50 protein-coding genes and 2 pseudogenes (2 of these 52 cut by a window edge) are annotated in these 56,230 nt (G+C 73.0%); 23 read left to right on the top strand and 29 right to left on the bottom strand.

Translation table 11 applies throughout. The annotated features are described in order from the left end of the window. Positions 1–885: the 3' portion of an ATP-binding cassette domain-containing protein gene (locus AB0K14_RS20060; RefSeq protein ID WP_360451372.1), read on the top strand. 717 nt of this gene lie to the left of the window's left edge; the window shows 885 of its 1,602 coding nt (coding positions 718–1,602); its start codon lies off the left edge, out of view; it ends in the stop codon at positions 883–885. After that, positions 840–1,850, top strand: coding sequence for an ECF transporter S component (locus AB0K14_RS20055; RefSeq protein WP_360451369.1), 1,011 nt, complete (start codon positions 840–842; stop codon positions 1,848–1,850). The genes AB0K14_RS20060 and AB0K14_RS20055 overlap by 46 nt, the downstream gene beginning before the upstream one ends. On the opposite strand, the gene AB0K14_RS20050 is transcribed toward AB0K14_RS20055, so the two are convergent. The 5 genes from AB0K14_RS20050 to AB0K14_RS20030 form a co-directional block, all read right to left on the bottom strand. Continuing rightward, positions 1,795–2,457, bottom strand: coding sequence for a hypothetical protein (locus AB0K14_RS20050; protein ID WP_360451367.1), 663 nt, complete (start codon positions 2,455–2,457; stop codon positions 1,795–1,797). The two genes, AB0K14_RS20055 and AB0K14_RS20050, sit on opposite strands and share 56 nt — an antisense overlap. A 99-nt stretch (positions 2,458–2,556) precedes the next feature. Further along, complete coding sequence (locus AB0K14_RS20045) at positions 2,557–3,732, bottom strand: sugar efflux transporter (protein ID WP_360451364.1); 1,176 nt, start codon at positions 3,730–3,732, stop codon at positions 2,557–2,559. Positions 3,733–3,802: 70 nt separating this feature from the next. Continuing rightward, positions 3,803–5,413 carry a methyltransferase gene (locus tag AB0K14_RS20040; RefSeq protein WP_360451361.1) on the bottom strand — a complete coding sequence of 537 codons (1,611 nt, stop codon included), beginning with the start codon at positions 5,411–5,413 and terminating at the stop codon, positions 3,803–3,805. 74 nt (positions 5,414–5,487) lie between these two features. Then, the gene (locus AB0K14_RS20035; protein ID WP_360451358.1) at positions 5,488–6,864 is read right to left on the bottom strand and encodes an acyl-CoA reductase; all 1,377 of its coding nucleotides are present in this window, start codon (positions 6,862–6,864) and stop codon (positions 5,488–5,490) included. Then, positions 6,861–7,931, bottom strand: coding sequence for an acyl-CoA reductase (locus AB0K14_RS20030; RefSeq protein ID WP_360451356.1), 1,071 nt, complete (start codon positions 7,929–7,931; stop codon positions 6,861–6,863). Before AB0K14_RS20030 ends, AB0K14_RS20035 begins: the two co-directional genes overlap by 4 nt. Before the next feature lie 360 nt (positions 7,932–8,291). On the opposite strand from AB0K14_RS20030, the gene AB0K14_RS20025 reads away from it, so the two are divergent. The 4 genes from AB0K14_RS20025 to AB0K14_RS20010 all read left to right on the top strand — a co-directional run bounded on the left by AB0K14_RS20025 (position 8,292) and on the right by AB0K14_RS20010 (position 11,996). Continuing rightward, a complete protein-coding gene (locus AB0K14_RS20025; protein ID WP_360451354.1) occupies positions 8,292–9,236 on the top strand; it encodes an ATP-binding cassette domain-containing protein in 945 nt (314 codons plus the stop codon). After that, complete coding sequence (locus tag AB0K14_RS20020; RefSeq protein ID WP_360451351.1) at positions 9,233–10,045, top strand: ABC transporter permease; 813 nt, start codon at positions 9,233–9,235, stop codon at positions 10,043–10,045. Before AB0K14_RS20025 ends, AB0K14_RS20020 begins: the two co-directional genes overlap by 4 nt. A gap of 42 nt (positions 10,046–10,087) precedes the next feature. Beyond that, entirely contained in the window at positions 10,088–11,032 is a 945-nt protein-coding gene (locus AB0K14_RS20015) for an acyltransferase domain-containing protein (protein ID WP_360451349.1), read from the top strand. A 130-nt stretch (positions 11,033–11,162) separates the two neighbouring features. Further along, positions 11,163–11,996 (top strand): hypothetical protein, encoded by an 834-nt coding sequence (locus AB0K14_RS20010; protein WP_360451347.1) that lies wholly within the window; start codon positions 11,163–11,165, stop codon positions 11,994–11,996. A gap of 200 nt (positions 11,997–12,196) precedes the next feature. Here the strand turns inward: AB0K14_RS20010 and AB0K14_RS20005 are convergent, their stop codons facing one another. The 4 genes from AB0K14_RS20005 to AB0K14_RS19990 form a co-directional block, all read right to left on the bottom strand. Further along, a complete protein-coding gene (locus AB0K14_RS20005; RefSeq protein ID WP_364338442.1) occupies positions 12,197–12,682 on the bottom strand; it encodes an SRPBCC domain-containing protein in 486 nt (161 codons plus the stop codon). Continuing rightward, complete coding sequence (locus AB0K14_RS20000; protein WP_360459835.1) at positions 12,675–13,052, bottom strand: metalloregulator ArsR/SmtB family transcription factor; 378 nt, start codon at positions 13,050–13,052, stop codon at positions 12,675–12,677. The genes AB0K14_RS20005 and AB0K14_RS20000 overlap by 8 nt, the downstream gene beginning before the upstream one ends. Then, positions 13,042–13,473 (bottom strand): SRPBCC domain-containing protein, encoded by a 432-nt coding sequence (locus AB0K14_RS19995; RefSeq protein WP_360459837.1) that lies wholly within the window; start codon positions 13,471–13,473, stop codon positions 13,042–13,044. Before AB0K14_RS19995 ends, AB0K14_RS20000 begins: the two co-directional genes overlap by 11 nt. Before the next feature lie 104 nt (positions 13,474–13,577). Then, entirely contained in the window at positions 13,578–16,673 is a 3,096-nt protein-coding gene (locus tag AB0K14_RS19990) for a BTAD domain-containing putative transcriptional regulator (RefSeq protein ID WP_360459839.1), read from the bottom strand. Between the two features lie 327 nt (positions 16,674–17,000). Here AB0K14_RS19990 and AB0K14_RS19985 point away from each other — a divergent pair, with 327 nt between their 5' ends. Continuing rightward, entirely contained in the window at positions 17,001–18,803 is a 1,803-nt protein-coding gene (locus tag AB0K14_RS19985; RefSeq protein WP_360459841.1) for a Crp/Fnr family transcriptional regulator, read from the top strand. A 90-nt stretch (positions 18,804–18,893) separates the two neighbouring features. On the opposite strand, the gene AB0K14_RS19980 is transcribed toward AB0K14_RS19985, so the two are convergent. Beyond that, entirely contained in the window at positions 18,894–20,117 is a 1,224-nt protein-coding gene (locus tag AB0K14_RS19980; protein WP_360459843.1) for an FAD-binding protein, read from the bottom strand. 115 nt (positions 20,118–20,232) lie between these two features. Between AB0K14_RS19980 and AB0K14_RS19975 the strand changes: the two genes are divergently transcribed. Beyond that, positions 20,233–21,984: a PQQ-binding-like beta-propeller repeat protein gene (locus AB0K14_RS19975; RefSeq protein ID WP_360459845.1), complete on the top strand. Its 1,752-nt coding sequence runs from the start codon at positions 20,233–20,235 to the stop codon at positions 21,982–21,984. Positions 21,985–22,083: 99 nt separating this feature from the next. Here the strand turns inward: AB0K14_RS19975 and AB0K14_RS19970 are convergent, their stop codons facing one another. Continuing rightward, positions 22,084–23,109, bottom strand: a complete 1,026-nt coding sequence (locus tag AB0K14_RS19970; RefSeq protein ID WP_360459847.1) for a winged helix-turn-helix domain-containing protein — start codon at positions 23,107–23,109, stop codon at positions 22,084–22,086. Positions 23,110–23,359: 250 nt separating this feature from the next. On the opposite strand from AB0K14_RS19970, the gene AB0K14_RS19965 reads away from it, so the two are divergent. Further along, the gene (locus AB0K14_RS19965; RefSeq protein ID WP_360459849.1) at positions 23,360–23,911 is read left to right on the top strand and encodes a peptidase inhibitor family I36 protein; all 552 of its coding nucleotides are present in this window, start codon (positions 23,360–23,362) and stop codon (positions 23,909–23,911) included. 163 nt (positions 23,912–24,074) lie between these two features. Here the strand turns inward: AB0K14_RS19965 and AB0K14_RS19960 are convergent, their stop codons facing one another. From AB0K14_RS19960 to AB0K14_RS19950, 3 genes are read right to left on the bottom strand one after another with little or no spacing between them, the layout of a single operon-like run. Beyond that, a complete protein-coding gene (locus tag AB0K14_RS19960; protein WP_360459850.1) occupies positions 24,075–24,842 on the bottom strand; it encodes a methyltransferase domain-containing protein in 768 nt (255 codons plus the stop codon). Then, positions 24,839–26,392: a class I adenylate-forming enzyme family protein gene (locus AB0K14_RS19955; protein ID WP_360459852.1), complete on the bottom strand. Its 1,554-nt coding sequence runs from the start codon at positions 26,390–26,392 to the stop codon at positions 24,839–24,841. The genes AB0K14_RS19960 and AB0K14_RS19955 overlap by 4 nt, the downstream gene beginning before the upstream one ends. Continuing rightward, positions 26,389–26,532, bottom strand: a complete 144-nt coding sequence (locus AB0K14_RS19950) for a hypothetical protein (protein WP_360459854.1) — start codon at positions 26,530–26,532, stop codon at positions 26,389–26,391. Before AB0K14_RS19950 ends, AB0K14_RS19955 begins: the two co-directional genes overlap by 4 nt. A 310-nt stretch (positions 26,533–26,842) precedes the next feature. On the opposite strand from AB0K14_RS19950, the gene AB0K14_RS19945 reads away from it, so the two are divergent. Further along, a complete protein-coding gene (locus AB0K14_RS19945) occupies positions 26,843–27,862 on the top strand; it encodes a Gfo/Idh/MocA family oxidoreductase (protein ID WP_360459856.1) in 1,020 nt (339 codons plus the stop codon). A 29-nt stretch (positions 27,863–27,891) separates the two neighbouring features. On the opposite strand, the gene AB0K14_RS19940 is transcribed toward AB0K14_RS19945, so the two are convergent. Next, a complete protein-coding gene (locus AB0K14_RS19940; protein WP_360459858.1) occupies positions 27,892–28,872 on the bottom strand; it encodes an alpha/beta hydrolase in 981 nt (326 codons plus the stop codon). Positions 28,873–28,997: 125 nt separating this feature from the next. On the opposite strand from AB0K14_RS19940, the gene AB0K14_RS19935 reads away from it, so the two are divergent. Next, positions 28,998–29,948, top strand: coding sequence for a WYL domain-containing protein (locus tag AB0K14_RS19935; RefSeq protein ID WP_360459859.1), 951 nt, complete (start codon positions 28,998–29,000; stop codon positions 29,946–29,948). Between the two features lie 33 nt (positions 29,949–29,981). Here the strand turns inward: AB0K14_RS19935 and AB0K14_RS19930 are convergent, their stop codons facing one another. The 4 genes and pseudogenes from AB0K14_RS19930 to AB0K14_RS19915 form a co-directional block, all read right to left on the bottom strand. Then, positions 29,982–30,857: an LLM class flavin-dependent oxidoreductase gene (locus AB0K14_RS19930; RefSeq protein ID WP_360459860.1), complete on the bottom strand. Its 876-nt coding sequence runs from the start codon at positions 30,855–30,857 to the stop codon at positions 29,982–29,984. 164 nt (positions 30,858–31,021) lie between these two features. Further along, positions 31,022–31,705 (bottom strand): annotated as a pseudogene (locus tag AB0K14_RS19925) (endonuclease); the annotation flags it as partial. 96 nt (positions 31,706–31,801) lie between these two features. Continuing rightward, positions 31,802–32,161, bottom strand: a pseudogene (locus AB0K14_RS19920) (DUF6359 domain-containing protein); the annotation flags it as partial. A gap of 357 nt (positions 32,162–32,518) precedes the next feature. Further along, positions 32,519–33,280: an alpha/beta hydrolase gene (locus AB0K14_RS19915; RefSeq protein WP_360459862.1), complete on the bottom strand. Its 762-nt coding sequence runs from the start codon at positions 33,278–33,280 to the stop codon at positions 32,519–32,521. Positions 33,281–33,385: 105 nt separating this feature from the next. On the opposite strand from AB0K14_RS19915, the gene AB0K14_RS19910 reads away from it, so the two are divergent. Continuing rightward, complete coding sequence (locus tag AB0K14_RS19910; RefSeq protein ID WP_360459864.1) at positions 33,386–34,033, top strand: HemK2/MTQ2 family protein methyltransferase; 648 nt, start codon at positions 33,386–33,388, stop codon at positions 34,031–34,033. Then, positions 34,017–34,208 carry a CDGSH iron-sulfur domain-containing protein gene (locus AB0K14_RS19905; RefSeq protein WP_360459866.1) on the top strand — a complete coding sequence of 64 codons (192 nt, stop codon included), beginning with the start codon at positions 34,017–34,019 and terminating at the stop codon, positions 34,206–34,208. The genes AB0K14_RS19910 and AB0K14_RS19905 overlap by 17 nt, the downstream gene beginning before the upstream one ends. Before the next feature lie 152 nt (positions 34,209–34,360). Here the strand turns inward: AB0K14_RS19905 and AB0K14_RS19900 are convergent, their stop codons facing one another. From AB0K14_RS19900 to AB0K14_RS19890, 3 genes are read right to left on the bottom strand one after another with little or no spacing between them, the layout of a single operon-like run. Beyond that, positions 34,361–35,359, bottom strand: coding sequence for an iron-containing redox enzyme family protein (locus tag AB0K14_RS19900; protein ID WP_360459868.1), 999 nt, complete (start codon positions 35,357–35,359; stop codon positions 34,361–34,363). Next, complete coding sequence (locus tag AB0K14_RS19895; RefSeq protein ID WP_360459870.1) at positions 35,356–36,429, bottom strand: glutamate--cysteine ligase; 1,074 nt, start codon at positions 36,427–36,429, stop codon at positions 35,356–35,358. Before AB0K14_RS19895 ends, AB0K14_RS19900 begins: the two co-directional genes overlap by 4 nt. Then, entirely contained in the window at positions 36,429–37,937 is a 1,509-nt protein-coding gene (locus tag AB0K14_RS19890) for an FAD-dependent oxidoreductase (RefSeq protein ID WP_360459872.1), read from the bottom strand. The genes AB0K14_RS19895 and AB0K14_RS19890 overlap by 1 nt, the downstream gene beginning before the upstream one ends. A 61-nt stretch (positions 37,938–37,998) precedes the next feature. Between AB0K14_RS19890 and AB0K14_RS19885 the strand changes: the two genes are divergently transcribed. After that, positions 37,999–38,439, top strand: a complete 441-nt coding sequence (locus AB0K14_RS19885; RefSeq protein ID WP_360459874.1) for a DUF6098 family protein — start codon at positions 37,999–38,001, stop codon at positions 38,437–38,439. Positions 38,440–38,530: 91 nt separating this feature from the next. Next, complete coding sequence (locus tag AB0K14_RS19880; RefSeq protein ID WP_360459876.1) at positions 38,531–39,010, top strand: hypothetical protein; 480 nt, start codon at positions 38,531–38,533, stop codon at positions 39,008–39,010. Between the two features lie 12 nt (positions 39,011–39,022). Here AB0K14_RS19880 and AB0K14_RS19875 read toward each other — a convergent pair whose 3' ends face one another. Then, the gene (locus tag AB0K14_RS19875) at positions 39,023–41,029 is read right to left on the bottom strand and encodes a neutral/alkaline ceramidase (RefSeq protein WP_360459878.1); all 2,007 of its coding nucleotides are present in this window, start codon (positions 41,027–41,029) and stop codon (positions 39,023–39,025) included. A 166-nt stretch (positions 41,030–41,195) separates the two neighbouring features. Here AB0K14_RS19875 and AB0K14_RS19870 point away from each other — a divergent pair, with 166 nt between their 5' ends. Both AB0K14_RS19870 and AB0K14_RS19865 read left to right on the top strand, forming a co-directional pair. Further along, entirely contained in the window at positions 41,196–42,638 is a 1,443-nt protein-coding gene (locus AB0K14_RS19870) for an SMI1/KNR4 family protein (protein ID WP_360459879.1), read from the top strand. A gap of 97 nt (positions 42,639–42,735) precedes the next feature. After that, positions 42,736–43,698, top strand: coding sequence for a helix-turn-helix domain-containing protein (locus AB0K14_RS19865; RefSeq protein ID WP_360459881.1), 963 nt, complete (start codon positions 42,736–42,738; stop codon positions 43,696–43,698). On the opposite strand, the gene ccsB is transcribed toward AB0K14_RS19865, so the two are convergent. The 5 genes from ccsB to AB0K14_RS19840 all read right to left on the bottom strand — a co-directional run bounded on the left by ccsB (position 43,680) and on the right by AB0K14_RS19840 (position 46,691). Next, positions 43,680–44,558: a c-type cytochrome biogenesis protein CcsB gene (gene ccsB, locus AB0K14_RS19860; protein ID WP_360459883.1), complete on the bottom strand. Its 879-nt coding sequence runs from the start codon at positions 44,556–44,558 to the stop codon at positions 43,680–43,682. The genes AB0K14_RS19865 and ccsB overlap by 19 nt on opposite strands. After that, positions 44,551–44,931, bottom strand: a complete 381-nt coding sequence (locus AB0K14_RS19855; protein WP_360459885.1) for a hypothetical protein — start codon at positions 44,929–44,931, stop codon at positions 44,551–44,553. Before AB0K14_RS19855 ends, ccsB begins: the two co-directional genes overlap by 8 nt. A gap of 69 nt (positions 44,932–45,000) precedes the next feature. After that, positions 45,001–45,882, bottom strand: a complete 882-nt coding sequence (locus tag AB0K14_RS19850) for a M56 family metallopeptidase (protein ID WP_360459887.1) — start codon at positions 45,880–45,882, stop codon at positions 45,001–45,003. Beyond that, a complete protein-coding gene (locus AB0K14_RS19845) occupies positions 45,879–46,235 on the bottom strand; it encodes a BlaI/MecI/CopY family transcriptional regulator (protein ID WP_360459889.1) in 357 nt (118 codons plus the stop codon). Before AB0K14_RS19845 ends, AB0K14_RS19850 begins: the two co-directional genes overlap by 4 nt. Positions 46,236–46,283: 48 nt before the next feature. Beyond that, entirely contained in the window at positions 46,284–46,691 is a 408-nt protein-coding gene (locus AB0K14_RS19840) for a VOC family protein (RefSeq protein ID WP_360459891.1), read from the bottom strand. Positions 46,692–46,770: 79 nt separating this feature from the next. On the opposite strand from AB0K14_RS19840, the gene AB0K14_RS19835 reads away from it, so the two are divergent. Further along, entirely contained in the window at positions 46,771–49,275 is a 2,505-nt protein-coding gene (locus AB0K14_RS19835) for an SUMF1/EgtB/PvdO family nonheme iron enzyme (RefSeq protein ID WP_360459893.1), read from the top strand. Next, on the top strand, positions 49,272–50,735 hold the full coding sequence (locus AB0K14_RS19830; protein WP_360459894.1) for a hypothetical protein: 1,464 nt from the start codon (positions 49,272–49,274) through the stop codon (positions 50,733–50,735). Before AB0K14_RS19835 ends, AB0K14_RS19830 begins: the two co-directional genes overlap by 4 nt. A 1-nt stretch (position 50,736) precedes the next feature. Here the strand turns inward: AB0K14_RS19830 and AB0K14_RS19825 are convergent, their stop codons facing one another. After that, on the bottom strand, positions 50,737–51,549 hold the full coding sequence (locus AB0K14_RS19825) for a GntR family transcriptional regulator (RefSeq protein ID WP_360459896.1): 813 nt from the start codon (positions 51,547–51,549) through the stop codon (positions 50,737–50,739). A 179-nt stretch (positions 51,550–51,728) separates the two neighbouring features. On the opposite strand from AB0K14_RS19825, the gene AB0K14_RS19820 reads away from it, so the two are divergent. The 4 genes in view from AB0K14_RS19820 to AB0K14_RS19805 are tightly spaced (at most 24 nt apart) and all read left to right on the top strand, a layout consistent with a single transcriptional unit that may run on beyond the window. Further along, entirely contained in the window at positions 51,729–52,988 is a 1,260-nt protein-coding gene (locus AB0K14_RS19820) for an extracellular solute-binding protein (protein ID WP_360459898.1), read from the top strand. Between the two features lies 1 nt (position 52,989). Further along, positions 52,990–53,940, top strand: coding sequence for a sugar ABC transporter permease (locus AB0K14_RS19815; protein ID WP_360459900.1), 951 nt, complete (start codon positions 52,990–52,992; stop codon positions 53,938–53,940). Beyond that, positions 53,937–54,758, top strand: coding sequence for a carbohydrate ABC transporter permease (locus AB0K14_RS19810; protein ID WP_360459902.1), 822 nt, complete (start codon positions 53,937–53,939; stop codon positions 54,756–54,758). Before AB0K14_RS19815 ends, AB0K14_RS19810 begins: the two co-directional genes overlap by 4 nt. A 24-nt stretch (positions 54,759–54,782) precedes the next feature. Beyond that, a protein-coding gene (locus AB0K14_RS19805) for a beta-N-acetylhexosaminidase (protein WP_360459904.1) crosses the window boundary here: on the top strand, positions 54,783–56,230 show its 5' portion. Its footprint extends 31 nt past the window's final position; 1,448 of the gene's 1,479 nt are visible here — the first part of the coding sequence; the start codon lies at positions 54,783–54,785; the stop codon falls past the right edge of the window.

The raw sequence follows: 56,230 nt of genomic DNA, 5'->3' as shown, positions 1-56,230 counted from the left end.
GTGGTGCGGCTGGGTCAGCTGGCCGGGTGGGAACCGGTGCCGGTGTCGATCCGGGACGCGCGGCGGCTGGCCGGTCCGTTGCGCGACCGCCTCGGCGAACCGCCCGCGGTGGCCTCGGCACCCTCCGCGGAGGTGGTGCGCGCACGCGACCTGCGGGTTCGGTACTCCACTGTGGACGCGGTGCGCGGTGTGTCGTTGAGCGTCGGCGCGGGTGAGCGGGTAGCGGTGATGGGGCGCAACGGGTCGGGCAAGTCGAGCCTGCTGTGGGCGGTGCAGGGCACCGGCAAGCGGTCCGGCGGCGAGGTCGCGGTGGACGGCGTCGACCCGGCGACCCTCAAGCCCGGTCCGCGCCGCAAGGCCGTCGGCCTGGTCCCGCAGCAACCCGGTGACCTGCTGTACCTGCACACGGTCGGCGGCGAGTGCGCGCAGTCCGACCGCGAGTCCGGCAGGCCGCCCGGCACGTGCCGGGAGTTGCTGGACCGGCTCGCGCCGGGCATCCCGGACGACCGGCACCCGCGTGACCTGTCCGAGGGGCAACGGCTCGCGCTGGTGCTGGCGGTGGCACTCACCCCGTCGCCGCGCGTGGTGCTGCTGGACGAGCCGACCCGCGGCCTGGACTACCCGGCCAAGACCCGGCTGGCCGCGGCGTTGCGCGCGCTCGCCGACGACGGTCACGCGATCGTGCTGGCGACGCACGATGTGGAGTTCGTGGCCGAGTACGCGAGCCGGGTGGTCGTGCTGGCCGAGGGCGAGGTGGTGGCCGACGGCCCGACCGCCGAGGTGGTCACCGCGTCCCCCGTGTTCTCGCCGCAGGTGGCGAAGGTGCTCGCGCCGCGGCCGTGGCTGACCGTGGCGGACGTGCGCGCGGCCCTGGCGGCGCGGTGAACCGGCCGATCCGCGTCCGGCCCCGCGCCACGCTCGCCCTGGCCGTGGCGGCGGCGATCAGCGTGGTCGCGTTCGGGTGGCCGTTGCTGGTCTCACCCGACGCCGCCATCGCGCGGGGCGTGAGCGCGCCGTGGACGTTCGCGCTGCTCCTGCCGCTCGTGCTGGCCGTGGTGCTGGCGGAGCTCAGCGAGGGCGGGCTGGACGCGAAGGCGGTGGCGATGCTGGGCGTGCTGTCCGCGCTGGGCGCGGCGATCCGGCCGCTCGGCGCGGGCACGGCGGGTGTCGAGACGGTGTTCTTCCTGCTCGTGCTCGGTGGCCGGGTGTTCGGGCCGGGGTTCGGGTTCGTGCTCGGCAACACCATGCTGTTCGCGTCCGCCCTGCTCACCGGCGGCGTCGGGCCGTGGCTGCCGTACCAGATGCTGGGCGCGGCGTGGGTGGCGCTGGGCGCGGGGCTGCTGCCCCCGCTGCGGGGCAGGGCGGAACTCGCGGTGCTCGCCGCGTACAGCGCCGTCGCGTCCCTGGTCTACGGGCTGCTGCTGAACCTGTCGTTCTGGCCGTTCGCGTTGAGCGCGGGCAGCACGTCGTTGTCCTTCCAGCCCGGTGCGCCGATCCTGGACAACCTGGTGCGCGTGGTGGCGTTCAGCCTGGCCACGTCCTTCGGCTGGGACATCGGCCGCGCGGTCACCACCACGGTCCTGGTGCTGGTCACCGGCCCGGTGCTGCTGCGCACGTTGCGCCGCGCCGCCCGCAGGGCGTCGTTCGGCGATCCCGCGTTCGGTGATCCCGCGTTCGGCGGTTCTCCGGCCGGCGGTCCCCAGGTCGGCGATCCTCCGGTCAGCGATTCTCCGGTAGGAGAACCTCCGGTCGGCGACTCTCCGGTCGGCGACTCTCCGGTCGGCGATCCTCCGGTCAGCGGGGCAGCTGTGCCGCCACCTCCGCCAACGCGTCCAGCACCTCCGGGGTGAGGTAGCCGGTGGCGATCTCGGCCTCGGCGACGGTGACCGTGGTCCGGTCCCGACCCGAGCCGTAGTTGGCGCCGCTGAACGCGATGTCCGCCAGGCCGACCTGCGCCGCGCCGAGCGGTTTCACGTCACCGGTGCCCGGCGCGTCCACGACGTCCTGGAACTCCCGCGCGTCACCCCGCGAGTCGAACCCGACCCAGGCCACCGCGATCACCGCCGAGTTGCCCGCGTCGTCCCCGACGGCGAACAGCACCCGGTCCATCGACGTGCACCCGGTCCGCCGCAGGAACTCGCGCACGCCGCCGAACGACGCCGCCACGCAGTCGGCCTGCTGCTTCTCGGTCCGCTTGAGCTCGCGCAACCCCATCCGCCGCCAGGCGCCCTCGGCGTCGCCCCGCCGGGCGAGTTCTTCGCCCTCGGCCTTGCGCGCCTCCACGCCCAGCCCCGGACCGCCACCACCGGAACCGCCCGCGCTCAGGCCGACCGCTCCCCCGTACCCGACCGCGCTGAGCGCGACCAGCCCGGCCAGCAGCGCCGACCTGCTCCGTCTGCCCCCGCCGGCGACGGGCCGCACGCGGCCCCTGTCGTCGGTGTAGAAACCTCTCGGCACGGTGGCCTCCTCCCCCTCAGGAAGGTTTAGCAACGCCGAGGGGTCGCAGACCCGAATTTCGCGGAGAACCGCTCGAAGAGCGCAAACCGGACGGTCGGATCACTTACGGCGTGCAGCCAGCAGGAGGGCCAGCCCGAGCAACGACATGACCAGGCCCATGCCGTACGCGGTGCGGTAGCCGAGGTGCTGCGCCAGACCCAGCAGCGGTCCGGCGAGCATCGCGCTGGTCTTGTAGGTGTTGCTGAAGAGCGTGCTGGCGTACCCCGGGCGGTCGGGCGCGAGGTCCTGGAAGTACGAGATGCCGAGGCCCATCACCGCCGAGATCACCACCGCGTGCAGCACCTGGGCGGCCATCACCTGCCACGTGGCCTGGGTGCCGAGCATGATCACGTAGTACACCGGCGCGACCGCGCCGCCCGCCAGCACCAGCACCCGGAGGTTGATCCGGACCGCCAACGCGCCGAACCCGAGCATCAGCGGGATCTCCAGGGCCGCGCACAACCCCAGCACCAGGCCGGCGTCCCGGGTCGTGCCGCCCAGGTCCTCGGTGACGAACAACGGCATCGCCACCACGCCGACCGACGTCGCGCACTGCAGCAGCACGAACCCCAGGGCCGCGAGCACGACCTCCCGCCGCAACCCGGACTGCCGCGCCACCTCGCCGGTCGGCTCCGCGACCGGGCCCAGCCGCGGCAACCACACCAGGATCACCACGACGCCCAGCGCGTACACCGCCGCGCTGACGCCGAACAGACCGGTGAACCCGCCACCGGCGAGCAGCAGGGCGCCCAGCGGCGGACCGCCGACCCACGCGATCGACATCGTCGTGCGCAGGCCGCTCATCGCCAGCGGCGCCCGGGCCGAGCCGCTGCGTTCCAGCAGCTGCCGCGCGTAGGCGTACATCTGCGGTATCTGCGAGGACGCGACGGCGAACAACGTGATCGACACCACCAGCAGGAGCCAGTACTCGCGGAACACGGCGAACAGCGCCCACGACAGCGCACCCGACGCGCCCGCGATCGCCAGCAGCGCGCGGCGGATCGCCCGCGAGTCGGAGAACCGCCCGATCACCGTGCTCACCAGCATCGAAGCCAACGCGCTGACCAGCAGGAACGCTCCGACCGCGACCGGGCCGGCGCCGACCTCCTTGATCAGGAACAGCGACAGGAACGGGCCCGCCAACGCGTACCCGACACCGGTCAGCAGGCTCACCGACAGCAGCGGGACGAAAGACCGCGTCCGGGACGGGGCAGGACGTTCGCTCAGATCGGGCACACCGGCGATCCTCGTCGTCCATTCGGGTGACGAGAAAGCCGATTTCCAGCATCCGGACTCGTGAGAGCGCTCACACCGTGGCGCGCGCGACCAGCACGGCCATGTCCAGCGGCAGCTCGCGGACGTCCTCCAGCTCGAAACCGTTGGCCGCCAGCAACCGCCGGTGGTCCTCGGTGGTCCGCTCGCCGCCCTGCACGGTGTTGACCATCATGTGCACGTTGAACGCCAGCGGCAGCAGCGTGCGCGGGTCGTCCCGGATCGGCCGCTCCACCACGGCCAGCACCGCGCCCTCGGCCATCGCCGCGCGCACGTTGCCCAGGATCACCGAGCACCGCTCGTCGTCCCAGTCGTGCATGATCCGCGACAGCAGGTAGAGGTCGCCGCCCCGCGGCACGGGGTCGTGGAAGAAGTCGCCCGCGACGACCGCGGCCCGCCCGCCGTGCGGTGCCAGCACGTCGACCGCCGCGCCGGCCACGTGCGGCCGGTCGAACAGCACGCCGCGCAGGTCGGGCCCGGCGCTCAGCACCAGGTCGAGCAGGCGCCCGTCGCCGCCGCCCACGTCGACCACCGTGCCGTTGGCGGGCAGGTCCAGCAGGTCGGGCACCAGTTCGAGGAAGGTCGTGCCCGCCGCCATCGCGCCCTCGAACAGCCGCGCGTCGGCCGGGTGCGCGGCGAAGTGCTCGAACGGCTGGGCGCCGTAGACGTGGCTGAACCCGCTCTCACCGGTGCGCACGGCGTGCTCCAGCCCGCTGAACGACCGGTAGAACAGCCCGCCGTAGATGCGGGCCAGGTCCCGCTGCGACCCGGGCACGTCGCCGCGCAGCAACGTACCGACCTCCGTCAACGACCACCGCTCGCCGTCGCGGCGGAGCACGCCGAGGGCGGCCAGGAAGGCCAGCACGCGGCGCAGCTTGTCGGCCTTGGTGCCGGTGCGCTCGGCCAGTTCGGCGGTGCCGAGCGGACCGTCGGCGAGCAGGTCGGCCACGCCCAGCTCGGCGGCCGCCGCCACGGCACGGGTGCGCCACGCGCCGGTCATCAGGTCGAGCATCGAGCGCCGCGGCTGGTCCGGCCGGCCGACGTGGCGTGCCACCGGGGCGGCGTGGTGGCCGGGCACCCGCAACTGCACGCGTGTGGGGGTCGCGCCGCGGAAGCGCAGCACCGTCGCGCCCTCGTGGTAGCCGCCGCCGTCGGCGGTGAGGCCGGCGTCGAGCAACGTCCCGCACACACCGCGCAGCACCACGTCGTCATCGGTGACGTGGAAGGCCACGTGCGACTCGGCCTGCCGGTCGTCGTGCGACATCGCCGACCCACCGCACACCACGGACAACCGCAGCTCACGCGGGCCGCCGGCGACGGTGCCGCGCACGTCCCACACGTCGAGCTCCTGCCCGGTCCGGCCGCGGAGCCGGTCACGTGCCACCACGTTCGGGACCGGGTCGCGCGCGTCGACGCCCAGGTCGGCCAGCACCCCGTGGACGTCCGACGGCTGTTCGGCGGCGACCAGCACCGCCGCGTGCGCCAACTCCAGGTGGCGCAGGACCGGCGTCGGTGCCTCACCGCCCAGCACGGCCGCCAACGCGTCACCGGCGTTGCCGTCCCGGACGAAACGCACCGCCTCCGCCAACCGGCGGAGGTCCTTCTCCCCCAACGCGCCGGGCGCGCCGCCAACCGTCACGGACATCGCTGATACTCCCAAGGGATGGCCCTGCCCCGCACGCGGGCGGGGCACGGCGGACTGGGGCCCCGTGGCCGGGGCTACGGTCTGTCGAGCTCCGGGTGGAGTTCGATGTCGCACCACCGCACCAGGCCCGCGATGCGCGGCTGCCCGTCGTGCCGCCACACCATCGACGGCTTGGCCATCGCGCCGGGGGCGCAGATCCGGCTCGCGCCCAGGACGGCGAGTTCGCGCGCGGTCCGCCGGAACTGCTCGCCGACCGCGCCGAGCCCCACGTTCTGCAGGTGCGCGGCGAACGGGCGCACGGCGTCGACCGCCGCGGCCACGTCCGGCACCGACACGATCCGCGCGACCCGGTTGCCCGCGCCGCTGAGCGGCATCAGCACGTCGTCCAGCACGACCGTCCACTCCAGACCGTCGGGCGCCCACACCCCGCCCGCGTCCGACGTGGCCGCCCGCCACTCGGCGATCAGCCTGCGGTGCTGCAACGCCGTGGCGTCGTGCACGTCGATCGTCCCGGGTGGGCTGTCGCGCGCCTCGCGGCGCATCGCCACGGCCAGGTGTTCGGCGACCGCGCGGGCGTGGTCGGCCTGCACCAGGTAGACCTGCGGAGAGAGGCACGCGTGCTGGTCGAAGTCGCTGCAGTCGGCGGCGATCCGCCTGGCCACCTCGGCCGCGCCGTGCTCGGCCGCGTACTCGGCGCTCACGATGCCGAACGACAGCTTGTGCGCGTGCTCCTCGTAGAGCTGGTGCGGCCCGACCTTCGCGCGGATCGCGGCGCACGCCTGGTCGCCGCCGTAGGCGATCACCGCGTCGGCCTGGCCCAGCGCGGCCGTCAACGTCCCCTCGTCGCCGCGGTCCCAGTAGGTGGCCACGACCGCGTCGGCGAGCACCGGCTCCACGTCGTGCAGGGTCCGCAGGAACGCGGCGGTGAAGTGCGGTTCCCTGGCCGGGATCTTGGCGATCACGCTCGCCTTCACCAGCAGCGCCCGCACCAGCGAACGCGCGGGCAGGCCGGGCACGTTGCCGGAGAACACCGCCAGCACGGTCCGCGGCCCCACCGCGGTCGTGCCGCCGCGGAAGCCGTCCAGCACCTCCGGGTCGCCCAGCTCGCGGGTCAACGCGGCCAGCAGCTGCTCGGCGTGCAGGTTGCCCAGCTCGGCGTCGAGCGCGCGGTCGATCGTCTCCTCGGACATGCCGGTGACCAGCGACGCGTTGCGCACCGCGGCGCGGCGTGCGGTGAAGTCCCGCTTGGCCCACAGGTCCACGACCGCGTCGAGGGCCTCCACGATCCGCCGCACGGGCAGCCGGCGGAGGTCTTCGTGCGCGTTCCGCAGCCCTTCGCCGACCGCGGCCCAGTCGGCGGGCCGCACGCCGCGCCACTCGTGCGGGCCGGCGGCGAGGGTGAACGGCACGCCGTCGCCCGTCAGCCACCCGGGCGTCCACGACACGGTCATGCGGCGCCTCCCGTCATCTCGTCCAACGTCAGCGAGCAGCCGCGGCTGGTGCTGCCCGCGATCCGGCCCGCGATCGCCACGCCGTGCGGCCCGGCGATGCCGAGGTCGCCGGTGAGCAGCACGTGCGGCCGGTCCAGCAGGGACAGGTCGGTGATCTCCAGCAGGCCGTGGCCCTCGGTCAGGTGCTCGCGGGTGCGCGGATCGCGGACCTTGGGCCCGCCGGCGGGGTGGCTGCCCTTGGGTCGTTCGCCGAGCGGGCCCACGGGGGTGTCGGCGGCGTCGAAGAGCTGGTTGGCCAGCTCCGTCATGCCGAAGATGTTGCCGTGCCGCTCGATGCCGAACACCCGGCGCACGGCGTCGTGCAGCTCGTCCACGGGCATGACCCGCGAGCGGCCCTTGAAGCCGCCGCCGTCCCACATCTGCGAGCCGGGCGGCAGTTCCCAGCGCTTGCCCTGCGCCTCCAACGCGTCGCAGACGTTGACGAACGCGAAGGTCCCGCCGATGAGCACCACCGGCAGGCCCTCGGCGACGGCGGCGTCCAGGTGCCTGCCCAGCAGGTCGAAGTCCACCCCGTGCGCGCCGATGACGGCCGTGCTGAGCCGGGGGTCGCCGCACGACTCGGCGATCCGCACCATGTCGAACGCGATCGCCATCTCCGGCGCGGCCTCCTGCGACGGCACGAACGCCAGGACCACGGGCCGCACGCCGTCGTCCGGCCGCAGGTGGCGCCGGGCGTTGGCCTCGATGGCCAGGCCCTTCAGCTCAAGCCCGAGCTTGGAGTAGCGCACGGTGCCCCGGACGCTGCCGGTGGTGCCGCTGGTGCGGAACACGCGGACCGGTGGCGCGTCCGGGAACAGGTGCGGACCACCGTCCTTGTAGGCGGTGTCCGGGACGCCGACGCCCACCCCCACCTGCTTCCAGTAGCGGGCGACGTCCGGGGAGTTCGCCATGGCCAGTTCGACCAGCTGCTCGTGCAGGTCGTCGGGATCGCCGACGCCATCGCAGACGAGACCTGCCATGCGTTCGAAGAGCCGCGCGACGTGGGGATCGTCGTGGGCAACGGTCATCGAGGTTTCCTCCTGCGGTGAAGGTCAACTCGGACAGGTCAGCAGCGGTGGACGCGTCCGACAAGGTCCGTCCCCGGAACGGGGCACCGCTAACCGGGGGTTGTCGAGGGAACCAGGATGACCGAGCAACGGCGCAGGTAGGACCGAATGTCCGCGTTCCGCTACGGGAAGCGGAACGCTGAACGGTCCTGGTGGTGCGGACGGCCGACCGCGGAACGACCCGGAACGCCTGCGAACGTCGGTGAACGGCACCCCAGGGGGTCGACAGGGGCTTGACACGCGCACTGACACGTGCCTGCACGCCCGATGACATGCCCACCCCGGACCGTCTCCCCCGGAACGAACAGGAAGGGGACCGACATGGAGTACGCGTTCCAGGCGGAGGGCCTGGTCAAGCGGTACGGCCGGACGACCGCGCTGGCGGGCGTCGACCTCGCCGCCCGCACGGGCACGGTGCTGGGGGTGCTGGGGCCGAACGGCGCGGGCAAGACGACCGCGGTGCGCATCCTGGCCACGCTGCTGCGGCCGGACGCCGGTCGCGCCACCGTCGGCGGGCTGGACGTGGTGGCGGACGCGCCGCGGGTGCGCCGGATGATCGGCCTGACCGGGCAGTACGCCTCGGTGGACGAGGACCTGACCGGCCTGCAGAACCTCGTGCTGATCGGGCGGTTGCTCAACCTGCGCGGCACGCGGGCCAAGGCGCGGGCCGCCGAACTGCTGCGCGACTTCGAGCTCACCGAGGCGGGCGGGCGGCAGGTCAAGACCTACTCCGGTGGCATGCGCCGGCGGCTCGACCTGGCCGCGAGCCTGGTCGGCCGGCCGGACGTGATCTACCTGGACGAGCCGACCACCGGGCTGGACCCGGCCAAGCGGGACGACATCTGGCACGTGGTGCGCGCGCTGGTCGCCGACGGCGCGACCGTGCTGCTGACCACGCAGTACCTGGAGGAGGCCGACGCGTTGGCCGACGAGATCTCGGTCGTCGACCACGGCCGGGTGATCGCGCACGGCACGCCCGCGGAGCTCAAGCGGATCGTCGGCGGGCAGACCGTGCTGGTGCGGCCGGCGGACCCGGGACGGCTGGCGGAGGCCGCCGCGGTGCTGGCCGAGGTGTCCGGGCACCAGCCGGAGTCGACCGGGCGGGGTGTGGTGACCGTGCCGGTGGACGGTGACGCGGCGTTCACGGAGGTGGTGCGGCGGCTGGACCGGCGTGGGATCGCGGTGACGGAGCTGTCGTTGCGGCTGCCGAGCCTGGACGAGGTGTTCTTCGCGTTGACCGGCAAGCACACGGAGGTGGCGGCATGACGGCGTTGGCGGCACGACCGGCGGTGGTCGACCGGGAGGCCGCGCGGCGGCCGTTCGCGTTGGCGCGGCACAGCCTCGCGCTGGCCCGGCGCAGCCTGATCAAGACGATGCGGTCGCCGGAGCAGCTGCTGGACGTGACGCTGCAGCCGGTGATCTTCGTGGTGCTGTTCGTGTACCTGCTCGGTGGCGCGGTGTCCGGGTCGACGCACGACTACCTGCAGACGCTGCTGCCCGCGATCATGGTGCAGACGACGGTGTTCGGCGGGATGGCGACCGGGGTGAACCTGAACGCCGACATCGGCAAGGGCGTGTTCGACCGGTTCCGGAGCCTGCCGATCGGCCGGTCCGCGCCGTTGATCGGGTCGGTGCTCGGTGACCTGATCCGGTACGTGGTGGCGGTGGTGTCGCTGCTGGTGTTCGGCTCGCTGATGGGGTTCCGGGTGGAGACCGGCGTGCTGCCCGCGCTGGCGGCGTGCCTGCTGGCGATCCTGTTCGCGTTCTCGTTGAGCTGGGCGTTCGTGCTCGTGGGGATGGTGGTGCGGCAGCCGGGCGCGGTGCAGGGCGTCGGGTTCCTGGTCCTGTTCCCGTTGACGTTCGGGACCAGCATGATCGCGCCGGCGGAGACGTTGCCGGGGTGGCTGCGGTCGTGGGTCGAGGTGAACCCGGTGACGCACGTGATGGACGCGTCACGCGGCCTGATGGTGGGCGGTCCGGTGGCGGCGTCGGCGGCGTGGGCGTTGGCGTGGTCGGCGTTGTTCGTGGCGGTGTTCGCGCCGCTGGCCGTGCGGGCCTACCGCCGGCGCGCCTGACCGCGGGGTCCGACGGCGGGTGTCGGAGGTAGGGTCGTCCACGTGGATCCGCACGACATCGCCGCCCGTCTCGGAGTGTCCGTCGAGGACGTCGACCGCGTGCGGCGGCTCGCCGGCGACCGGCCGTCGGCCCCGCTGCCCGCCAAGGCCGACGCGCCCGCGCTCCTCGACCGGCTCGCGGTGCCGCCGGACGACGCCGCCGAGATCATGGCCGGCTGGCCGGACCCCGGCTCTCCACTGTGGACCCCGGAGCTGCGCTGGCTGCTCGACCGCTCGACCGCCCTGGTCCGGGCCGACCTCGGGGGCCACGGCTGGCTGGCGCCGGGTCCGGAGCTGCCGCGCGAGCGCGGCCCCGCCTGGCGGCACCTCTACGTGTACGCGTACCTGGCGCTGGTCGACGTCGTCAGGGCGTACCACCGCGACCACGGGATCAGCGACGCCGTGTCGTGGGCGACCCTCGCGGACCTGGGCCGCAACCTCGGGGTCGACCGGCGGATGCGCGGCGAGGGCTGGCCGGTCATGCAGAGCTGGCTGACGCTGCACGCGCGCGGCGGCGTCTACGAGCTGGGCCGGCTGCAGTACCAGCGCGGCAGCACCGCCATCAGCCTGCACATCCCCGATTCCGGGCCGATGACCCCGGAGTCGGTCGCGGCGTCGCTCGACGAGGCCCGCGCGTTCTTCCCGCGCCACTTCCCCGACGAGCACCACACGGCGTTCTCCTGCGGCTCGTGGCTGCTGGACCCGCAGTTGCTGGAGTACCTGCCCGAGGACTCCAACATCGCCCGCTTCCAGCGGAGGTTCGAGCTGGAGCCCTACCAGGAGCCGGAAGGGCTGGACGCGGACGTCGAGGTGCTGCGGTTCGTGTTCCGCACCCTGAGCACGCCGCTGGACCGGCTGCCGCGCCGCACCGTGCTCCAGCGCGCGATCGTCGACCACCTGAAGGCCGGCCGGCACTGGTACTGGCGCACCGGCCGCTTCCCGATCTAGCCGCACGACCTGCGCGGATCCGGCGGCCGGCGTGGCCACAACCGCACCACAACCGCTCGACAACCGCGCGCGCAGAACCTGGGAACGGTCACACGGGCACCATTCCCAGAAGGAGTTTCCGACAATGTCAATGCGCGGTATCGGACGGATGCTGATCGCGGTGGGGATGATCGCCGCGGCCACCGTCGCCGGATCCACCCAGGCGAGCGCGAGCCCTCACGGTGGGGTCTTCGCCTCCTGCTCCTCGTCGTCGAACCTGACCGAGAAGTTCTGGATGAACATGTCGTGGTCCTCGTTCGCGGCCAAGGACGAGGAGTACTTCGCCGACGGCCTGCGCATCACCCAGCTCGACATCGAGGGCAACGACGTCACCGCGGCGTGGCACCCGGGTTCGGGCACCCAGCGGGTGCACTGGAACATGTCCCTGGACAGGTTCAAGGCCCTCGACACGCAGTACTTCGCCCAGGGCCTGCGCCTGGTCGACGTGGACAACGACGGCGGCGACTGGGCCGCGGTCTGGCGGCCCGGTTCCGCCGCGCAGCACTGGCGGTCGGGCATCCCGTCCTGGACCGACTTCAAGAACCAGGACCAGGTGTACTTCGACCAAGGGCTCCGGCTGGTCGACGTGATCATCACCGCGGACGACAACATCACCGGGGTGTGGCGCGGCGACCAGGGCACCGGCGGGCAGCTGTGGAGCTCGGGCGTGATGGGTACCGGGGTCGACGAGAACAACGACAGCGCGTTCGACCGGCTCAACCGGGCTCACAAGCAGGCCGGCTACGAGCTGCGGATCCTCAAGACCCACCCGCACGACGACTACATCATGGCCGTGTGGCGGTACCGGGGCGGCTCGTTCAGCCAGTCGACGGAGCTGTACCTGCCGAACGCGACGGCGGTGGCGAACATGCGGGCCTACTGCCTGGAGCACGGCATGCGCCTGGTGGCGGTGGACGCGAGGTAGCGGCTTTGCCGGCGGCACGGCCCGGGCGATCCGCCCGGGCCGTGCCGCCGCGTCGGTCCGGCGAGGTCGGTCGGACCGACGCGGCGTCGCCGTGGGCCAGGTCGGTCAGTCCGGGCGGCCGCGGTTCGTCGACGGCCCGGGGTCGTGGGTCGGGGAGGCGGTGCCCGTGGCCGCCTTCGCGGTGGACCAGCGGCCCGCGTTCACCGGGTCACCGCCGCTGCCGGCGCGGGGACGCCGTTGCGGTCGCCGCTGTTGGGCGTGCCCTCGCCGGTGGTGATCCGGCCGCGCAGGCTGGAGTCGACGTAGAAGCCCCAGGCGTTGGCGCAGACGTCGAAGCACTCGAAGTCGGGGACCAGGCCGTGGTGGGTGAAGCGGAGCTCGGTCCGGCCGTCGCGCTCGGTGATGTCGAACGTGACCGTGGTGCCCTCCCACTCGGACTGGTCCTGCACGAAGCTGAAGTGGTTCTCCAGCACGAGCCAGGACACCTTGCGACCGGGCACGGCCTCGGTCACCCGGATCCGGGTGCGGTGCAGGTCCTGGTAGTGGTAGTCGAACTCGGCGCCCGGCCGGTCGGTGGTGCCCTCGACGTCCTCCGACCACCAGCTCCGGACGTCGGTGACGGCGTCGTAGACCTCCGCCGCGGTCTGCTCCACCGTGAAGGTGGTGGTGAATCCGTGCTCAGCCATGGTGTCCCCGTGTTCGGTCGGGTGGGTCCGCAGCGGGTGCGCTGCGGTCGAGGTGCTCCTTCAACGCGCTGAGCGGGCCGTCCCAGTCGCGGGCCAGCGCGGCGAGGTACTGCTGGGCGACCTGCATGGGTGCCGAGCGCAGCCGGAACCGCACCCGGCGCCGCTCCCCCGGCTCGGCCGTCACCAGGCCGGTGTCGGCGAGCAGGGCGAGGTGCTTCGCGATCGCCTGCCGGGTGATGGGCAGCCGATCGGCCAGGTCGGTGGCCGTGGCCGGACCCCCGGCCGCCAGCGCGGCCAGGATCGCGCGGCGGGTCGGGTCGGCCAGGGCGGTGAAGACCTGTTCGGCGACGGCCTCGACGTCAGGCGGCATCGACGTAGTCGACCAGCTCACCCAGCTCGTTCGTCCACCCCACGCTGTGGGCGTCGTAGGCCTTCTGGCGCAGGTCGTCGGGGAGTTGGGCGAACCCGGTCTCGACGACCTTCAGGCGGGTGCCCTCGCCGAGCGGTTCGAGCGTGAACTCGACGTAGGTGCGGCGGGGGTCGTCCTCGGGCATCTCGAACAGGCGCCACGTGTAGGCGAACACGGTCGGCTCCTCCACCCGCTCCACGCGCAGCTCGGTCGTCTGCCCGTCGGACCAGCTGAGCCTGGCGGACCCACCCGGGCGCAGGTCGATCGTCGCCTCCTGGCCGAACCAGGTGCCCAGACCCTCGGCCGTGGTGAGCGCCGCCCACACCTGGTCCGGTGGTTGGGCGAACTCCACGGTCCGCTCGATGCGGTCCGGAAAACCCATGTCAGCCTCCAACGAGTAGCAACCGTTCAGTTGCAACTCTAGGGAAACCGATCGGTTGCGTCAACCGCGCGGGCGGCGGCGGGACAAGACGGTCGTCGCGGTGGCTAGGAGCCGGCGCGGACCAGCGCGATGGCGTCGGCGCGGTCGAGGGCCACGCCGGTGGCGTACGCGAGGTCGTAGGCGGCGTCGCCCACGTCGGCGCGCAGGCGGGCGGCGAGGCGGGCGACCTCCGGGTTGCGGGCGTCGGGCGCGCCGCGCAGTTGTTCGGCCGCGCCCAGCACCTTGGCCGCGTGGGTCGGGTTGCCGTGGTGGGTGTGCAGCGCCGCCTCGGCGACCGCCACCGCGGCCAGCACGGGCATGTCCTTGGCCGACATGGCGTGCTCGACGGCCGCGCCGATCGTGTCCGCGGCCTCCTGCCGGTCGCCCCGCTCGACCGCGAGGTGCGCGTGCGAGGTCATGATCCGCGCGTGGAACTGGGGCACCACCAGCGGCTCGTCGACGATCGACGTCAGGGCGGCCTCGTACTGCCGCTCGGCCTCCGCCAGGTCGCCCTCGTACCGGGCCAGGTCGCCCAGCACGAGCCGCGCGAACGCGACGCCGCGCGCGGACCACGGTTGCGCCGTCGGCCGGGTCAGCGCCAGGCAGTCCGCCCGTGCCCGGGCCACCTCGCCCACCTGCACGCGCGCGGTGGCCAGCAGGATGCGTTCGTGCGCGGCGTCGTCGTCGGGGTCCAGCTCGGCGAGCAGCCGGATCGACTCGTCCAGCGCCGCAGTGGCCGCTTCCGGCTCGCCGAACACCAGGTGCGCCTCGGCCACCTGGGTCAACGCCTGCGCCAACGCGAACCGGTCGCCCACCTCGCGCAGCCCGGCGACGGCGGTGGTGAGGTCGTCCCGTGCGCCGCGCAGGTCGCCCTCGTTCTCCCGCACCGCGCCGCGCACGAGCCACAGCGCGGCCCGGGTCCACGGGTCCGCCGCGTCCAGTCGCCGGTCCACCGCCGCCAACGCCCGCTGCGCGTCGTCGAGGAACAGCTCCAGCATCGGTTCCAGCAGCACGAGCACCGGGTGTTCGCCGGTGGACTCGGCGGCCAGCGCGGCCAGCCGCGCGATGTGGTCCTCCAGGCCGCCGAAGCCGCCGGTGACCGCGTCGTTCACCAGCAGGAACGCCGACGCGACCTGCCTGGCGGTCGCGGGGGCGCCACCGGGCACGGCCAGCGCCAGGCGCAGCCACGGCACGGACTCGGCCCGCTTGCCGCGCATGGTCCAGTACATGCTCATCGCGGCGGCCAGCCGCACGGCGGTGTCGGCGTCGCCGTTGTCGGCGGCGAAGTGCAGGGCGGCGATCAGGTTGTCCCGCTCGGCGTCCAGCCGGGCGATCCAGGTCAGCTGGTCCTTGCCGCGCAGGTGCGGCTCGGCGGTCTCGGCCAGGTCGAGGAAGTACGCGGCGTGCTCCGCCCTGGCGGCGGCCACCCGGCCGCCTTCGGCCAGTCGTTCCAGGCAGTACTCGCGGATGGTCTCCAGCATCCGGTAGCGGCCGTCGAGGACCTGCACCAGCGACTTGTCCACCAGGGCGGCGAGCAGGTCGTACGCGTCGCGGCCCGCGAGCCGTTCGGCGGCCTCCAGGTCGAGGCCGGCCGGGAATACGGCCAGCCGCCCGGCGAAGTCCCGTTCCGCCGCCGACAGCAGGTCCCAGCTCCACGCCACCACGGCGCGCAACGTCCGGTGGCGCGGCATGGCGGTGCGGCTGCCGCCGGTGAGCAGGCGGAACCGGTCGTCCAGGCGGGCGGCCAGCTGGTCGACCGACAGCGCGCGGAGCCGGGCCGCGGCCAGTTCGATCGCCAGCGGCAGGCCGTCCAGGCGGCGGCACACCTCGGCCACGGCGTCGGCGTTGTCCGGTGTCACGGCGAACCCGGGCCGCACCGCCGCGGCCCGTTCGGCCAGCAGCCGCACGGCCGCGTCACCGTCCAGCGGCGGCACCGGGCTGACCACCTCCCCGTGCACGCCGAGCGGTTCACGGCTGGTGGCCAGCACCCGCAGGCGCCGGCACCGGCCGAGCAGCTCGTCGGCGAACCGGGCCGCCGCGTCGACCAGGTGCTCGCAGTTGTCCAGCACGATCACGGCCTCGGTGCGCGACAGCGCGTCCACCAGCCGGGTCATCGGGTCGGCCTGGGCCACCGCGCGGTCGACCGGGCGCTGGTCGCGCAGGCCGAGCGCGCCGAGGACGGCGGGCGCGACGTCGTCCGGGTCGGTCACCGACGCGAGCTCGACCAGCCACGCGCCGCCGGGCAGCCGGCCGGCGACCGTGGTGGCCAGGCGGGTCTTGCCCGCGCCGCCGGGTCCGACCAGGGTGACCAGCCGGTGGGCCGCGAGCTGCCCGGTCACCCGTTCGACGTCGGCGGACCGGCCGATCAGGCCGGTCAGCGGCGTGCGCAGGTTGCCGGCGCGCGGCTGGTCGGCGGGGTCGGGTGGCTCGGCGGGCTCGGCGCGGAGGATCTCCCGGTGCGTGCTCCGCAGTTCGGGTCCGGGGTCGGTGCCCAGCTCCTCGGCGAACCGGCGGCGGATGTCCTCGTAGGCGGCCAGGGCCTCGGCCGGGCGGCCGGCCGCGACGAGGGCGCGCAGCAGCAGGGCCTGCAGCCGTTCGCGCAAGGGGTGGCGCGCGGCCAGGTCGGTGAGCTCGGCGACCAGGTGCCCGGCCCGGCCGCGGGCCAGACCGGCGGCCGCGCCGTCCTCCAGCACGCCCAGCCGGGTCTCGTCCAGACCGGCGACGTAGCCGACCGCGAACGGCGCGCCCGCCGCGTCGGCCAACGCGGGTCCCCGCCACAGCGCCAAGGCCTCCGACGCCAGCCGCCCGGCAGTCATCGGGTCACCGGCGGCCAGCGCGGTCCGGGCCTCGCGGGCCAGCCGGTCGAACCGGAGCGCGTCGACGGCGTCGGCGGGCAGGTCCAGCCGGTAGCCGCCGTGCGCGGACCGCAGCACGTCGACGGGCAGGGCGCGGCGCAGGCGGGACACCAGCGACCGCACCGCGGCCACCTCGTCGGCCGGTTTCGCCTCCGGCCACAGCGCGTCGGCCAACTCCTCCGCAGTGACGACCCGGCCGGTGGCCACCGCCAACCGGACCAGCAGCGCGCGCACCCTGGCGCCACCGACCTCGACCGCCGTGCCGTCCGCGGTGACCTCCAGCGGCCCCAGCACCCCCACCCGCATGTGATCACTGTGCCACGCGGGCCACGGCACGGCCGCGCTGGCCACCGGCCATTTCCGCGCGGTCCTCACTTACCGGCCGGGCACGTCCGGCAGGGCAAAAAAACTTGCCCGGTTTTCCGCAATTTTGCGGATATCCGTCGGACATCCGACCATTCGTAACGTAACAATGTCAGGGATGCGCTAACGAATGCCCGGAGCAACCGATATCGCCGCTATGGACGAGGATTCCACTCCGGCGGCACGAGTCCTCGCGGCCGAACGCCGGCAGACGGCGTCCGAACGCAGGAAGCGCGCCGCCGCAGACCGAGCAACCACCTGGGGTGCCGGATGAACAGCCGAATGGTCGAACTCGAAGCAGTCCTGGCCCGGTCCGCGCCGGACCGGCAGGCCGCCCGCCGCCTCGCGGTGGACCTGGCCCGCTCGCTGGACGCGCTCAGCGCGCGCCGCGACGTGGACCGCCTGCTGCGCTGCGCCGCCGGGCTGACCCGGATCGGGTCGGCCGACGCCGCGGACGCGCTGCTGATCGCCATGTTGGCGCTGGTGGACCCCACCGGCCCGGAGGCGTCACGGGTGCGTGACCAGCAGGCGTTGGCCTCGGTGGCCCGGGGTCGGCGGGAGCCGGGCATGATCGCGCCGCGCCAGGTGCGGCGCAGGGCACCGAGCGCCGCGTTCGGCCGGGGCGCGACGCTGCGGCAGGTCGTCGGCGACTTCCTGGACCCCGTGCCGGTGGCCGACCCGGTCGCGGTCGGTTCGGTCGCGGTGGCGGTGGAGCCGGCGAAACCGAGCGAGACGGGCGCGCTGGAACTGGCGTTACAGCGCAACGCGGCGGTGCTCGGCTCGAACCACCCGCAAACGTGCGTGCTGCGGCTGAACCTGATGTGCGCGCGGTTCCGGATCGCCCGCGACCACGGTGACGCCGAGGAGGTCGCCGAGTCGCTGACCGACCTGCGCGACGCGACCGACCGGGCGCTGAACGTGCTGGGCACGCACCACCCGCGGGCGCTGGTGGCCCAGGCCAACCTGGCGTCCGCCGAGTTCGAGCTGGCCAGGGTGCGCCGGTCCGCCGAACGGGCCCGGCTCGCGCTGCCCAGCCTGCGGTCGGCCGCCGACCGCACCGCCACCCGCCTGGGCGCCGACCACCCGCACGCGGTGATCGCGACGTCGAACCTGGCGTCCGCGGAGCTGGAGCTGGCCCACCTGGACGGGACCCGCGCCCAGGCGCAGCGGCTGGTGGACGTCGTGCGCGACGCCTCGATGCGGGCGGTGCCCGCGCTCGGCGCGGACCACCCGGCGGTGCTCGCGTTGGACGAGCAGCGGCGGGCGTGCGAGGCGTTGCTGTCCGGGGTGGGCCCGGACCCATCGTTCGAGCGCGGTTACGCGTCGTTCGCCGACGCGGGCCGGTCGCTGGCCACGACGAAGCCGAGCACGCCGTCGGTGCGGCAGAGCGTGACGACGCCGGAGTGGCCGCCGGGCACGCTGCTGGCGCGGCTGCGGGAGAGCAGCCGGCAGGAGCTGCTGACGCTGGGCACGACCGTCCGCTACGCCGCCGACCGGGAGATCATCGTCCAGGACGCCACCGACACGCACGTGTTCCTGCTGCTCGACGGCGTGGTGAAGGTGCTGGTCAACGACGCGAGCGGGGACACCGCGGTGCTCACCGTGCGGGTCGCGGGCGACCTGGTCGGCGAGCTGGCCGCGCTGGACCACAAGCCGCGTTCGGCGACGGTCGTGACCTGTGGTGACGTCACCGCGAAGCTGATCACCAGCGCCGAGCTGCACGGGTTCCTGCACCGCCGCAACGACGGGTTCGTCGAGCTGATCGGCGTGATCGACGACCAGCTGCGGTGGGCCAACCGGCGCCGCCGCGACTTCCTGTCGCACACCGCCGCCGAGCGGGTCGCGCGCGTGCTGGCCGAACTGGTCGGCGCGCACGGCAGGCAGGAGGTCGGCGGGTGGGTGCTCGGCATCCCGCTGACCAAGGTGGAGCTGGCCTCGATCGCCGGGATGAAGCCGCGCACCGCCGAGAAGGCGTTCGCCGACCTGCGCAAGGCCGGCGTGGTGGTCAGCCACCTGCGGCGGGACGTGGTCGTGCCCGACCTGGAAGGCCTGCGGCGGTTCGCGCGCCTGTGAACGCACCCCACGACCGTCCCGGTCGCCTTGCGGGGCGTCGGCGCGGGCCGCCGTCCGCTATTCGTCGGACGGTCGCCGCGTGGTGCGGGCTTATCCGGTAAACCAGCCGTCGACGAGGGGGTTGCGGAATTTGCCGGCGGGGTCGAACCGTCCGCGCAGTGCGGCGAACCGGGCCCAGTCCGGGTAGCGCTCGCCGGGGTCGGCCAGCTCGAACACCTTGCCCCAGTGCGCCCGCGGGCGCCACGGGCCCAGCGCCGCCTCGACCTTGCGGAGCACGGCGCGCACGGCCGCGTCGTCCGGCTGCCAGGTGAAGTGCAACGCGACGCTCGGCCGGTCGTGCACCGGGCTGAGCCACTGGGTGTCGGCCGCGATCGTGCGGATCTCGGAGGTCAGCAGCACGGGCCGGACCTCCGCGGCCAGGTCGTTCAGGGCCCGCAGCGCGTCGGCCGCGTGCTCGCGGGCCACGAAGTACTCCGACTGCAGCTCACGGCCGACGCTGGGGGTGAAGTCGGCGCGGAAGTGCGGCAGCCGTTCGTGCCAGGGACCGGGCACGCCGAGCTGGGTGGTGCAGTGCGGGGTGGGCTGGCCGGGCACGGGGTGCACCGGCTCGGTGGCGGCCCTGGCCCCGGTCCAGGTCAGGTCGTGCCGGGTGTCGGTGGTGCGGTGCTTGGCGAACACGTGGGCCACGCCCTGCCAGGTGGTGAAGGCGCTGACGCTGTAGGCGCTGGAGAAGACGGCGTCCACGTTCGCGACCAGGGTGTCGAAGGGCATGTCCTGGTAGACCCGCTGCTCGACGTCGAAGGTCGGGACGACGTCCAGCTCGACCGCCACCACCACGCCGAGCGAGCCCAACGACACCACCGCGCCGTCGAAATCGGCGTCTCCCCTGCTCAGGGTGACGAGTTCGCCGTCGGCGGCGACCAGGTCGAGCGAGCGGACGAGGCCGGCGAGCGACGGGATGTCGTTGCCGGAGCCGTGGGTGGCGGTGGCGCACGCGCCGACGATCGTGATGTGCGGCAGCGACGGCATGGCGGGCAGCGCGAGGCCGGCGGCGTGGAGCCGTTCGGCCAGCCGCGCCAACCGCGTGCCGGCGCCCACCCGGACCGCGCCGTCGCGCACCTCGAACACCTCGGGCATCCGGTCCAGGCTGATCAGCGTGCCGGCGGTGTCGGCGATCGTGCTGAACGAGTGACCTGCGCCGACCACGCGCGCCGAGTCGGCGGACGTGACCGCGTCCCGGACCTCCTCGACCGAGGTCGGGTGTGCGGTCCGCGTGGCGGAGAAGGTGAAGTTGCCTGCCCAGTTGGTGCTCACCGGCCAGATTCTGCCCCATGGCGGGCCGCGTCCGGCCCGGGCGAGGTGTGCTCGTCGTGACGTCGGAGGGGAACGGATCGCCGGCCGTTCCCGTCCCACGCCGGGAGGTGCCGGGATGTCGCGCTACTTGGCGTCGGTGGGTGCGTTGTGCGTCGGGTGCGGTCCGTTCCTGTCGGGTGGGGTGCCCCGGCCGGAGGTGGACGCCACGGTGATCGCGCTGGCGGTGGGGGTGGTGCTCGCGGCGGCGTTGGCGGTCGGTGGCGGGCGTCGGACACGGGTGTTCGCGGCGGTGTCGGGCACGGGGCTCGCGGTCGCGGTGTGGTGGCTCCTGGTGCAGGACGTGGTGACTGGTCTGACCGGTGACGACTTACCCGTGATGGCGGTGGGGTCGCTCGCCGTCGCGGTGGGTGCGGTCGGATCGGCCGCCCGGCCCGCCCGTACCCCCGGAGACCACTCGCGACCGGCCGGGCCGGCGCAGCCCGGGTCGACGACGGAGGTCGCGGCGGGGTCGGAGGCGCAGTCCGGTTCCGAGCAGGTCGCGGCGGGGTCGGAGGCGCAGTCCGGTTCCGATGAGGCAGTGCGGCGACCGGCCCGATCGGCGTCGGCCGGACAACGGTGGCGGGTGCGGCCGGTCGGTGTGGTCGCGGCGGTCCTGGTGGTCGTCGCGGTGGCCGTCGCGGCCGTCTTCGCACCGGCGGCGGTCGACGCGGTGGTCGTCCGGTCCGAACCGCGCGACGCCCGTGACTTCACGCCGGAACCCGTGGCCGAACGGCCCGGTGGCCGGCAGTGGGCGTGGCAGCCGCCCGCGGACGTGGTCGACGTCGTGCCCGCGTTGCACGGGGTGGCGGTGGCGATGCGCGACGGGTCGGTGGTGGCGTTGAACGGCGCCGACGGGCGGGTGGAGTGGCGGTACGCGCGGCCGGGGGCGGTGGTCGGCAAGCTGGTGGCGTCGATGGACCGGCGGACGGTGGTGGTGTCGTTCGGATCGCTGCGCGACACCACGGCGCAGTTGGTGGTCGTGCTGGACGCGGACACCGGCTCGCCGCGCTTCGAGGTGGTGGTGCGGTCCGTGCTGGTGAAGACCGATCAGCTCATGCCGGGTTCGCGGGTGTTGACGATGCGCGACCAGGAGGTCGTCACCGGCTACGACATCGTCACCGGCGAACCGCGGTGGCGGTGGTCGCCGCCCACCGGGTGCACGTCGTGGTTCGGGCAGGTGGTGTGGGGTCGCACGACGGTGCTCGTGCCGGTGGAGTGCGCGGACACGTTGGGCGTCACGGCGCTGGACGAGGAGACCGGTCGGGAGCGGTGGCGGCACGAGGTGCCGCGCGGTGACACGGGCGGTGAGCGGCAGGACGTCCGGTTGCGCGCCACGCCGGACGGTTCGAGCGTGCTGTTCCAGACGTTCGGCGCGCGGGTGACGCCCGACTCGGTGCCGAACGGCCTGCTGGACGCCGAGACCGGCCGGGTGCTGGTCAGGCCGGAACGGCCGTGGACGGTCCGCACCGACGTGGGCGTCGTGCCGTTGGCGGAGGAGCAGGAAGGGAACCGGACCACTTCCATCCACGTGCTCGACCCGGCCACCGGCGCGACCACGCCGCTCTCGGTCGACGCCTGCCCGGAACGCTCGGCCGACCTCACCACCAGGACCGCCTACCTGCGCGCGTGCGCGGACAACGGCCGCGAGCTGACCGTCGTGACGCAACCGCTCGACGGCTCACCACCCACCTCCACCCCGGTCCGCCTGGACGGCTCAGGCTCGCGCACCACCCGCACCCTCCGCCTCGTGGCCGCACCCGGCGCCATCGTGATCACCCGCACGGCATCCGGCGGCACCCCGGCACCGGTCGTCGGCTTGCGGGGCTGAGGGCAACGGCCCGTGCCCGCCGCCCCGGCCGCGCGTGCCGAACTCCGGGAGGTGCCCCGGCGAAGCGGCCGTGCCACTGCGGTCGACGGTCCCGACTCCTCACCACCGTGCGGTCGAGCCACCCGGTCCGTCGAGGCCGTTGTGGTGCAGCAGTCGGTGTCCCAACGGCGTGAGCGTGTGCAGCACTGCCGGGCCGTGCCGGTTGGTGGCGATGAGGTCGGCGGCACGCAGGACGGCCGCGTGGCGGCTGGCGGCGGCAGGCGAGATGCCCAGGACCCGGGCCAGCTCCGTGGTGCCGGCGCCGTCCCCGATGCTGTCGAGCAGGTTCGCGCGGTTGTCACCGAGCAGGTCGCGAAGGGCGGACCGGTGCCGGCCCTCGGTCGCGTGCGGCCACCGGTGCTCGGCGGCGATCGGGTAGATCAGGACCGGGGGCAGTTCCGGGTCCGCCAGGCTCACCGGCGAGTCCTCGCAGAAGAACGACGGGACCAGGCGCAGACCACGTCCGTGCAGGTGCAGGTCGTGCGACACGTCGTAGCGGACGAGCAGGACCGGTGGTTCCCACCGCATCAGCGGGCGCAGGCCGTTCAGCATGGCCTCCACGCCGCCCGAGGTCAGGTCACGGACCCGCTGGGCCAGGTCGGCGTCGACCGCGGCTTTGACGATGTCGTCGTAGGGGCTTATCGCGGCGCTGTGGTAGTCGCGCAGTCGCGTGACCACGTGTCCGAGGGCCGTGGCGCTCTCGGTGATCAGGGGGCGCAGCTTCGACGGCGCGGTCGAGCGTCCGTGGGCGGACAGGAGGTCGAGCTCGCGGACCAGGCGTCGGCGGGGAGTGCTCATGATCGCTTCGAAGCCCTCGTCGAGCCCGGAGCGCCCTGCGTCGGGGGTGAGGAAGTCGGGGAAGTACGGGCCGATGGGCGCGAGGCCGCCCAGCAGTCGGACGGCCGGTCGGATGTGGCTGTGCCACTGCGGATTGCGGCGGACACGTCCCGCCCAGTGGCGTGCGAAGGCCGGTTGGTGCTTGGAGTGGAGCTTGAAGTTGCTCAGCAGGATTTCCCAGAACGGGTCGGCACCCGCGGCGATGGTGGTCCGGGCGATGTCCTCGGCGGTGAAGTGGATGCGCAGCATCGCAGCCCCCCAGGCTGTCTCGAACGGTACCGGCGGACCGGGCGTCGTGCCCTTCAAGACCTGCACCGGCGGCGGTGGATACCGGTTCCGCGGTGGCCCTCAGCGGACACGTCGAGGGGAATGCGCTGACCACGGCTATTGCGCTGGACGTCAACGGCCTGGTTCCGGGAGGAAGGGTTCACGGATGATTCCGACCGTCGTCGACGAGCCGTGAGGGGCATGGTGGAACGACGGCGAGGGGGAACAGCCGATGTTGAGAAAGATCCAACTCGTGGTGACCGCGGTCGCCCTCGGTGTGCTGACGGCCGTGGCACCGGCCGCCGCCACGGGCGACGAGACCCTGTTCGGGAGGCAGGCGGCCTCGACCGCGGAACTGCAGGCACAGGTCGACCGGCAACTGGAGGTGGCGCCGGGCGGCACCCAGGTCTCGGCGAACGAGGTCAGCTACGACGGCGGGCGGTTCGTCGTCACGTTCGCCGAGCCGGGGGTGAGTGCCCTGGGCTCACCGGACTGCCCCAGCGGGTGGTTCTGCTTCTACGAGTACACCGGGTTCGGGTACCCCCGGGGCAAGCTGAGCGACCCCGGGTGGCAGGACCTCGGGGCGTACGGCTGGCACGACCGGACCGCTTCGGTGCACAACAACACCGGCACGGCGGTCGACTTCGACAACCACACCGTCGGCGGGCACGAGAACGACGTGTACCTGTTCTGCGTGAGCGCCTGGTCGTCGGATTCGGACGTGTCGCCCCACCGGGATCGGGCGGACCACGTGTACCGCTACTCCAGTTTCGTCACCTGCTGAGCGACCCACAGGTCGGGGGGTGCCGGGGGTCGGCCTTCGGGCCGGCCCCCGGCCTATGTCGGGCCGGGACCCGCTCCACACCACCGCGCGGACCGACGAGGTGTCCGCGGTGGACGCCGGGGCTGCCATCCGACGCAACACCGCGGGCACCAGGGCACCGCGGTCATGCGGGCCGCCGCCCGTGCACGGAGTAGACGACCGGCGAGGTGGCCAGGAACCGCTCGTCGGCGAGCAGCGCGCGCACGGCGGCCAGTTGTCCGTCGCTCATGCCCGCCCGGATCAGCCTGTCGCGCAACATGTGCGTGGTGTGCGCGAGCAGCCGCACGCCCGGCGACCCGGCCCGCCAGGTGTGCACGACCACGCGCGGGTCGATGTCGACCAGGCCGGCCTCGGCCATGGCGCCGGCCGCCTTGCGACCCCACGCCCCGTCCACGCCGTAGGCGTCGAACACGCTGTCCTTGACCGCCAGGAACGTCTCGTACAGCTCCGCGGCCTCCCGGTCGGGTGCGCGCAGCACCGGGCTGTAGGAGTTGTCGAACTCGTCCACCTGCAGCCACCCGCCCGGTTTCAGGGCGGAGGCGAGCTTGCGCAGCACGGCGTCGCGCTCCGGCAGGTGCCGCAGCACCAGCCGCACGTGCACCAGGTCGAACGCGCCCTCCGGCAGCGGGTCGCACACGATGTCGTGCCGCAGCACGGTGAGCCGGGGCGCGGGCGGCACCTGTTCCGGCTGCACGTCGGTGGCCAGCACCCCGGCGCACCGCGCGGCCAGCCAGTGCGCCACGCTGCCGCCGCCCGCGCCGACGTCCAGGCACCGCCAGCCGGACCGGATCCCGGTCTGCGCCAGCCGGGCCAGGGTCACCGGGTCGTAGGCGGCGGCCAGGCAGCGGTGCTGCTCCGCCACGTGCGCCCGGTCGAACACGTAGGTGGTCACGTCCACCGCCCGGTGCCGCGGGTCTCGGCGCTGCCGACCAGCCGGGTGAGCAGGTCGAGCCGGCGCACCGTGCCGGTGGCGGTGCGCGGCACGTCGTCCCACGCCAGCACGTGCGGGTCGCCCAGCGGCGGCAGGTCCGCCACCGCGCGCCGCCACGCCGCCGAGTCCAGCGGACCGGACGTGACCAGCACCGGGATCGGCGGCCGGCCCGGCGGGCCGAGCACCACGCACTCCACCACCCCGGGCAACCGGTCCGCGACCAGGGCCTCCGCCCGCAGGCAGCTCAGCCCCGGCACCGCGTCGACCTCGCGGTCCAGCAGCCGCACCGAGCCGCCTCGGGTCAGCACGCCGAGGTCGCCGGTGTTCCACCACGGCCCGGTGACCTTGGCCCGCCACCGGTCCTGCTCGCCGACGTACCCGGCGCAGCGGGCCCGCGTCCGCGCGAGCACCAGCCCGGCCCGCCCGCGTGGCAGGGGCGCGAACGTCACCGGGTCCACCACCCGCAGGCGGGTGCGGCCGGGGACGGGCCGGCCGACACCACGGGCGTCGGGTGCGCGGTCGAGCGCGCGGCGGGTGAGGAACCGGAAGGTCAGCGGGCCGGTCTCGGTCTGCCCCCAGGTCTGCACCCACAGCGGGTGCCGGCGGCGGGAGGCGTGCAGCATCGCCCGCATGACGGGCGGGGGCACGGCGTCGTAGGCGCTGACGAACAGCCGCACGCCGCGGAACGGGTTGTCCGGCCGCGTGGCGAGCGACCGCCACCCCAGGTAGGCCGAGGGCAGCGCTTCCACCGTCGTCGGAGGGTGCCGGGCGAGCACGTCGGCGGCCGGGTCGGGGTCGCTGAGCAGCACGATCCGGCGCGGGGCGAGGCCGAACACGCGGGCCGTCCAGCGGAACGTGCGGACGTGCGCGTAGGACCCGGCGTTGGCCACGACGTCGTCACGGCGCACACCGATCACCGGCCGGTGCACCGCCTCGAACCGGGCCTGCCGGTGCGCCAGGGTGCGACCGGTGTGCACGACCAGCTTGGGCACACCGGTCGTGCCGGAGGTGTGGTTGACGACCAGCGGGTCGTCGTCTCGCCTGCGCCGCGGCGCGGGCACCCGTGCGCCGCGCACGTCGTCCAGCGTGATCGCGCCGGGCACGTCCGCGCGCAGCGCCAGCACCCGGCGCGCCAGGCCGGCGGGCGGCACCCGGTCGGTGACCAGCACCGCCGGGTCCAGCCGTTTGAGCAGGATCTCCAGCACGTCGTCGGGCAGGTGCCCGGACAGCAGCGCGGGCACCGCGCCGATCCGCACCGCCGCGCACGCGAGCAGGTCGTAGTCGTAGTGGTTGCGCTTCACCACCGCCACCCGGTCGCCGCGCCGGGCGCCCAGCTCGTACAGCCAGCCCGCCGCCTCGCGGACCAACCCGGCCAGCTGCGGCACGGTGTAGTCGACACCCGGCCCGAACCCGGTCGGCAGGATGTCGAACGGCCGGTCGAGGTGCACGGTGGTGTGCGTCCCGCGCGCCGCGACCTCGTCGAACAACGTGCCCATGTCGTGCGGCCTCATGCGGGTCGCCTCCCGGTGTGCTGCGCCGCGGCGCGGATCGGGGCGGCGGCCCGCGTCAACGCCGACGTGCCGCCACCGCACGCCGCCGCGGCGGCCGATCCCAGGACTTCGCGCCCGTGCGGGCACTTGCCGTTCCCCACCACTTCCACAATGTGCCGTCGCGTTATCGGCCACAATTCGGGAAAAGTTGCCGATTGCGTCAAGAATGGCACGGCCAGCGCACTCACCTCCGCGGTCACCGCTTCCGGATCCGAGCGTATGGCAGGTCACGGGGCCGGCGGCGGGGCATCGGGCAGTTCACTCTTCCTGGTCAACTCGCCCACGCCGAGTTGACATGCCTTCGCGCTTGGGACAGCGTCGGGGCCATCAATTGAGAGCGGACATCGCTCATTCCCGATGCCTTCGAGACCGGACGAGACAAGACGGGGCTCACAAGTGCGCACACTCGTCGTGGGACTGGGCCGAGCCGGTGCGGACGTGCACCTGCCGGTGCTGGCCAGGGCGCGGACCTCGCTGCGACAGCTGTTCGACGACCGGCCGATCGTGACGTGCGACCCGCGGCGGCTGCCGGTGGAACGCCCGGGCCTGGCCATGGTGGGCAGCCTCGCCGAGGCCGCCACCCTGCTCGACCCGGGCGACACGGTGGCGCACCTGTGCACGCCGCCGTCCCTGCGCGCCGAGGTGATGGCCGAGCTGGCCGAGCGCGGCTTCCGCAACGTGATCGCGGAGAAGCCGCTGGCCGCCGACACCGACGACCTGGCCCGGCTGATCCGGCTGCGCCGCAAGCACGGCCTGCGGATCGCCGTGGTCGAGCCGTGGCTGACCAGCACGCTCACCGGGCGGCTCACCGAGCTGCTGCGCGGCGGAGCGCTCGGCGAGCCGAAATCGATCTCGATCGTGCAGAACAAGCCGCGCTTCCGCCGGTCGATGGCCAGGCCCGACCACCAGACCGCGTTCGACGTGGAGCTGCCGCACGGCGTCGGCCTGGCGCTGCGGCTCGCGGGCAGCGCGAGGGTCACCCACGCCGCCGGGCACGACCTCACCGTCGGGGACGTGGTGGTGCCCCGGATGGGTGGCGCGCGGATCGGCCTGCGGCACAACAGCGGGGTGCGCACGGAGATCAGCTCCGACCTCACCTCGCCGGTGCGGGAACGCCGCATCACGGTGGAGTTCGAGCGGGGCAGCGCGGTCGGCCACTACGCGGTCAGCGACGACGACGACCACTCGCAGCTCACCGTCACGGTCAACGGGCGGCGCGAGCACGAGGTGCTGCGCGACGACTCGCTCACCGAGTGGATGATCCGCGCCTACCGGCTGTTCCACGCGGCGGGCGACCAGCACTCGCGGGGGTTCGCGTTCGCCACGGACGTGGTGCAGCTGCTGTCGGTGGCCAAGAACATCTGCGCCGAGCCCGTCGTGCCGGCCGCGCGTGGCGAGGTACCCGGCCCGGTGGCCGCGCACGTCCGCTGAGCCCGTGCCCGCAGGTACCACCGACGCGATCAACCACTGGCTCGAACCCACTCACCGGACCCGCCTCGGACGGCAGCCTGCTGGTCCAGCCACGTCAGGATCGCGTGGTTGGTCTCGTCCGGCATCTCCTGCTGGATCCAGTGACCGCAGTCCAGGCCGACCACGTCCACGTCGGGCACGAACTCCGTCAGCCGTTCGGCCCTCAGGATCACGTCGCGGTCGCCGTAGATCATGAGGGCGGGCTGCCGGATGACCGGGTCCACGTCGGCCAGCAGACGCCAGTTGCGGTCGAGGTTCCGGTACCAGTTGATGCTGCTCGTGAAGCCCGTCGACTCGAAGGCGGAGACGAAGACGGCCAGTTCGCCGTCGCTCATGACGGGCTCCCCGAGGGGTGTCTCCGCCCGGGCGAGCTCGATCATCGCCATACCCGGCGCAGGCGGCTTCGGGGGCACGTCCTTCCGGAACAGGTTGCCCAGGAACCGGGCCGCGTGCTCGTCGAGCACCGCGTCCGCGACGCCCGGCTGCCGGTTGAAGTGGACGAAGTAGAAGTCGGCGCCGAGCGCGGCCTCCATGGACTCGATCCAGGGCACCTCGCCGCGCTCCTGGTAGGGCAGGCTCAGCGCTACCACGCCGTTCACCCGGTTCGGGTGCAGCAGGGTCAGGGCCCAGACGACGAACGCGCCCCAGTCGTGGCCGACGAAGGTGGCGTCCTCGTAGCCGTAGTGGTCCAGGAGTGCGACGAGGTCACCCGACAGGTGCCCGATGTCGTAGTCCGTCACTTCCGTCGGACGGGACGAATGGCCGTAGCCCCGCTGGTTCGGGACGATGACGTGGTAGCCCGCCGCAGCCAGGACCGGCACCTGGTGCCGCCAGGAAAAGGCGTGCTCCGGCCAGCCGTGGCAGAGCACGATGGGCTTTCCCGCGTTCTCCCGACCCGCTTCGAACACCTCCAGCTCCACACCGTTGACGGAGACGAGGGTGGGTTCGGGGAAGTCGCTCGGATTGAACATCACATTTCCTCTTGTCGTTCGGGGCGTCGGCGTCGGCGCAACCGACGGCCGATGCGGTCGTGTGGCCATCGTGCCGACCGAAACAGGTCACCCCATGACCGGTTTCCTGTGGGAGTGTCGGCGGCGTGCGAGCCGACCGCCTGATGGCCCTCCTCCTGCTGCTGCAACAACGCGAGCAGCTGACAGCGGCCGAAGTCGCCAGGGAGCTGGAGGTGTCCGAGCGCACCGCCCGCCGTGACTTCGACGCCCTCGCCATGGCCGGCGTGCCCGTCTACTCCATCCAGGGCCGGGGCGGCGGCTGGCGCCTCGTGGGCGGCGCCCGCACCGACCTGTCCGGGCTGACCGCGCACGAGGCCCGCGCCCTGTTCCTGGTCGCAGGCCCCGCCTCGGCTGCGACACCGGCCGTGAAAGCAGCGCTGCGCAAGCTCGTCCGTGCCCTCCCGGAGCCGTTCCGGGTGCAGGCCGAGGCGGCGGCGGCGTCGTTGGTCATGGACCCACAACGGTGGGGAGCGAGGCGGGTCGAGCACCGGCCGCCGCCCCGCTTCCTCGACGAACTCCAGGACGCGGTGATCCGCGGCGTCCAGGTGCGGCTCGCCTACGTCGACGGCAACGGCGCCGAAACCGAGAGGACCACCCACCCGCTGGGCATCGTCGCCAAGGGCCCGTCGTGGTACCTCGTCTGCAACACCGACGCGGGCCTGCGGACCTTCCGGGTCGACCGCGTGTCGTCCGCCGAACCGACCGGCGATCCCGTGCACCGACCCGACGAGTTCGACCTCGCCGAGAGCTGGCGCGAGATCGCCGACGAGATCGACCGCAGGCGGACGCCCCTCGAGATCCAGGCCACCTGCACACCCGACGGGATGGCCCGGCTCCGGATGGTGCTCGGCGACCGGCTCGACGTCGGAGGGTCCACCACCGACGGCCGCGTCGAGGTCGTGATCCGCGGCTACAACGAGTACGCGCTCGCCGGCGAACTCGCCGGGCTGGTCGAATGGCTTGAGGTGACCGGCCCCGAGGGCGTGCGAGACCACCTGGCCGCGATCGGCAACGCACTCGTCGAACGGTACGACTGAGACCTGCCCGCCGCCGGTGGTCTGCGGCCGTCGTCAGGACAACGTCGGCAACACGTCCGCGGCCACCGTGTCGAGGATCGCCTCATCACCCGCGAACGGACCCTCCGCCCGCGGCCACGGCGCGAGCACGTCCGTGAAACCCAACTCGCCCGCACGCCCCAGGAAGTCGCGGTAGCACTCGACGCTCGACAACGAGAACACCGGCGCCGCATCGGTCTGCAGGAACCGCCGCACCCCGGCCGGGTCACGCGAACCGGCCGCCAGCGCCTCGTCGAACCGGGCCGACAGCTCGGCCAACGACCTCCACCACGCCTCCAGCGAGTCGCGCGCCGTACCCAGCGTCACCCACCCCTGACCGTGCTCGGCCGCCAGGGCCAACGCCTTCGGCCCGTTCGCGGCGAGCACGAACGGCACGCGCGGGCGCTGCACGCAACCCGGCACGTTCCGCGCACCCACCGCCGAGTAGTACTCCCCCGCGTAGTCGACCCGGTCCCGGGTCAACAAGGCGTCCAACAGCTCCACGAACTCCGCGTACCGGCGCGACGGGCTCGCGGCCCTGGTAGTGCCGCCGAACACCTCCACGTCGTAGCCGCCCACCCCACCCGCGCCGACGCCCACCGTGAGCCTGCCGTCCGACAGGTCGTCCAGCGCCAGCACGTCCCTCGCGAACGGCACCGGGTGGCGGAAGTTCGGCGACGCCACCATGAAACCCAGCTCGATCCGCGACGTCACCAGGGCCGCCGCGCTCAACGTCGGCACCGAGCCGAACCACGTGGAGTCCACCAGCGGACCCCAACCCACGTGGTCGAACGTCCACGCGTGCGCGAACCCGTACGCCTCCGCCGCCTGCCACCTCGGCTTCGCCTCGGCCCAGCGGTACTCCGGCAGGATCGTGATCCCGGCCCTCATGTCGCCCCCTCATTGCACAAGCACTGTGTTCATTCGAACAGAATGCAAGTGAGTGGTCAACACCCGATGAGGTGGCCGCGCCCCGCGCCACTCCCCGCGAAACGCCTGTTCTCGACCCCCGGAACGGAGGTCGAGAACAGGCGTCCGCCGGCGAACCCGCTCATCTAGCCCCAGATCGACGCCGCCCACTCCGGGTGGTCGATGAACGGGTTGCGGTTGCCCTGGTACCTGTCGTAGATCACCTGGTTGCGGCGCTTCTCGAACGCGTCCGGCGGGTCCTGCGCGTTCCACTGCAACAACACCGACAACCTGCCGTGGTACGGCGCGGTGCCGTTGTTGACGCTGTTGTTCATCTCCAGGTTCGGGTAGCCGTCGCCACCCTCGTACCGCACGGCCATGTAGAACAGCATCCGTGCGACGTCGCCCTTCACCGCGGTGCGCGGCTCCCACGAGTCGGCGTCGGTGTAGTTGCCGGGCGCCTCCGCCACCGGCGAGCCGCCCAGGTCGAAGTCCTTGTTGCCCCGCGTCGCGTTGACCGAGACGTCGGTGGGCCGCAGGTGGTGGATGTCGGTGCCCGGACCGGTCGCCGTGCCGAAGTCGCCGTGCGACTTGGCCCAGACGTGCTCCCGGTTCCAGTCGTCCGGGTCACCGCCGTTGGTCGTCTTGCCTTGGGAACGCCCGGTGTACAGCAGGATCACGTTGGCACTGTTGTTCGGGTCCTGGTCGGTGACCTTCAACGCCTCCCACACCTGGTCGTACGACAGCTTCGCGTTGGTTCGGATGATCCCGTTCAACGCCGTCTTCAACGACGACCCGGTCTTGCCGAGGGCGTTGCGGTAGTACGTGTCGTCGTAGCCGCCGCCCGGGGTCGTGCTGGACGTGACCGTGACCGTGGACGTGGCGGTGGACGTGGGTGACGTGCCCGCGTTGGCGAACGCCGTCGGCGACGTGAGGCCGGGGTGCGAGAAGTAGGCGTTCAGCGGACCGGTGACGTCGAGCCGCGCGCCGAGCAGGCCCGGGTTGCTCCGCAGGCCCCACTGGGCCCGGAACGCCGACGTGATCTGCACGTAGATCATCTGACTGGTGCTCGTCTGGCCAGGCGAGTCGGCCAGCGCGAGCGCGTAGTCGGACGGGAAGTCGGCTCTCACCACGGTGTTGGTGGCGGTGGGCTGCCCGACCACGTAGCCGCGGACGGTGGCGGACGCGCCGTTCTGCTGCCCGACGGCCTGGGCGACGGTGATCGGCGTGGCGCCGGCGGCCGTGGTGGGGATCAGCAGGGCCGCCACCACGGCGACGACGGACATGACAACGGCAATGGGATTCAGCAGGGGTCGTACTCGCACGATTGGGTGTCTCCTCCCCGGTGCGGCGGCGCAGGGTGGCCGCACGCAGGCAGGATCGCACGAAAAATCACACGTCGGAGTGAATGATCAACGAACTTTCGTCACGAGACGAGATCGATTTTCAGTTAACACTGAAGCTATTAAAGGGACCATTGGTCATGACGGGCCACGGTCCCCCACGTCCTCCGACAGGCCGTCCCCCAACGGTTCAGCCGCTCCCGCAGCGCGATGTGGGCCTGCACCAGCGGGTTGCCGAACGCCACCAGGCGCGACGACGGTTCGGTGGCGTGCCCGCCTCCGGTTCCGCCGTCGATCTTCTCACGCGGGCGCGGGCGTCCGTTCCGCGCTCCGCGCCCAAGCGGCGAGCCGCGGCGCGAGCAGCCGGTACACCTCCGGGTCCAGGCCCATCCCGGTGTGCGTGCTGCTCACCTCGACGCAGTCCGCGCACGGGTCCGCGCACAGCTCCCACGGCGCGATGAGGTCGTTGCGGGAGAACACCGCGATGGCGGGCACCCGCAACGGCTGCGCCATGGCGGCGGAGTTGGTGTCGTAGCACGTGCCCGCGAAACAATCCTCGGTCAGCAGTCCCGGGATGCCGGCCCGTGACAGCCGGGCCAGCGTCCGGGCCACCCGCACCACGCTGGGGTGCGCGCCGAGCTGGTCGAGCACCGGGCTGGCGAGCATCACCAGGCCGCGCACGAGTTCCGGCCTGCGCACGGACAGCAGCCTGGCCAGGCCGCCGCCGCGGCTCTGCCCGAACAGGACGACCGGGCCGCCGGTCGCCTCGACGTGCGCCTCCAACCTGCGTTCCAGGCGGTCGACCAACTCCGACGTGCAGCCGACGTTCAGGCCGATGCGCGCACCGGTCGGCACGTAACCGCGCTTGCGCAGCCAGGTCCTGGTCAGGTGCAGGCTCCGGTCGCCGAAACCGAACCCCGGCACCAGCAGGACGCCGAGCCCGCGTCCTTCCCGCGGGTCGACGGCGCGCCAAGCCTGGTGCGCCAAGAGGCGCGGGATGCCGAGCATCGCCACCAGGACCTGTTCCCGCGCCGCCGCCCGGGTCGCCTCGACCACGCCCATCCGACCTCCCCGCATCACCGACCACCGGGATTCCCCGGTCCACGGCGGTCCATTCCTGTCCGCCCGGCCTCGTTTGCGGGCCGAAGCGCCGGGAACCACAGTCCTATGTTGTTGTGGAGGCCGCCGGGCGTGTACCGGCCCCAAGAGGACACGTGGTTGATGGCCGAGGCGCTGGAGGAGGCCGGGATGCCGCGCGGCGGGCGGGTGCTGGACGTGTGCACCGGCACCGGCGCGTTGGCGATCGCGTCCGGGTTGGCCGGCGCGGGTGAGGTCACGGCGGTGGACCTGAGCAGGCGCGCCCTGGTCGCCACCCGGGTCAACGCCCGGTTGCGCGGTCTGTCGGTGCGCGTGCGACGCGCCGACTTCGGTGATCTGGTCGGCGAGGAGGAGTTCGACGTCGTGACGGCGAACCCGCCCTACGTGCCGAGCGCCACGGTGCCGGCGCGGGGTGCCGCACGGGCCTGGGACGCCGGGCTGAACGGGCGTTCCGTGCTCGACCGGCTGTGCGCGGTGCTGCCGTTGTTGTTGGCGGACAAGGGCATGGGGCTGATCGTGCACTCCTCGCTGTGCGATCCGGACACCACCCTGCGGCAGTTGCGCGGTGGTGGGTTGAAGGCGTCGGTGGTGGCCCGCCGCACGATCGCGTTCGGGCGGGTCATGCGCGGGCGCGCGGAGTGGTTGGCCCGGCGCGGCCTCATCGACGCCGGTCAGTCGCACGAGGAACTGGTGGTGATCCGTGCCGACGCCGCGTGAGGCCAGGGTGGTGACCGTCGTGCCGGGTGGGCCGGTGCTCGTGGAGGGGCCGGTCGAGGTGCGGCTGGAAGACGGCGAGGTGGTGTGCTCGGACCGGTTCGTCGTCGCGGTGTGCGCGTGCCGCCGCAGCAAGCGGTACCCGCTGTGCGACACGAGCCACCGAAAACGACGTTGACCGTGCCGGCCGCGGAACCCGACTCCCGCCGCGGAGCCGGGTCCGGCGGTTGGACCTGACCGACGGGGTAGTACCCGGCCAGGTCCGCGAGCAGGTGCGTGCTGCCCGCGTGGTTGCAGAGCCTGACGCGACGGTCGGCGCCCGGCGCGACACTAGAGCGGCAGGCGCAACGCCGTCCGGTCCTCCTTCCAGGCGCCCAGCAGGTGGTCGCCCAGCCGTTGCTCCAGCAGTTCCGTGGCCTGCACGCCGAACACCACCGATTCGGCCAGCTCCGGCTCACGGGCCAGCAGGTCGCCGATCACGTCCCGGCGCATCACCTGTTCGTGCACCGCGTCCGCCTCGATGTGCTCGGTGAAGAACTCGACGCAGTCGGGGTGGGCGTCCAGTCGTTCCAACGCCTTGGCCATCCGGGTCGCACTCGGCGCGGTGGTGATCTCGGCCGCGGCGAAGTGCCCCACCAGCGAGCCGCGCAACGAGCGGTGCAGCCCGCACAACGACATCAGGTTCACCGTTGCCAGCATCACGGCCGGCGCGTGCTCCAGGTACCGCAGGTAGCCCTGGTCCAGGCCGGCGCCGACGAGCAGGTCGGCGAACAGCCGCGAGTGCATGCGGTCGCCGCGCCCGCCGCCGAACTCGTCGAACTCCACGGCCACCAGCGCCGCCTTCGCGGTGCCGCGCAGGCGCGGGATCACCCACGCGTGCGGGTCGGCCTCCTTCAGGTGGTAGATCGAGCGCAGCGCCAGGTACTCGCGCATGTGCCACCACTCGCCGTCGTCCTTGAGGAAGTGGCTCACGCCGACACCGTCGACCGGCTCGACCAGCAGTTCGTCCAGCACACCGCCGATGTCGACGCCGCCGGGCACGTCGGCCCGCAGCGCGCCCAGGAACACCCGTTCCAGGGCGGCGCGGAAGGCCAGCAGCCCCGGATCCCACTCCCAGTCGTCCGACACGCCCTCGAAGCCCTGGTAGTGCAGCTCGTAGCAGACGTGCAGGGCCAGTTGCAGGTCTTCGCCGTACGGGTCCGCCGACACGTGCGACGGCAGACCGGCCGCGGGCGGGTCGCCGCGCAGGGCGTCCAGGACGGCGGCGGACAGGGGGCCTCGCGGCGCGGGGAGGACGGCCCGGTCCAGAGCAGGGTCCACAGTGGTCATGCCCGTGGACTACCCGTTCCGGTCGGTGTGCACGCGAGCAGGTCGACGGCGGCCTCGGGTGAGCCCGCTCTCAGTTGCCGCTGCGCGCCCGTGCCGTTCTCCAGCACTCCGCGCACCAGCGAGCGGACGAGCTCGCGGTCGTCACCCAGGGCGTCGGACACGTGCTCCAGCAACGCCTCCACCAACTCGACCGCGGGCACCTGCCGCGCGGTGAAGGGGTCGACGCCCGGACCGGACAGCCCGTGCCGGGCCGCCGACCACACCGCGGCCGCCAACACCTGCTCGTCGGGCTCCGGTGCGGCACCGGCGGACCTGGCGGTGTCCACCAGGGCGTTGGTGAGCGCGGCCTGGAGCAGCGCGTCATCCACCGTCGCGGCGGTGTCGGCGACTCGCACCTCGACCGTGGGGTACCGCCGCGACGGTCTGGCCAGCCAGAACGTCTGATTCGCGTCCACCAGCGCACCGCAGTCGACCAGCCGGGCCACCCGCGCGTCGTGCTCGTCGGCCGTGCGGCAGAACGGCGGCACGCCCGAGCCCGGGAACGGGGCCTGGTGCATCATCCGCCAACTCGCGTACCCGGTGTCGCGGTCGCGGTCGAACGGCGAGTTGCCACCCAGCACCAGCAGCGTCGGCAGCCACGGCCGCAGGTGGTTGACCACGTGCACGGCCGTCTCCCGATCGGGCACGCCGACGTGCACGTGGCAGCCGCAGCACTGGTAGTCCCGCACCTGCGCGCGGTAGATCGCCTCGATCCGCTCGAACCTCTCCCCCGCGCTCAACGCCGGTCGCGGGTCGGCCAACGGCGGCGAACCCGACGCGACCAACCACAAGCCCTCGGCACCGGCGGCCTCGGCCAGCGCGCGTCGACCCGCCACGAGTTGGTCGCGCAGCTCGTCCAGCCCCGCGCACACACCGGTGGCGAACTCCAGTTGCGCGCCGTTCAGCTCACGGTGGACCTTCGCGCCAGGGGGCAGGTCGCGCACGTGTGCCGCCACGTCCGCCGCACGCGCCACCGGACGACGCGTCGACGGGTCCACGAGGAGGAACTCCTCTTCGACACCCAGCGTCATCAGGCGGGATCGCGGCGGGGCAGGGGCTTGGTCGCCGGACCTTCCAGCACCGCGCCGTCCACGTCGAACCGCGACCCGTGGCACGGGCAGTCCCAGCTGCGCTCGGCGGAGTTGAACCGGACCAGGCAGCCCAGGTGCGTGCAGCGCAACGACACCCCGTGCACGCCGCCCTCCTCGTCGCGGTACACCCCGGCCTTGCCCGTGCCGTCCTTCACCACCCGCGCCTCGCCCACCGGCACGTCCGCGACCGTGTCGACCTCGGCCGACTTCAACCGGTCACCGACGAGGTCCACGGCCACCTTCGCGTTCAGCTTCGCCAGCTTCGGCGTCGCGCCCGGTGTCACCCGGTGCGGGCTGAACCGCGCGGTCAGCGGGTTCTCCCGGCCCACGACCAGGTCGGTCAGCAGCTCGGCGGCCATGGTGCCGTTGCTCAGGCCCCACTTCATGAACCCGGTCGCGCCGTACAGCGTGGTGGAGCCCGGGAGGTACGAGCCGATCATCGGCAGGTTGTCGTAGGACGTCGGGTCCTGCGCGGACCACCGGTGCGTGACCTCGGCGACGTCCCAGCGCTCGGCGGCGAACTTGGTCAGCTCCTCGTAGGGCTCGCCGGGCGACGCGCCGGTCGCGTGACCCTGCCCGCACACGATCAGCAGGTCCCCGGAGCGCGACAGCGACCACGACGGGCTGCCCGCGCTGATGGACAGTCCGGTCGGCGGCGTGCCCGACGCGAGCCGCACCGCGATGCAGTAGGAGCGGATGGGCTCCAGCCGGGCGAAGTACAGGCCGCGGTCCAGGATCGGGTAGTGCGTGGCGACCACGACCCGTTCGGCGACGACCGTGCCCTGGTCGGTGTGGACCCGGCTCGGCTTGCCGTCCTCGATCCGCAGCACCCGGCTGCCCTCGTAGACCCGGGAGCCGTCACCGTCCACGGCCTCCGCCAGGCCCCGCACGTACTTCACCGGGTGGATCAGCAGCTGGTCGTCCAGCCGCACCGCGCCCGCCACCGGGAACGGCACGCCCATCAGCTCACCGCCGTCGCGCACGACCGGCAGCCCGGCCCGGCTCGCGGCCTCGGCCTCCTCCTCGACCGCGGGGAGCTCCCCCTCTTCGATCGCGTACGTGTAGGCGGGCATCCGGCGCAGGTCGCAGGCGATGTCCAGTTCGGACACCAGCGCGGCCACCCGTTCGACCGCGGCGGCGTTGCCGGTGGCGTAGTCGGCCGCCACCTCGGCGCTGTGCTTGCGCACGATCTTCGAGTACACAGTGGACTGCAGGGCGGTCACCTTGGCGGTGTTGTTGCCGCTCACGCCGCCGCCCACGCGCTCGGCCTCCACCACCGCCACGCGCAGGCCCGCGCGCTTGAGTAGCAACGCGGTGGTGATCCCGGTTATCCCGCCCCCGACCACCGCCACGTCCACCGCGGTCTCTCCGGTGAACACGGGGAACCGGCCGTGCGGGATCGCCTCCGACCACAGCGAGTGGCGGGCGGTCGTGGTCGCGTGCGTCATGCTTTAGCTGGTACCCGCACCATTCGTGTTCGAACCTTCGCCGACGAGGTAACCCGGACGCATGCGCACCTTCGCCGATCTTTCCGACTTGGTCACGTTGGTCGAGGACCGCGCGCCCGCGCACGAGTTGTACGTGCGCTGGTCGCAGGGGCCGCAAGCGGACAGCGACCGGCGCAGCCGGGACGGGTTGAGCGGCGTGCGGCTGCCCGGCCTGTCCGCCAACTCGCTGGCGGTCGAACCGTGGTGGGGCGGCAGGCCGCTGCGGCTCTGGGTGGCCCGCCGCCTGCACGACTACCGCCACCTCAAGGAGCGCCGCGGACCGGGCACGCGACCGTGGGTCCTGGAGGGCGCCGAGGTGGGGCGTGGGCCGGACAACGAGCCACTGGTCGAATGTCATCAACCGATCGGGTGGATCGCCGACGACGTGCTGGCCGAGTGTGAACGCCTGGTCGACGAACACGCCGCCACCAACTGGGGCCCGCTGGACCGTGAAGGTTCCTGACGTGTCACCGACGTCCCCCAATGGAGTGACAACCACGCGAACGGCCGCAGCGTAGCGTGAGAGGCCCCCCTGGGGACGGGAGGCGCCCGACGTGTCCATACTCCTGAACAAGCCCAGTCCGAGTGATGCCATCAAGTCCTCGACGCTGAACCTCACCAAGTGGGCCACGTACCTCGTCACCACCATCGGCGGCCTCACGGCTGTCATGGGCCTGGCGGCGGAGGTGAGCACCAATCAGGACAACCAGCAGCCGGCTGCCGTGGTCGACGAGGATCCGTTCGGCTTCAACGACTCCCAACGCCTGGTCATCATCGTGGCACTGGTCGCGTCCCTCACGATCGTCTACGCCGCCGACCTGATGGCCCGCGCCGTGGCCACGTCCCGGATAGCGTCCTCCCCTGTCCACGCCTTGACCAACATCCCTGCCGCCAGGACCGGCGTCGAGCCCGATCGGGCCAGCGGCTACGTCGTGGCCATCCGGTCCGGTGACGGCGCGATGCTGTTCCACGACCAGGACAACCTCTCCGGTGGTGGTGTCTGGATCCTCCCGCAGGACCTCGACTTCGGCTGAGCCCGTCGCTGCCTAACCGACCGTGAACGCCCTGGTCGTGCCGCTGAACGGGGTGATCGCGCCGGTCCAACCGCTCTTCCAGTCGCCGTGGTGCACGATGCGGTACGTGCCCGCCGGGGTGTCGGCCGGGATGGTCCACGTGATCGTGGCGTTCGAGTTCGCCACCCCCTCGCGCTGCCAGCGGTACCGGGTGGACCAGTCGCCGTCGTCGGCGTGCCGCTGCCACGTGCCGCCGACCAGGCGCTGGACCTCCAGGAACGTGCCGTTGCGGTGGAGGTCGTTCTTCGGGTGCCCGGTGACGAACACCGCCGTGGCGGTCTGCCCGCGCGCGTAGGCGGTGGCGGGCTGGGTGAGCACCTGGCCGAAGGAGTGCCACGGCGCCTTGTCGTCGAACACCACCCCGGTCTGGAGGTTGATCCCGGTGAACGGCGGCTTGGTCGGCGTCGCACCCGGCGGGAGCGGTGTGCCCGCGCGCAAGGACGCGGCGAGTGCGGCGAACTCCTGCTGGTAGGCGGGCAGCGTGTTGCGGCCGAACAGCGTCGAGCCGCCCTCGTACTGCTGGAGGTCGTACTCCTCCGGCGTGGTCACGTACTGGCTGTAGTCGTTGGCGTAGCCCTGCACCAGCACGTTCTCCAGCGCCACACCGGCCTCGGCGGCGACCGCGCGCCGGATCCGCAGGCCCGCCACGATCGTCACCTCACCGGGCACGGCGACCAGGTGCAGCGGTCCGATCTTCACGACCTGCAGCGGCAGCACGTTCGGGGTGGCCTGCACCAGGCCGGTCGGCACCAGCGACGCCTTGGGGTACTGGCAGTCCCGCAGCCACTGCGGCACCTCGACGTCCAGCGGCTCGAACAGGGCCTTCAACGGGCTCGTCATGCCCTCGCGGAAACCGGGGATCGCCGGACCGTCCTCCACGCTGCCCGCCATGGTGGACGCGCCGACCACGCCCGGGCACGTCGTACCCGGTCGCCCGTCGGTGGTGTACCGGCCGTCGACGGCGACCGCGGCCATGTCCACGAACCGCATCCGGTAGTCCACCGAGCCGGTCACCGGCGTCTGCGGACCCGCGAACACCTGCTGCGCCTTGCGGTTCTGCCGCTCGCCGATGATCCGGGTGTTCTCCACCTCGTCCTCGGTCGGGCCGGAACCGGGGCGCAGGTTGAGGTTCGGCGACATGTCGCCCGCATTGGTGTTGGGGAACGCGGCGACGAAACCCGGCCGGTCCTCCAGGTACCGCACGCCCCGGTCGTCGTGCTCCCACTGGTAGGACGCGTATCCCTTGTTGTCCGGGCTGATCAGCGTGTTCTTGTTGGTCATCGACGTGTTGTGGGTGGCGAACCAGCTGATCGCGCCGACGTCCGCGCCGTTCTGCCGCAACCGCAGCACGGTCATGGCCGGGTCGATGGCCTGCGGGAAGTGGCCCTTGTCGGGGTTGCGCTCGAACGCGATCCGCGAGCGGTTCACGCTGGCGTCGGTCAGCTCGCCGCGGCCCAGGGACAGCTGCCCCGGCTTGAGGTCCTCGTGCGCCCGCACGACCGATTCCGTGATGCCGTCGGTGATCGCGGCCAGCGTCTGCGGCTGCATGCCGAGGATCGAGAGGTTGTAGGCGAGGTTGTGCGAGTAGCCGCCGGGTCCGGCGTGCGTGTGGGTGGCGGACAGCAGCACGTTCTCCCGGGTGTAGAGCGCGCCGTAACGGTCCTGGAGCTTGGCCAGCACCGCTTCCTGCACCGCCCGGAAGATCATCGCGAGGTCGGCGCTGACGTACGCGACGCGTTTGCCGGTGGTCTGGTCGACCACCACGAACGCGCGTGAGCGCTGGCGCTGGTGGATGCCGGTGGTCTTCTGGTCGAACGCCGAGTACCCCATCATCCCGTTCTCGGCGGCCGGCCCGGTGACGTCGGAGATGCCCCGCCCCACCAGGTACGGCTCCGGCGCGGCGTCTGCCACCGGCAGTCCGACCACGACCAGCGCGCCGACCAGTGCCGTTGCCGCCAACGACCGTCGAGAGACCCGCATCCGCACTCCTAGAGCCGTGATACGCGAAACGTCTTCACCTTACTCGACGGTAGGTGATCCAGGCCACTCGGGGCAAGCCGTGGCCGGTTCCCCGGTCGGGCACGCGCAGCTGGACTTCGGGTGTCGGTGGGCGTCGTTAGGATTCCGACCCGATCTTGGGGGGAATGTGGACGACGTCATCGTGGATCTGTGCCGGGCGCTGTTCGGGAGGGCCGAGTGGCAGTGGCGGCAGATCGTCCACCGGGCTTCGTTCAGCGAGGGCGGCACGTCGTCCCGGACGGCGCTGGACGGCGACGGGAAGCTCGGCCGGGATCCGGACCGGTTCGGCAACGGCCCGGGGCAGGCGTTGTTCGAGCGCTTCGGCGACGCCGTCCTGGAGCTGCGGGTGAACCCGGACAACACCTACGAGGCCGTGGTGGTGCGGGGCATGTCCCAGCAGACCGCGACCTTGCCGCCCACCTACGTGCGGGTGCTCGACCCGGCCCGCCGGCCCGCGGCGCCGCCGCTGCCACCCTCCGCACTCCCGCCGGCCGGTGACCCGGCGCGGGTGCCGGACCTGGTCGCCGAGTACGCCGCGCTGTTCGAATCGATCACCGGCACCGCGCCGCGGACCGAGCCGCCCGCCAGCGGGCAGGCGCTGGTCGAGGTCGAGGAGCGGTTCGACGTCGTGCTCCCGGCCGACCTCCGCGCGCTCTACCTGCTCGGGGACGGCACCGTCGAGCCGCCCGGGCCGCTCGGTCTCCCGCTCCTGCCCCTGGACCGGATCGAAGGCGCGCGCAGCGCCATGGAGTGGACCGGCGGTTTCCACGACTTCCACCCGGACGAGTGGGCCGAGGAGGTCGTGTACGACGGCCCGGTCGACGCGGTCCGGACCGGCTGGTGGCACCCCGGCTGGGTGCCGGTCGCGAGCAACGGCCACCTCTTGTTCATCGTGGTCGACCTGGCGCCGGGACCGGCCGGCCGGCCGGGACAGGTCCTGCTGGCCGACACCCAGGACGGGCACCTGCGGTACCTCGCGCCGTCGGTCACCGCGTGGCTGGAACAGGTCCTCGACCGGTGCGGGGCGGGCGAATACCGGCGGCTGCCCGACGGCGCCGGGTTCGTCCCCACCTGGCGGCGCCCGCCCGGCACCGAGCTGCGCCTCTCGCTGGACGGGACGGACCTCGCCGCCGCGCTGGCGTCGACCGAGGACCTCGACGAGGTGCGGACCGTGACGCTGGTGGACGCGACCGGCGCCGACCTGACGCCCCTGGCCGCGCTGCCCGGGCTGCGGCACGTGTCGGTGACCGCCTCGGAGATCGACCTCATGCCGCTCGCGGGGCTGCCCCTGCGCTCGGCGCGCATCCGCGGCGGCGCGGTGGTCGAGGTGCCCGCCTGGTCCGGCCTGGTCGAACTGGACCTCGGCGACGCGACGGCGACGAACCCCGGCTCGCTGCCCGCGGCCGCCTACCTCGTGCTGCACGACGACCAGTGGCGGCGGCTGCCCGCCCCGCCCGAGGGACTGGCCGCCGGCGCGTTGGTCGGGCAGGACTCACTCGCCCGTGCCGTCGAGTGGGCGGAGTGGCTCGGAGCGCCGGTGCCCGCCGACGTCCTGCGCGGGACGTTCTAGCCGACGCCCGCCGCCCGCTGCCCGCCGCACGAGCAGGTCGACGCACGAGCAGGTCGACGCCGTCCGACGTGCCCGCGGGCGGCGCTAGGGTCTCGGCATGCGCACGGTGGCCGTCCTCGCCCTCGACCGGGTCGTCCCGTTCGACCTGGCCACGCCGATCGAGGTGTTCACCCGCACCCGGCTGCCCGACGGCGGCCCCGCCTACCGCGTGCTGGTCTGCGGCGCCACCCCGACGGTCGACGCGGGCGCGTTCACCCTCCAACCGCCGTGGGGCCTGGACGCGCTGGCCGACGCGGACACCGTGATCCTGCCCGGCTGCGCCGACGCCACCGCGCCGGTCCCGGACGAGGTGCTCGACGCCCTCCGGCGCGCCGCCGCCGGTGGGGCGCGGATCGCCTCCATCTGCTCCGGCGCGTTCATCCTCGCGGCGACCGGCCTGCTCGACGGGCTGCGCGCCACCACACATTGGGCGGGCGCCGCCGCGCTGGCCGCGCGCCACCCCGGGATCGACGTCGACCCCGACGTCCTCTACGTGGACAACGGCCGGTTGCTCACCTCGGCGGGCGCGGCCGCCGGCCTGGACCTGTGCCTGCACCTGATCCGCCAGGACCACGGTTCCGCGGTCGCGGCGGACGCCGCCCGCCTGTCGGTGATGCCGCTGGAACGGGAGGGCGGGCAGGCCCAGTTCATCGTCCACGAGCAGCCGCCCACACCACGCGGCTCGGTGCTGGAACCCGTGCTGCGCTGGATGGAGGACAACTGCGCGCGCGACCTCGGCCTGGAGGAGATCGCCGCGCACGCGGGCATGAGCACCCGCACCCTGAACCGCCGCTTCCGCGAGCAGACCGGCACCACTCCGGTGCGGTGGCTGCACCGCACGCGGATCCGCCGGGCGCAGCACCTGCTGGAAGCCACCGACCACCCGGTCGACCGGATCGCCGCACGGGTCGGCTTCGGCTCCCCCACCGCGTTCCGCGACCGGTTCAAGCGCGTCGTCGGCACCAACCCCCACGCCTACCGCACCGCCTTCCGCGGTGCGGCTCAGTCGACCCCCGCGTAGGAGTGCAGGCCGACCGCGACCAGGTTGACGAAGAACAGGTTGAACAGCACCGCGACCATGCCGACGACGTTGAGCCACGCCGAGCGCCGGCCACGCCAGCCCACCGTGGCGCGGGCGTGCAGGTAGGCGGCGTAGCAGACCCACGACACGAAGGCGACCGTCTCCTTCGGGTCCCAGCCCCAGAACCGGCCCCACGCCTGCTCCGCCCACACCGCGCCGGTGATGATCGCGAACGTGAGCGTCAGGAACCCGACCGCGCCTGTGCGGTAGGCGATCTTGTCCAGGTGTTCCGCTGGTGGCAGCCGGGGGTTCGGCCTGCCCTTCCGGCTGAACTCGCCCGAACTGGCCAGGTGCAGCGCGCTGACCACACCGGACAGCAGGAACACGCCGGCCGCCATGATCGCCGCGGCGACGTGGACGACGATCCAGAACGAGCGCAGCGGCGGCACGAGCGGCGCCGCCTCGGCGTAGAGCCGGTTGCCCGCCAGGAACAGCAGCGACGCGATCGGCAGCAGCACGAACACCGACAGCCGGCGCACGTCGTACCGGGACACCAGGTACAGCCACGCGACGACGGCGATCAACCCCACCGCCGACAGGTACTCGTACATGTTGCCCCACGGCACGCGGCCCGTCGCGACACCGCGCAGCACCACCGACCCGAGGTGCAGCAGCCCGCCCAGGACGGTCGAGGCGACACCGCAACGGCCGAGCCGCACGGCGAACGCGGGCGGGTTCGCCGCGTGCCGGGCCAGGGCGTACTCCGCCGAGCAGAGCAGGGCGGCGAGCATGTAGACGCCGAACGCGCTGGTGAACAGCCAGTCGCTGAGCAGGGCGGACGCGGCGAGGCGGTCACCCATGGCCGGCCCACAACTGGTTGAGCCGCAGGATCATCACCGGCACGCTCAGGCAGGTCACGGTCAGCACGCCCGCGCCCCACCGGGACCGCTCGGCCACCGACCACACCGCACCCAGCGGCAGCACGACCGCCACCCCGATCAGGTAGCCGACGAACGTCGCCCGGTCCAGTTCCCGGTCCGAGCCGAGCATCGCCACCACGCCGACCGCGGCCTGCACGAGCAGCCCCGCCTCCAGCAGCAGGACGACCCCCGCCAGCCCGAGCGTCGGCTTGGTGCGCAACGTGATCGGGTGGTCGAGCACGGCCAGCACCAACGCCCAGGCAGCGGCGGCCAACGCGACGACCGTCAACGCGGTCGCCAGGACTTCGATCATCGAGAAACCCTTCCGAACTGACTACTACGCAACGTAGCACTACACGTTGTAGTAGCCAGCGGGGAGGGGTCACCACACCAGGAAGCTCATCGGGGTCGAGACCAGCACCAGCCCTCCGACCACCGCGGACCACCGGAGGACCGCGGGCAACGGCGGCAGACCGGCCAGGCGGTCCAGCCGTGCCTCGACCGCGACGTCGGCCGCACCCAGGGCGCCCTCGGGCGGGCGCGCCGAGCCGAACCTGCGCAGCGCCGCGGCGAGCGGCTGGGCGCCGTGGCGCAGGCTCGCGCTCTCGTCGGCCCGCATCTCCACCAGCAACGCCACCGCCCGCGCGACCGACCGCACCAGCCGGACCTTCGGCAGCACCGAGCACAACGCGCTGAACGGCAGCAGCACCAGGTCGTGCCGCTCACGCCCGTGCGCGTGCTCGTGGCCGAGCACGGCGTCCACCTGGTCGCGGGTCAACGCGGTCAGCGCGCCCGAGCTGAGCACGACGGCCGACCGCGCGCCAGGCACGCAGTAGGCGACCACGTGCGGGTGGTCAAGCACGAACGCGCCGGGCGCGGCGTCGTCGCGACGGGCCACCAGCGCCAGCACGTCGCGGTGCCGCCGCCGGACCCGCAGCACCGAGCGCCACGTCCACAGCAGGCCGATCACCAGGTCCAACGCGGACAGCAGACCGAGCACCACCAGCACGGCGAGCGGCGTGACGTCGCCGCGCACCGCGTCGTCCACCCACCGTCCCAAGGCGATCGGGATGGGCGCGTCGTAGGGCGCGAGGCCGAGGGCGAGCAGCAGTCCGACCGCGGACAGCGCCCACGACAGGCCGAGCATCTGCCACAGCAGGATCCCGGTGCGCGGTGCGCGCCACACCCACCGGGCACGGGCGAGCGGGCCCGCCGCCGCCACGCTCAGCACCAGCGTCACCGCGAGGTGCAGCGCGGCGTTCACCGCTCGTCCAACGCCTGGCTCAGCGCTTCGGCCTCGGGCGCGGTCATCGACTGCGCGAAGTGCGCCAGCGCCGTCTCCCGGTCGCCGGTCAGCGACAACGCGTCCAGCATCAGCCGGGCGACGTACTGCTCGCGGCTGGCGACCGGCGCGTAGTACCAGGCGCGGCCCTCCCCGGCCTCGCGGCGGACGAAGCCCTTCTTCGCCAACCGGTTCAGGACCGTCATCACGGTCGTGTAGGCCAGGTCGCGGTCGGCCAGCGCGCGCACGACGTCCCGCACCGCGACCGGCTCACCGCGGTCCCACAGGACGTCCATCGCGGCCCGTTCCAACTCGCCGAGCCCCTTCACCGCCACCCTCCACCCGTCACGTAGTGATGGTACGAGGCACGGCGCCGGGCGGGATCACGCGGCGCTGATGTTGACCATCCAGGACACGCCGAACCGGTCCTGGCAGGAGCCGTACTCGTCGCCCCACATCTGCTTCTCCAGCGGCATCGTGACGTTCCCGCCGTCGGCCAGCTTCTCGAAGTAGCCGCGCAGCTCGTCGGCGTCGTCGCCGCTGAGGCAGATGGTGATGTTGTCGCCGGGGTTGTGCGGCATCCCGGGCGGGGTGTCGGCGCCCATCAGCGTGTAGCCGCTCGGCGTCTCCAGCTGGCCGTGCATGATCTTCTCCGCCTCGGGCGCGCCCGCCGCGCCGTACTCGCCGTACGTGTTGAACGACAGCGTGCCGCCGAACACCGATTCGTAGAACTCCATCGCTTCGCGGGCGTTTCCTGCGAAGCTGACGTACGGGTTGAGTTGTGAGGTCACCGGGTCCTCCTCGGGTCGTTCGAGCGGGCTCATCCTGGCAGCACGGACCGACGATCGCAGGGCGGAGGAAGGTTCCGGGGTGGGCAACGCGATCACCGTCTACGTGTCCTCGCCCGGCGACGTGCCCGACGAGCGGGCGGCGGTGCTGGAGGTCGTGCGGCGGCTGAGGTTCGACCCGTTCCTCGACCCCGGCACGGACCTGCGGGTGGCCAGCTGGGACAACCCCGACGCGCCGGTGCCGCTGCTGGTCTCCGAGCACCCGCAGGACACCGTCGACTCGGTGCAGGGGCTGCCGTCGGCGAGCGACATCGTGGTCGCGGTGCTGTGGTCGCGGCTCGGTTCGCCGGCGCGGGGCGCGGCGTCGGGCACGGTCTGGGAGTTGGAGGACGCGCTGCGCCCCGGCGGGCCGGACGTGCTGGTCTACCACAAGACCGCGCCCGCGACCGTAGTGCTGGGCGACCCGGACTGGCACGCCAAGGCACAGCAGTACCAGGCCCTGGGCGAGTACCTCGACACGCTGCGCGGACGCGGCGTGGTGCAGGAGTTCGCGGACCTCGGCGAGTTCCGGTCCCTGGTGGACGCCCACCTGCGCGGGCTGATCGCGCGCCGGACCCGCCCCGCCGGGCCGCGGCGACCGCGCTGGGACGCGTCCCGCTCGCCCTACCCCGGGTTGCAGGCGTTCACCACGGCGGACGCCGACACGTTCTTCGGGCGTGACCGCGAGGTGGACGCCCTGGTCGAGCTGGTCCGGGCGCACCGGCTGGTCACCGTGGTCGGACCGAGCGGCTCGGGCAAGTCGTCGCTGATCGGCGCCGGGTTGCTGCCGAGGTTGGCGGACACCGGGTGGCGCACGCCCGGTCACGACGGCGGCACGTGGTCGGGTCACCGGATCACGCCGCGCGGCATCGCCGCCGGGCAGGAGCTGCCCGAGCCCGCCGACGCCCGCACGGTGGTGTTCGTCGACCAGTTCGAGGAGGTCTTCGGCCCGGCCGCGCAGCCGCACCGGCAGGCGCTGCTCGACCGGCTGGTGGAGCTGGCCGACTCGGGCGGCGCGACCGTGGTGGCGAGCCTGCGCGCGGACTTCCTCGGCTCGGCGCTCGACCACGAGGGGCTGGCGCGCCACCTGCGGGCGGCGATGCTGCCACTGGGCCCACCGGACCTGTCGTCGGTCACCGAGATCATCCGCAGGCCGGCCGCGCTGGCGGGGCTGCGGTTCGACCGCGACCTGCCCGAGCTGCTGCTGGTGCACGCCCGACAGGAGCCGGGCCGGTTGCCGTTGCTCGCGTTCGCGCTCAACGAGCTGCACCTGCGCCGCGACGGCGACCGGTTGACCATGGCGGCCTACCAGGAGATCGGCGGGGTCGAGGGCGCGATCGGGCAGCTGGCCGAGCGCGCGTTCCAGGCGCTGCCGCCGGACGTGCGCGACGAGTTCGGCCCGGTCCTGCGCAAGCTGGTCGAGGTGGACGAGGTCGGCGGGCCGGTGCGCGGCCGGGCGGCGTTGGCCGAGCTGTCCTCGCCGCGGCGCAGGGCGTTGGTCGACGCGCTGGTCGACGCACGGCTGCTGGTCACCGGGCACGGCCCCGAGCCGTTCGTGGAGCTGGCGCACGAGGCGATCTTCCGCGGCTGGCCGAGGTTGACGCGCTGGCTGGACGCCGGGCACGAGGACATGCTCGCGGTCAACCGGATGCGGCGCGCGGCGGCGGACTGGGCGCGCAGCGGGCGCGACGCGCTGTTCCTGTGGCCGCAGGAGCGGATCGAACCGGTCGCCGCGGCGGTGCGCAAGCTCGACGCCGCGCTGGACGAGCGGGAGCGGGAGTTCCTGCGGCCCGAACCGGAACGCCTGCTGGAGGAGCTGACCACGCCCGACCTGCCGCACGCGCGGCGGCGCGAGGTCTCCGCGCGGCTCGCCCGGTTGGGCGATCCACGCCCCGGTGTCGGCGTGGTCGACGGCCGGCCGGACATCGTGTGGTGCCGGGTGCCCGGCGACCCGCCGCTGTGGATCGCGCGGTACCCCGTCACGGTGGCGCAGATCGACGCGTTCCGGCGTGGCCAGTACCGGCCGACCGTCGCGCAGCCGACCGGGCTGGAGGGGCACCAGCCGAACGCGCCCGCCACCGGCACGTGGGGCGAGGCGGTGGCGTTCTGCCAGTGGGTGAACCTCTCGGTCGACCCGGCGTGGCCCGAGGGCTGGGTGGTGCGGCTGCCGACCGAACGGGAGTGGGAGCGCGCGGCGGGCGGCGGGTCGACCTCCTACCCGTGGGGCGACGACTGGCGCGACGACCACGCCAACACCGGCGCCTCCGGCCTCGGCGGTCCGATCGCGGTGGGCATGTACCCGCTCGGCCGATCCCCGGCCGGTGGCGCGTCGGACATGATCGGCTCGGTCTGGGAGTGGTGCGAGGACGACCCGGGCGCCGGACCGACGACGGAGGGTGTGCACGTGCTCAAGGGCGGTTCGGCGCGGGAGCACCCCGACCGGTGCGTGGTCCACGCGAGGCAGGTCATGCGCGGCGACGTCGTGCGGGACGACCGGGGTTTCCGACCGTGCGTCGGCCCGCCGCTCTGGTCGGGTGGTGCCCGGTGAGGGAACCACTCGTGCCGGTCGACCGGGTCGAGCTCGTCCCGGGCGGGGTGCGGGCGACCGTGTACGTCGACCGGGTGAGCACGGGCGACGACCGCGAGGAGGAGGTCTGGGTGCTCGCCACCCGCGGCCTGGAGGCGGTCGACTCGCCCGAGGTGGTCGTCGCGGTGCGCCGGGACGGCCCGCCGCCCGAGCAGCTGTTCGACATGTTCCGGTCGATCCACGACCACGCGGCGCGCGGCGCGGCCCTGGCGGCCGGTGATGCGCTGGAGGTCCGCCCGGGCACCTTCGACCTCGATCCCCGGATCAGCGGGTTCCTGTGCCTGCCCTACCGGCTGCACGACCCGCGGCTGCCCCTGATCGAGGACCTCGAGATCGAGGGCCACGAGCGGACGCCGCTGCTGCTGGTCCCGGTGCTGGACCGGGAGTACGAGGCCGCGCAGCGGTACGGCCACCTCCGCGTGCTGGCCCTGCTGGGCAAGCTGACCGGGGTGTTCCCGCACCCGTGGTGGTTCGACAGCCGCCGCCCGGTCGTGATCGAGCCGGAACCGACGCACCCCGGTGCCGCCACCTTGTTGTCCCGGTACGACCTGCCCACGGCGCACGTGCCCTACCTCAACGTCGTCCACGTCGGACCGCAGGTGCGGTTGTCGCTGTCCGAAGGGGACTGCGTGCGGCTGCACGCCCTGCTGTCCGACGCGCCCGACACCCTGGTGCTGCTGCCCGGTCCGGGTGAGTCCGAGGACGCCCGGTTCGTCTGGCGGGCCGGTCAGACCGGGCCGGAGGCGATCATGTTCGCCACCGACTCGGTCGTGCACGGCGACCTCGTCATCGGCGTGAACTTCCTGGTGCTGCTGCACGGCGACATCGAAGTCGGTGCGGTGCACCAGGAGGACGGGTACACGCTGATGATGCCCGCCGAGCTGTGGCGGCGGTTCCTCGACGCCCTGGCGGACCGGCGCGAGTTCAGCTGGCGCGCGTCGGGCCGGGAGGTCGTCCTGGAGCCCTACCCCCAGCGGTACGTCTCGCCGTTCGGGGTGGTCGTCGAGAGCCCGGACGGCTATCCGCCGTACCGCCCCAAGCCCAGGGCGGGCGAGCGCACCGGCCCGACGGTCCCGCTGTACAACGTCCGGCTGGACGGCATCCACCTGCTGACCGACCAGCACGTCATGGAGCGCGAGGTGTCGGCCGACGAGGTCGCCCGGTTGATCCAGGACGCCTGCCAGGTGGTGGACGACGCGCTGGACGGCGTACCGCACCGGGTCCAGGACATGCTCCTGCACTTCCGGCTCGTGCCGGGGGCGCCCTCGTGGATCGGGTTGGCCGTGCGGCCGGACGAGCCGGAGGTGCTGCCCCAGGACTTGGCCGAGCACGTGCTCGCGCGGTTGAACGCGCTGCCCGCGCCGGCCGTGCGCCACCACGAGGTCAGGTTCGAGGCGAGTCTGGACGTGGTGCGGGACTGAGCTACTGGACGTCGCCGGTGGTGGCCGAGCGGACCGGGCCGGAGGACAGGTCGCCGGGCGGGATGCCGGGGTGGTGGCCGGATCGCGCGCCGGGAGCGGGAGCGGTCGGTGCGAGGGACAGGCGGGAGACGATCCGGTAGCGGTCGCCGCGGTACAGCGAGTGCACGTACTCGACCGGGCGGCCGGTGGTGTCGTTGGTCAACCGCTCGAACAGCAGCGCGGGCGCGAACACCGGCACGCCGAGCAGCTCGGACTCGGCGTCGTTGGTGACCGTGGGCTCGATGGACTGCACCGCGTCGCTGACGCGCACGCCGTGGTCGGCCAGCCGGTCGTAGAAGTTGCCCGACTCCATGTCCTCGACCGTGAGACCGGGTGCGACGGCCACCGGGACGTGCAGGTACTCGATCGCCATCGGCGCGCCGTCGACCAGGCGCAGCCGGGCGATGTAGGTGATCTCGGCGGCCGGTGAGACGCGCAGCCTGCGGCCGACCCGCGCACCGGCCGGGATGCGGGCGTGCTCCAGCACCCGGCTGGTCCAGGCGCCGCCCGCCTGCGGCACGGTCATCGCGCGGTCGGCCGACACCAGCTCCTGGGTGATCTTGGCGGGCGCGACGAACGTGCCGCGGCCGTGCTGGCGGATCAGCAGGCCGGTGTTGACCAGTTCGTCCACCGCCGAGCGCAGCGTGGGCCGGGACACCGAGAGCTGTCGGCACAGCACGCGTTCGGCCGGGATGGGCGCGCCCGGCGCGTGCGTCTCGATGAGTTCGAGCAGGTAGTCGCGCACCCGTTCGCGTTTGAGGATCGGTTCGGCCATGCCGCCTCGCTTCGTCTTGCCGGTCACCGACAGTATGTCAGACCAGTGGTCAGGTCTGGTCTGACGCGACAGGAGAACGCTCTCATGGCTGTGAACTGGGTGTTGACTGCCACATTGGTCTATGCCATCTTCGACAAGCTCCACCCAGGTTTACCAATTGGTCAGCTGAGAGGTGAGACGTGCCGAACCGACCCGCCACCTTCGTCCTCGCGTCGTTGCTCGCCCTGTCCGCCTGCGGTTCCGACCCGGGCGCGTCCGGCGGGAAGCAGGACATCACCGTCTGGCTGATGAAGGACTCCGCCACCGACGACTTCGTCAGCCGCTTCGAGACCGAGTTCGAGCGCGAGCACCCCGAGCTGGACCTCGACGTCCAGATCCAGGAGTGGAACGGCATCACGCAGAAGGTGACCGGTGCGCTGGCGAGCACCGACCCGCCGGACGTCATCGAGGTCGGCAACACCCAGGTCGCCCAGTACGCGGCCAGCGACGGGGTCACCGACCTGTCCGGCAAGGTCGCCGAGCTGGGCGGCGAGGACTGGATACCCGGTCTGGCCGAGCCGGGCGCGGTGGACGGCAGGCAGTTCGGCATCCCGTTCTACGCGGCGAACCGGGTCGTCATCTACCGCAAGGACCTCTTCGAGGCGGCCGGCGTGGCACCGCCGAAGACGCGCGAGGAGTGGCTGGCCACCACCGCGAAGCTGGACGAGGGCGACACGCAGGGCATCTACCTGCCGGGCCAGAACTGGTACGTGCTGTCGGGGTTCGTCTGGGACGAGGGCGGTGACCTCGCCCGGAAGGATGGACAACAGCGGAAGGGCGAGGAGTGGTCCGGGGCGTTGAACACGCCGCAGGCGTTGGCGGGCGCGGACTTCTACCGGCGGTTGCAGGCGTTGGGCGACGGGCCGAAGGACTCCGACGAGGCCAAGCCGCAGCAGACCGACGTGGTCGCGGGCGGGCAGGTCGCGCAGTTCATCGCGGTGCCCGGCGCGGCGAAGCTGGTCGCCAAGGCCAACCCGGAGCTGGCCGACCAGCTCGGCTTCTTCCCCATCCCCGGCAAGACCGCCGCCACGCCGGGCGCGGTGTTCACCGGCGGCTCGGACCTGATCGTCCCCCTGGCCTCACCGCGCCAGGACGGCGCGTACGCCGTGGTCAAGGCGTTGGCCGGGGAGAAGTGGCAGGTCGAGCTGGCCAAGGCGATGGACTACGTGCCGAACCGGACCTCCCTCGCGGGTGCGGTCGGTGACGACCCCGGCGCGGCGGCGATGGCGGCGGGCGCGGTCAACGGGCGCGCCACGCCGAACTCGCCGAACTGGGCCGCGGTCGAGGCGCGCAACCCGATCAAGGAGTTCCTGACCGCGGTCCTGACGGGCGCCGACCCGGCGACGGCCGCGGCCGAGGCGGACGAGGTCATCACCCAGGCGCTCAACTCGGGCGCCTAGCATGACCACGACGCTGAGGCGGGCGGTCGAGCACCGCCCGCCGCCCCCTCCCCCGCCGCGACGCCGTCGCACGTCGTGGTGGCCGTACCTGCTGATCGCGCCGACCGTGGCGGCGACCGGGTTCCTGCTGCTGTACCCGTTGGCGCGCAACGTCGTCATCTCGGTGCAGGAGTTCGGGCTGCCCCAACTGGTGCGCGGTGACGCGAGGTTCGTCGGCCTGGCGAACTACGCGCGGGTGCTGGGTGACCCGGAGTTCTGGGCGGTGGTGCGGCGGACGCTGCTGTTCACCGCGATCAACGTCGTGCTGATCATGGTGCTGTCCACGCTGGTCGCGCTGCTGCTGGTGCGGCTCGGCAGGTGGACGCGACTGCTGGTGACGTCCGGGCTGGTGCTGGTGTGGGCGACACCGGTGATCGCGGCCACCACCGTGTTCCAGTGGCTGTTCCAGTCCCGGCTCGGGGTGGTCAACTGGGCGCTGGTGGAGCTGGGGTTCGAGGGCTTCCGCGACTACACGTGGTTCGCCGACGGTCCCGCCACGTTCGGCATCCTGGTGGCGTTGATCGTGTGGCAGTCGGTGCCGTTCGCGGCGCTGTCGCTGTACGCGGCGATGGTGACGATCCCGTCCGACCTGTACGAGGCCGCGCGGATGGACGGCGCGGGCGCGTGGCGGGTGTTCACCTCCATCACGTTCCCGGTGCTGCGGGCCATGTTCGGGTTGATCACCTGCCTGGAGGTGATCTGGGTGGTGAAGGCGTTCGTGCAGATCTGGGTGATCTCGCAGGGCGGTCCGGGGCAGGCGACCACGACGTTGCCGGTGTACGCGTTCCAGGTCGCGCAGTCGTTGCAGCGCTACGACCTGGGCGCGGCGGTGTCGGTGCTCATGGTGCTGCTGCTCGTGCTGGTGCTGCTCACGTACTTCCGGCAGATGTACCGGCAGGAGGACGTGTCGTGACCGGCCGGGTGCTGCGCGCGGCGGCGGCGCTGGCGGTGTTCGTCGTGTCGGTGTTCCCGGTGTACTGGATGGTGCTGACCGCGTTCAAGCCGACCCGCGACATCCAGGCGCGGACGCCGACGTTCCTGCCGCTGTCGTCGACGTTCGAGCACTTCGGCACGGCGGTGTCGGCGCGCGGGTTCTGGTCGTTCTGGCGCAACAGCCTCCTGGTCGCGAGCGGTGCCGTGCTGCTGGCGCTGGTGGTCGCGTTGCTGGCGGCGTTCGCGGTGGCACGGCTGCGCTGGAAGGGGCGGCGCGGGTTCATCCTGATGGTGTTCGTGGCGCAGATGACGCCGTGGGAGGCGCTGCTCATCCCGATCTACGTGATCGCGCGCGACACCGGGATGCTCGACACGCTCTGGATGCTCACGCTGGTCTACTTCATGATCACGCTGCCGTTCACCGTCGTGACGCTGCGCGGGTTCCTCGCCGCCGTCCCGGTCGACCTCGAAGAGGCGGCGCTGGTGGACGGGTGCACGCGGGCGCAGGCGTTCCGCCGGGTGGTGTTCCCGCTGCTCGCGCCCGGTCTGCTGGCGACGTCGCTGTTCGGGTTCATCACCGCGTGGAACGAGTTCGCCTTCGCCAACGTGCTGATCATCAAGGACCAGGACGACCGGACGCTGCCGGTGTGGCTGTCGTCGTTCAGCAACACGTTCGGCACGGACTGGGGCGCGACCATGGCCGCCTCGACGCTGTTCATGCTGCCCGTGCTGCTGGTGTTCCTGGTGCTCCAGGGGCGGGTGACCACCGGGATCGTCGGTGGCGCGGTCAAGGGCTGACACTTCGGGGGGTTATCGGTGATCGTGCCACGACCGACACGGCTGATCCGGCGGCACGGCCGGTTCGCGTTCGACCGCGACACGGCGATCCACGCCACGCCCGGCGCCCAGGGTGCGGCCCGGTTGCTGCGCGCGCTGGTGCGGCCGGCCACCGGGTTGCCGCTGCCGTCGCACGAGGACGGGCGCGTGGTGTTCGCGTTGGACGAGCGGCTGGTGGGGCTCGGCGACGAGGGTTACGCGCTCACGGTGAACGAACACGCGGTGGTGCTGCGCGCGGCGACGCGACACGGGCTGGCGCACGGCGTGCAGACCATCCGGCAGTTGTTCACGCCGACGGTGCCGGGCTCGCGGCCGGTGCCCGGTGTGGACTGGGCGTTGCCCGGCGTGGACGTTCGGGACGCGCCGCGGTTGCCGTGGCGCGGGGTGCTGCTCGACGTGGCCCGGCACTTCCAGCCGGTCGCGGTGCTGCGCCGGTTCGTCGACCTGATGGCCGTGCACAAGCTCAACGTGCTGCACCTGCACCTGACCGACGACCAGGGCTGGCGGATGCCGGTGCCGGGCCACCCGCGCTTGACGTCGGTCGGCGGGTGGCGGGCGGAGACCATGGGTGACGGCGTGCCGCACGGCGGTTCGTACACCCGCGTGGAGTTGGTCGGGCTCGTGTCCTACGCCGACGAACGCGGTGTCCGGATCGTGCCGGAGATCGAGATGCCGGGGCACGCCCGCGCCGCGCTGGCCGCGTACCCGGAGCTGGGCAACTTCCCCGCGCGGCGGCTGCCGGTGTGGACGCGGTGGGGCGTCAGCGACGCGGTGTTCGGGGTGCACGACGCTGCGCTGGACCTCTGCCGGGACGTGCTGGACGAGGTGGTGGACGTGTTCCCCGGTCCGCACGTGCACCTGGGCGGCGACGAGTGCCCCACCGCCGAGTGGGAGTCCAGCCCGAGCGCGTTGCGGCGGGTCCGCCGGGAGGGGTTGGCCGGGCCGCACGAGCTGCACGGCTGGTTCCTGCGCGCGATGGCCGACCACGTGGTCGGGCGTGGGCGGGTGCCCGTGTCGTGGGAGCCGGTCGGCGACCCGCGCGTGGTGGTGATGCCGTGGCGTGACGCGGCGGACGCGCGGTCGGCGTCGGACCTCGGGCACGACGTGGTGATGGCGCCGCACCGGTCGACCTACCTGGACTACCCCCAGTCCGATGACCCGTCCGAACCCGCCGGCCAGCCCGGCCTGGTCGTGACCGCGCACGACGTCTACCACCTGCCCCTGCCGGACGGCGTGCTCGGCGCGCAGTGCGCGTTGTGGACGGAGTACGCGCCGACCGCGCACCACCTGGAACGGCTGGCCTACCCGCGGCTCGCGGCCCTCGCCGACACGCTCTGGGCGCAACGACCGTCCTGGACCGACTTCACCGAACGGATGCACGCGCACACCGGCCGCCTGAGCGCGCTGTCCGTTCCCCTGTCGAGGAAGGAGGT

The sequence above is a fragment of the Actinosynnema sp. NPDC050801 genome, from assembly GCF_040673975.1.
In the GTDB taxonomy this organism is placed as follows: domain Bacteria; phylum Actinomycetota; class Actinomycetes; order Mycobacteriales; family Pseudonocardiaceae; genus Actinosynnema.
Note: the sequence above shows the minus strand (reverse complement) of the source record. Positions and strands in the feature narration are given on the sequence as shown.

What these genes read in the sequence shown, in the direction of transcription:
- AB0K14_RS20040 (WP_360451361.1), bottom strand. Translation starts at nt 5,413, where the DNA reads ATGTCCGTGACGGTTGGCGGCGCGCCCGGCGCGTTGGGGGAGAAGGAC.
- AB0K14_RS20035 (WP_360451358.1), bottom strand. Translation starts at nt 6,864, where the DNA reads ATGACCGTGTCGTGGACGCCCGGGTGGCTGACGGGCGACGGCGTGCCG.
- AB0K14_RS20030 (WP_360451356.1), bottom strand. Translation starts at nt 7,931, where the DNA reads ATGACCGTTGCCCACGACGATCCCCACGTCGCGCGGCTCTTCGAACGC.
- AB0K14_RS20025 (WP_360451354.1), top strand. Translation starts at nt 8,292, where the DNA reads ATGGAGTACGCGTTCCAGGCGGAGGGCCTGGTCAAGCGGTACGGCCGG.
- AB0K14_RS20020 (WP_360451351.1), top strand. Translation starts at nt 9,233, where the DNA reads ATGACGGCGTTGGCGGCACGACCGGCGGTGGTCGACCGGGAGGCCGCG.
- AB0K14_RS20010 (WP_360451347.1), top strand. Translation starts at nt 11,163, where the DNA reads ATGCGCGGTATCGGACGGATGCTGATCGCGGTGGGGATGATCGCCGCG.
- AB0K14_RS20005 (WP_364338442.1), bottom strand. Translation starts at nt 12,682, where the DNA reads ATGGCTGAGCACGGATTCACCACCACCTTCACGGTGGAGCAGACCGCG.
- AB0K14_RS20000 (WP_360459835.1), bottom strand. Translation starts at nt 13,052, where the DNA reads ATGCCGCCTGACGTCGAGGCCGTCGCCGAACAGGTCTTCACCGCCCTG.
- AB0K14_RS19995 (WP_360459837.1), bottom strand. Translation starts at nt 13,473, where the DNA reads ATGGGTTTTCCGGACCGCATCGAGCGGACCGTGGAGTTCGCCCAACCA.
- AB0K14_RS19990 (WP_360459839.1), bottom strand. Translation starts at nt 16,673, where the DNA reads ATGCGGGTGGGGGTGCTGGGGCCGCTGGAGGTCACCGCGGACGGCACG.
- AB0K14_RS19985 (WP_360459841.1), top strand. Translation starts at nt 17,001, where the DNA reads ATGAACAGCCGAATGGTCGAACTCGAAGCAGTCCTGGCCCGGTCCGCG.
- AB0K14_RS19975 (WP_360459845.1), top strand. Translation starts at nt 20,233, where the DNA reads ATGTCGCGCTACTTGGCGTCGGTGGGTGCGTTGTGCGTCGGGTGCGGT.
- AB0K14_RS19970 (WP_360459847.1), bottom strand. Translation starts at nt 23,109, where the DNA reads ATGCTGCGCATCCACTTCACCGCCGAGGACATCGCCCGGACCACCATC.
- AB0K14_RS19965 (WP_360459849.1), top strand. Translation starts at nt 23,360, where the DNA reads ATGTTGAGAAAGATCCAACTCGTGGTGACCGCGGTCGCCCTCGGTGTG.
- AB0K14_RS19955 (WP_360459852.1), bottom strand. Translation starts at nt 26,392, where the DNA reads ATGAGGCCGCACGACATGGGCACGTTGTTCGACGAGGTCGCGGCGCGC.
- AB0K14_RS19940 (WP_360459858.1), bottom strand. Translation starts at nt 28,872, where the DNA reads ATGTTCAATCCGAGCGACTTCCCCGAACCCACCCTCGTCTCCGTCAAC.
- AB0K14_RS19930 (WP_360459860.1), bottom strand. Translation starts at nt 30,857, where the DNA reads ATGAGGGCCGGGATCACGATCCTGCCGGAGTACCGCTGGGCCGAGGCG.
- AB0K14_RS19915 (WP_360459862.1), bottom strand. Translation starts at nt 33,280, where the DNA reads ATGGGCGTGGTCGAGGCGACCCGGGCGGCGGCGCGGGAACAGGTCCTG.
- AB0K14_RS19910 (WP_360459864.1), top strand. Translation starts at nt 33,386, where the DNA reads ATGTTGTTGTGGAGGCCGCCGGGCGTGTACCGGCCCCAAGAGGACACG.
- AB0K14_RS19900 (WP_360459868.1), bottom strand. Translation starts at nt 35,359, where the DNA reads ATGACCACTGTGGACCCTGCTCTGGACCGGGCCGTCCTCCCCGCGCCG.
- AB0K14_RS19895 (WP_360459870.1), bottom strand. Translation starts at nt 36,429, where the DNA reads ATGACGCTGGGTGTCGAAGAGGAGTTCCTCCTCGTGGACCCGTCGACG.
- AB0K14_RS19890 (WP_360459872.1), bottom strand. Translation starts at nt 37,937, where the DNA reads ATGACGCACGCGACCACGACCGCCCGCCACTCGCTGTGGTCGGAGGCG.
- AB0K14_RS19885 (WP_360459874.1), top strand. Translation starts at nt 37,999, where the DNA reads ATGCGCACCTTCGCCGATCTTTCCGACTTGGTCACGTTGGTCGAGGAC.
- AB0K14_RS19875 (WP_360459878.1), bottom strand. Translation starts at nt 41,029, where the DNA reads ATGCGGGTCTCTCGACGGTCGTTGGCGGCAACGGCACTGGTCGGCGCG.
- AB0K14_RS19865 (WP_360459881.1), top strand. Translation starts at nt 42,736, where the DNA reads ATGCGCACGGTGGCCGTCCTCGCCCTCGACCGGGTCGTCCCGTTCGAC.
- ccsB (WP_360459883.1), bottom strand. Translation starts at nt 44,558, where the DNA reads ATGGGTGACCGCCTCGCCGCGTCCGCCCTGCTCAGCGACTGGCTGTTC.
- AB0K14_RS19855 (WP_360459885.1), bottom strand. Translation starts at nt 44,931, where the DNA reads ATGATCGAAGTCCTGGCGACCGCGTTGACGGTCGTCGCGTTGGCCGCC.
- AB0K14_RS19825 (WP_360459896.1), bottom strand. Translation starts at nt 51,549, where the DNA reads ATGGCCGAACCGATCCTCAAACGCGAACGGGTGCGCGACTACCTGCTC.
- AB0K14_RS19815 (WP_360459900.1), top strand. Translation starts at nt 52,990, where the DNA reads ATGACCACGACGCTGAGGCGGGCGGTCGAGCACCGCCCGCCGCCCCCT.